This is a genomic window from Exiguobacterium oxidotolerans JCM 12280 (assembly GCF_000702625.1).
GTDB lineage: Bacteria > Bacillota > Bacilli > Exiguobacteriales > Exiguobacteriaceae > Exiguobacterium_A > Exiguobacterium_A oxidotolerans.
The window spans coordinates 1,715,001-1,772,671 of the sequence record NZ_JNIS01000001.1; the positions used below are offsets into that span (position 1 = coordinate 1,715,001).

Genomic DNA, 57,671 nt, shown 5'->3' on the forward strand with positions numbered 1-57,671 from the left:
GGAGAGCATGCTCTCCGGGGTTGTAGGACACTCTATACGGAGTCAAAAAGGAAGACAGTAGGTGAATGACCTGGAAAGGTCGGCCGAAGAAGGTGACAGCCCTGTAGCTGAAACTGTTTTCCCTCCAGAGTGGATCCTGAGTACGGCGGGACACGTGAAACCCCGTCGGAATCCGGGAGGACCATCTCCCAAGGCTAAATACTCCCTAGTGACCGATAGTGAACCAGTACCGTGAGGGAAAGGTGAAAAGCACCCCGGAAGGGGAGTGAAATAGATCCTGAAACCGTATGCCTACAAGTAGTCAGAGCCCGTTAATGGGTGATGGCGTGCCTTTTGTAGAATGAACCGGCGAGTTACGATAGCGCGCGAGGTTAAGCTGATGAGGCGGAGCCGTAGCGAAAGCGAGTCTGAATAGGGCGCCATAGTGCGTTGTCGTAGACCCGAAACCAGGTGATCTACCCATGTCCAGGATGAAGGTCAGGTAACACTGACTGGAGGTCCGAACCCACGCACGTTGAAAAGTGCGGGGATGAGGTGTGGGTAGCGGTGAAATGCCAATCGAACCTGGAGATAGCTGGTTCTCCCCGAAATAGCTTTAGGGCTAGCCTCGAGGTTGAGAGTTCCGGAGGTAGAGCACTGATTGGACTAGGGGCCCCCACAGGGTTACCGAATTCAGTTAAACTCCGAATGCCGGCAACTTATACTCGGGAGTCAGACTGCGAGTGATAAGATCCGTAGTCAAGAGGGAAACAGCCCAGACCGCCAGCTAAGGTCCCAAAGTGTATGTTAAGTGGAAAAGGATGTGGCGCTGCCTAGACAGCTAGGATGTTGGCTTAGAAGCAGCCACCATTCAAAGAGTGCGTAATAGCTCACTAGTCGAGTGGCGCCGCGCCGAAAATGTAACGGGGCTAAACATACCACCGAAGCTGCGGATTCCGTAAGGAATGGTAGGGGAGCGTTCCAAACCGCTGTGAAGCTGTACCGTAAGGAGCAGTGGAGCGTTTGGAAGTGAGAATGCCGGTGTGAGTAGCGAAAAGAGGGGTGAGAATCCCCTCCGTCGAAAGCCCAAGGTTTCCTGAGGAAGGCTCGTCCGCTCAGGGTTAGTCTGGACCTAAGCCGAGGCCGAAAGGCGTAGGCGATGGATAACAGGTTGATATTCCTGTACCACCGATCCACCGTTTGAACAATGGGGGGACGCAGGAGGATAGTGACGCATGCGGATGGAAGTGCATGTGTAAGTTTCGAGATCGTCTGATTGGCAAATCCGTCAGGCACCAAGATCGAGGAACGATGCGGAGTCCCCTAGGGACGAAGGTCACGATTTCACACTGCCAAGAAAAGCCTCTAGTGAGGTGGAAGGTGCCAGTACCGTAAACCGACACAGGTAGGCGGGATGAGAATTCTAAGACGCGCGGGATAACTCTCGTTAAGGAACTCGGCAAAATGGTCCCGTAACTTCGGGAGAAGGGACGCTCTACATGAGTAGAGCCGCAGTGAATAGGCCCAAACGACTGTTTAGCAAAAACACAGGTCTCTGCTAAATCGCAAGATGACGTATAGGGGCTGACGCCTGCCCGGTGCTGGAAGGTTAAGGGGATGGGTTAGCGCAAGCGAAGCTTTGAACCGAAGCCCCAGTAAACGGCGGCCGTAACTATAACGGTCCTAAGGTAGCGAAATTCCTTGTCGGGTAAGTTCCGACCCGCACGAAAGGCGTAACGATTTGGGCACTGTCTCAACGAGAGACCCGGTGAAATCATAGTACCTGTGAAGATGCAGGTTACCCGCGACAGGACGGAAAGACCCCATGGAGCTTTACTACAGCCTGATATTGAGGCTTTGTGCATGATGTACAGGATAGGCGGGAGACGTCGAGACCGGAGCGCCAGCTTCGGAGGAGTCACCCTTGGGATACCGCCCTTCATGCATAGAGTCTCTAACTCGCAGCCGTAATCCGGCTGGAGGACCGTGTCAGGCGGGTAGTTTGACTGGGGCGGTCGCCTCCTAAACAGTAACGGAGGCGCCCAAAGGTTCCCTCAGAATGGTTGGAAATCATTCGTAGAGCGCAAAGGCAGAAGGGAGCTTGACTGCGAGACCTACAAGTCGAGCAGGGACGAAAGTCGGGCTTAGTGATCCGGTGGTTCCGCATGGAAGGGCCATCGCTCAACGGATAAAAGCTACCCTGGGGATAACAGGCTGATCTCCCCCAAGAGTCCACATCGACGGGGAGGTTTGGCACCTCGATGTCGGCTCATCGCATCCTGGGGCTGGAGTAGGTCCCAAGGGTTGGGCTGTTCGCCCATTAAAGCGGTACGCGAGCTGGGTTCAGAACGTCGTGAGACAGTTCGGTCCCTATCCGTCGTGGGCGCAGGAAATTTGAGGAGAGCTGTCCTTAGTACGAGAGGACCGGGATGGACGCACCGCTGGTGTACCAGTTGTTCCGCCAGGAGCATCGCTGGGTAGCTACGTGCGGACGGGATAAATGCTGAAAGCATCTAAGCATGAAGCCCCCTCCAAGATGAGATTTCCCTTTGAGTAATCAAGAAAGACCCCTCAGAGACGATGAGGTAGATAGGTCACGGGTGGAAGCATGGTGACATGCGGAGCTGAGTGATACTAATCGGTCGAGGCCTTGTTCTAGCAGATGATTGTTGATGACTTCAGTTTTGAGGGCGCGAGCCCTGTCGTCTGGTGACGATAGCCAAGTGGTCACACCCGTTCCCATGCCGAACACGGAAGTTAAGCACTTGAACGCCGAAAGTAGTTGGGGGCTTCCCCCTGTGAGGATAGGACGTTGCCAGGCAATTTTATTTTTTATTCCGCAATAGCTCAGTGGTAGAGCAACCGGCTGTTAACCGGTAGGTCGTAGGTTCAAATCCTACTTGCGGAGCCAATGGCCCGTTGGTCAAGCGGTTAAGACACCGCCCTTTCACGGCGGTAACACGGGTTCGATTCCCGTACGGGTCACCATTATATTGTGCCGGTGTAGCTCAGCTGGTAGAGCAACTGACTTGTAATCAGTAGGTCGCGGGTTCGACTCCTGTTGCCGGCACTGTTTTTTTAATTAAATGTTCCTAGACAAACTGGGGGGGTAGCGAAGTGGCTAAACGCGGCGGACTGTAAATCCGCTCCCTCGGGTTCGGCGGTTCGAATCCGCCCCCCCCCACCATGTCGAGCCATTAGCTCAGTTGGTAGAGCATCTGACTTTTAATCAGAGGGTCGCAGGTTCGAATCCTGCATGGCTCATTTCTTGCGGAAGTAGTTCAGTGGTAGAATACGACCTTGCCAAGGTCGGGGTCGCGGGTTCGAATCCCGTCTTCCGCTTTTTATTTATCTTTTTCGGGGCCTTAGCTCAGCTGGGAGAGCGCCTGCCTTGCACGCAGGAGGTCAGCGGTTCGATCCCGCTAGGCTCCACCAAATTTTGCTTAAAGATCTTAAGCGAGTTTCGTTCGTCTTAAGTTTTTTTATACTTGAAATGCCTGTTAACCAGAGTACGTACGCGAAAGCACCGTGATTCCCTTCACGGTGCTTTTTTGTTGTTTCACCTGTCCCCACGATAGCTGTATAATCATGCGTCGGCATGTCGAGTTGAACCAGTCTTGTGTTACCGCTTACAATTAAGGTAACTTAAACAAGCAAAGGGGAATACGGGGATGAACATTGCCTATATCAGCGTGCCATATCGTTACGGTCAAGGAAAGCCAGGAACAGAGCATGGTCCGGCAGCAGTTGAAGAAGCCGGTCTATTTGAGACGTTGGCAACACATGGACAAGAAGCTGTCCGCTACGGGGAAGCGGCCGTCTTACCAGAAGATGCAGTCCGAGAAGAAGATGCCAAGTTAAAACGTCTTGAAGGTGTTGTTCATACGACGAACGACTTACAACTCCTCGTGCGTGACGCACTCTCCGAGAAGCGTTTCCCGTTACTCGTCGGGGGCGACCACAGCATGGCAATCGGAACAATCGCAGGACTTCGTCGATCGATTCCGCGGCTCGGTGCGATTTGGTTCGATGCGCATGGCGATTTAAATACACCGGAAACGTCACCTACAGGTAATATTCACGGAATGCCACTCGCTGTTGCTCTTGGGGAAGGGCATCAGCGCCTAACGGAAATCGGTGGGACAGACGTCAAGTTACAACCGGAGCATCTCGTCTTTATCGGCTTACGTGACGTCGATCCGGGCGAACAGGAATTGATTGATCGGCTTGGGATTCGCGTTTATGACATGGAAGCGATTCGGACACGGGGAATGGAAGCCATCATGAAGGAAGCGATTGCTTACCTGAACGAAACGACGGACGCGTTTTACTTAAGTTTCGACATGGATGGTCTTGACCCGAGTTTAGTCGAAGGGACCGGGACGCGGGTAGCGGACGGTGTCATGTTAGAGGATGCTCAGACCGTCTTGAACTCTTGTGCGGAACAAGAAAACTTTATTGCAGCGGAGTTCGTCGAAGTGAATCCGCTGTTAGAAGAAGGAAACGGGACGGCGATTCTTGCAAATGCCTTGATCGGAAACCTACTTCAAGCGATGAAAAACCAGCATTTAGTAAAATAATGGATAGAACTTGAACTCTTTTCATCGGGGTTCAAGTTTTTTTTGTTACAATTTAAAATGAGATGAAACATTTATCGGTCGACTCCGTATAAGAGATTGACCGCATAGAGCGGGGGGTATTTGAAGTGGAAGAAACAACACTACGCTTAATTGAGCGAGTGAAGCAAGGCGACCGTGATGCATTTGCGGCACTTGTTGATCTATATAAAGAAGGAGCATTTTTAGTTGCCTTCCGTGTATTACGTGATCGGATGGAAGCAGAAGATGCCACGCAAGAAGCCTTTATTCGCGTATTCACAAAGATTGAATCGTATAATGCACAATGGAAGTTCCGTACGTGGCTGTATCGCATCGTCACAAATGTCTCAATTGACCGCTTACGGAAGAAACGTCCAGATTATTCTCTTGATGCCGAGATGTCGGGCACTGAAGGATTGACGCTGTATTCCCAGCTTGAAAGTAAGGAGCAATTGCCAGAAGATCAAGTCGTTGATTCAGAAGAACGAAATGCTGTCGGTGACGCGATTGCCGCTTTACCTGAAAAATATCGTATTCCACTTGTCTTGAAATATATTGAAGATCTTTCATTAAAGGAAATCAGTGAAATGATCGACCTACCTGTCGCCACAGTCAAAACTAGAATTCACCGTGGCCGAGAAGCGCTGAAGAAGCACTTCGGAACGCGGTGAGAAGGAGGATCTCACCATGACACGAGAACACGTAAACGAACGCATCCAAGATTATTTAGATCAAAATCAACCTCCAGAAGACTTTAAGCAACTCGAAGCGGAGTTACGGGAGGCGAATGCGATGGACGACTTCGAAGAGTATCGACTCCTCGATGCACAGTTACGCACGCTTCCGAAGCCGAAGCTATCGGCAGACTTTACATCCCGCGTGCTGGCACAATTGCCTGAACAGGTGGACACGTCGAATGTGACACCGCTTCGTAAGACTTCTCGTTTTGGAGGGAAGATGAAACAGTACCCACTCCTTGCAGCAGCCTCGATTTTCATGTTGCTGTCGGTCGGGAGCCTCGGTGGTTATATGACGCAAGAAGAGAAAGACTTGTCGTATACGAACGTTCCCGGCATCGTCGCTGAAAATGGCGAGGTCGTTGTTCCAAAAGGAGTGACGGTCAACCAAGATTTATACGTCGAAGGCGGAAATGTCCGAATCGAAGGTAAAGTCAACGGAGACGTCATGACCATGGACGGGACGGCTTATACAGCCAGTGCCGGAAACGTGACTGGAGAAATTAAAGAAATCGATCAGTTGTTCGAACGCGTCTGGTATGGAATCAAACGAATCTTTGATTAATTAGTTGGGGCGAGTCTAACTCGCCCCTTTATGCTATAATGAAAGCTGTTTAAATTAGATGAGATAGGGGGCACGGTTGGTGAATTACTTCAACTGGCAACCACTTCAATTTCAAATGTTGAAACTGGGCGAAAACGTACACTGGTACGATTATATTAATGATGTGCTTGATATCGCGGTCGTGACATTCGTCATTTACCGCCTGATGATTATCGTCAAAGGCACAAAAGCGGTTCAATTGATTAAAGGAATTTCTGTCATTTTGATTAGCTGGTTCTTAAGCGGCTTTTTCGGACTGAAAACCTTACAATTTCTATTGAATCAAATCATCACCTATGGATTACTCGGGATTATCATCATCTTCCAGCCAGAGCTCCGTCGAGGACTGGAGCACCTGGGACGAACGAGTAAATTCTTCTCACGGAGTGCGATCAGTGATGAAGATGAACAAACGCGAATCGTCGATGCACTCGTTTCGTCAGCACAATACATGTCGAAACGTCGAATTGGTGCGCTCGTCACGTTTGAACGGGAAACCGGTCTCAGTGAATATGTCGAGACGGGGATTCCGCTCGGTTCTCAAATCACGAGTCAGCTTTTGATCAACCTGTTCATTCCGAACACGCCGTTGCATGATGGTGCCGTCATCGTTCAGCAAGGCAAACTTGCGGCAGCGGCTTGTTATTTACCGCTCTCAGAAAGTGCCCACATCTCTAAAGATCTCGGGACACGTCACCGGGCCGCGATTGGTGTCAGTGAAGTTACGGATAGTGTCACGCTTGTCGTATCGGAAGAGACGGGAGGCGTATCTCTCGCAATCAATGGTCGTCTTTACCGGGAACTCGACGAAGATTCGCTTCGGGCGAAGTTGCTTGAGACGCTCGTCAAAGTCGAGCCGGCGAATACGTCCTTCTTTAACTGGATGGGGGCGAAAAAATAATGTTCGAAAAGTGGTTCAATGAACGATGGTTTTTACGAATCGTTGCGGTACTACTTGCTGTGATGCTCTATTTGATGGTCGCAGGTTCGAGTTCGAGCGGGAAAAGTGACGCGGCGAGTCTATTGCCGATTGCTGGTCAGGGCTCGACGACGTTTGACGTACCGGTCACAGTGAATTATGATGAATCGCAGTGGGTCGCCTATAATATTCCAACTACAATCGAAACGACGGTCAAAGGACCATCGAGTAGTTTGACGATGCTTCGCCTCGTCAAAGACTTTGGTCTATCGTTAGATTTAGAGGGACTCGACCCTGGGTACCACCGTGTTCGTGTGACAGCGAATGGTTTTGGAAAAGATGTTGAAGTGACACCGAAACAGGAGACGGTCGAAGTTTTTCTTGATAAAAAAGTCACGAAACAAGTCCCCGTTCAAGTCGCCTTACTCAACAAAAATAAAATCGCCGAAGGGTATGTCGTCGGTGAAGCACAACCGAGTAAACAAACGGTTGCGGTGACGGGAGGAGCAGAAAAGCTCCAAGCCATCACATCGATTCAAGTCCCGATCGACGTGACGGGTCGCGCGTCGACCTTCATGGAATCGTTTAACGTCAAAGCGACGGATACGAATGGGAACGCAATTAGCGCGACGTACGATCCGGAACAGCTTGAAGTGACAGTTCCTGTCTATAAGGAAAGTAAGACGGTCCCGATCAACGTTAAAACAACAGGTAGTGTCAAAAAAGGCTACAAGGTCGTCAAAATTGTTCCCGTCGTCACGGAAGCACGTCTGTACGGAACGAAGGAAGAGTTGACGCGAATCGGTTCGGTCGATACAAAAGCAATCGCACTAAAAGGATTGACGAAGACGACCGATAAGACGATCGAACTCGTCGAACCGGATAATGTGACGGCAATGGATCCGACTTCGATTACGGTCAGTATCGTCGTCGAGAAGGAAAATGCTAAATCGACGACGGAAACGGTCGAGGAGCGAGCAGAGAAGACGATTACAGGTGTTCCTGTGACGCTTAACGGTTTCGACGAGTCGAAATATACAATTGATTATGCTGAAACGATTGATCTCGTCGTCCGTGGCAGCGAAGCGGACTTAGCTTCGATTGATGCAACCGACATCAAGGCTGTCATCGACGTAACAGGATTAAAAGAAGGCACACACGGCTTACCGATTTCATATCAGACATCTAAAGCATTCGATGTCTTACGACCGGATAACATGGACGTCACGTTAAAGACGATTCCCCGGACATCGGTACAGACGAATTAAAACCAATCAGTGAAATGAGGAAATAGCACATGGGTAAGTATTTTGGAACTGACGGCGTCCGCGGCGTCGCAAACGTAGAATTGACACCGGAACTCGCCTACCGTCTTGGACGGATTGGTGGATACGTGTTGACGAAACACGAGAGCACACGTCCGAAAGTCTTAATCGGACGCGATACACGCGTCTCTGGTCAAATGCTTGAGAACGCGATGATTGCAGGATTGTTATCAATCGGCGCGGAAGTTATGCGTCTCGGTGTCATCTCGACACCAGGGGTCGCGTACTTGACGAAGACGATGGATGCGACAGCAGGCGTCATGATCTCAGCCTCACATAATCCGGTCGAAGACAACGGCATCAAATTCTTCGGAACAGACGGATTTAAGCTCAATGATGCAACAGAACTCGAAATCGAAGCATTGCTCGACGAAACAGAGGACACACTCCCACGACCAGCAGGGAAAGAACTTGGTTTCGTTCACGATTATTATGAAGGCGCGCAAAAATACCTCCATATGCTTCGTCAAACATCGGATGAAGATTTCTCAGGGATTCATGTCGCAATCGATGGCGCGCACGGCGCGACATCAAGCCTTGCACCACGTTTGTTCGGGGACCTCGAAGCAGAAGTCTCAACAATCGGTACAACACCAAACGGCTTGAACATCAATGATGGTGTCGGGTCAACACATCCGGAGCACCTCGCGGCATTCGTCAAAGAGAAAAGTGCCGACGTCGGTCTCTCGTTCGATGGTGACGGCGATCGTTTGATTGCAGTCGATGAGAACGGCGATATCGTCGATGGCGATAAAATTATGTTCATCTGCGGAAAATACTTGAACGAAATCGGTCGTTTGAAAGATAACACGATTGTCGCGACAGTCATGAGTAACCTCGGCTTCCATAAAACGGTCGCAGAACATGGCATGACGGCATTACAAACAGCGGTCGGTGACCGTTACGTCGTCGAAGAGATGCGTAAAAACGACTACACGCTCGGTGGCGAACAGTCAGGTCACATCATCTTCATGGATTACTCGACGACAGGCGACGGCATGTTGTCTGGCGTTCAGTTACTCCAAATCATGAAGGCGACAGGCAAGAAGTTATCGGAACTCGCAGCCGAGATGCCGATCTTCCCGCAACGTCTCGTCAACATTCGGGTGTCGGATAAGAATGGGGCAATGAACGGTCCTGCCGTTCAAGCGATCATTGCGGAAGTCGAAGCGGAAATGGCTGGGAACGGTCGGATTCTCGTTCGTGCATCTGGAACAGAACCACTCGTTCGTGTCATGGCGGAAGCAGAGTCGCAAGAAGCATGTGACATGTACGTCGAACGGATTGCGAACGTCGTTCGTGAGAATTACGCGTTACAAGAAAACTGAGTCAACGAAAAGGAGTAGCTTCGTGCTGCTCCTTTTTTTTGTATACGGGAGGAATGTTAGGGAGGGGAAATAGCACGAACCCGTTGTCCTCTGCCCGCTTTTCTCAGGCGGAACGCAAGCCGCGGCCAGCTTGTTGCTGACCGGGTCTCGCCTGTTCCTGTCGGAAGCGGAGCTTCCTTTTCCTGTAGAAGTCGGACAGGGATGCGGGTTCGTTTCAGGAGTAGCGTGGATATGGAATAGGAATAGTGCTTAGATTCTATTAAATAGAGTGAGAACCCGTTGTCCTCTGCCCGCTTTTCTCATGCGGAACGCAAGCCGCGGCCAGCTTGGGGCTGACCGCGGCTTGCCTGTTCCTGTCGGAAGCAAAGCTTCCTTTTCCTGTAGAAGTCGGACAGGGACGCGGGTTCGTTTCAGGAGTAGCGTGGATATGGAATAGGAATAGTGCTTAGATTCTATTAAATAGAGTGAGAACCCGGTGTCCTCTGCCCGCTTTTCTCAGGCGGAACGCAAGCCGCGACCAGCTTGGGGCTGACCGGGTCTCGCCTGTTCCTGTCGGAAGCGGAGCTTCCTTTTCCTGTAGAAGTCGGACAGGGACGCGGGTTCGTTCGAAGGTGGAGAAGTAATATAAAGATGCATGATTCTTTTTTACAAAATCTAGGTATTAGAGGTATTGTTTAGAAAGATATCGGGAATAGTTACAAATACGTTACCTTCCTTGCTTTTTCCAATTAAAGTTCGTATGATTGTAAAGTCGGACAGAAACGGAGTCGGACAGAAATAGAAGCGCCAGGGCTGACTATGTGATAGGCAGCTGACGAGGTGGAGGTTTATCGAATCATTCGGCGGATGCCTCCCGGTACCTTATCAGTACCGTAAACGTACTTGAAATCGTCTAAGTGATTAGACGGACAAACAAGTACGTGATGATAACTCTCGACAAGAGCCGTTCCTCTTCAGGGAAATACTTGGATATGGGAGAGAATCAATATGTGCGGAATCGTAGGTATGATCGGAGAAGTTAACACGAAAGAAATTTTACTAAAGGGTCTCGAAAAACTCGAGTACCGCGGTTATGACTCGGCAGGTCTTGCGTTCGTCAATGACGGCGTTCAGGTTCATAAAGAAGTCGGTCGCATCGCTGCGCTACGCGAAGTCGTCCCTGCAGATGCAGATGGTACAGTAGGAATCGGTCACACACGTTGGGCAACACACGGCGTACCAAGTGTTCCGAACGCCCACCCACACCAAAGTGCATCATCACGCTTCACACTCGTGCATAACGGTGTCATCGAAAACGATGAGCAGTTAAAAGCAGAACTCACTGTCGATTTACTCAGCGACACGGATACAGAAGTCATCGTTCAGATGATTGAAAAGAACTTTGACGCAACAGGTGATGTCACGGAAGCTTTCCGTCAAACACTTCGTATGCTCCACGGTTCGTATGCGCTCGCATTGATCGATGCAGAAAACCCAGACGTTCTTTATATCGCAAAAAATAAATCACCGCTTCTCGTTGGTCTTGGAGACGGTACGTTCAACGTCGTTGCGTCTGACGCAATGGCCATGCTTCAAGTAACGGATCAGTTCGTTGAGTTACATGACGGCGAAATGATCATCTTGACGCGTGACAGTGTCACAATCCAAGATTTAGACGGAAACGTCCAAGAGCGTGAAGCATATACAGCTGAAATCGATGCATCTGATATCGAAAAAGGCACATACGCGCACTACATGCTCAAAGAAATGGATGAGCAACCAGCCGTCATCCGGAACATCGTTCAGAAATACCAAAACGAAGCTGGCGACATCACACTCGATCAATCGGTTCGTGATTTAGTCCTCGGTCGTGACCGTGTCTATATCATTGGTTGCGGAACAAGCTACCATGCCGGTTTGATTGGGAAACAATTGATTGAACAAATCGCTGGGATTCCGGCAGAGGTTCACATCTCGTCTGAATTCGGCTACAACATGCCACTTTTGACAGAGAAACCACTCTTCCTCTTCCTTTCACAATCAGGTGAAACAGCGGATAGCCGTGCCGTTCTCGTCGAAGCGAAAAAACTCGGTCACCCGGCATTGACGGTCACGAACGTCGCGGGATCAACACTTTCACGTGAAGCAAACGCAACACTCTTGTTGCATGCCGGTCCTGAAATCGCAGTTGCCTCAACAAAAGCATACACAGCGCAAATCGCTGTTCTCGCAGTCCTTGCGTTTGACCTGGCTCAAGCAAAAGGCGTCGATGTTAACTTCGATCTTATGAAAGAACTCGGTAAAATTTCAAGCGCAATGGAATCCGTCATGTCACAAAAAGAACGGTTCCAGGAAATCGCTGCAGAATACTTGTCTGAATCACGCAATGCGTTCTTCATCGGTCGCGGTCAAGATGCGTATGTCGGAATGGAAGGGGCACTCAAGCTCAAAGAAATTTCGTACATCCAAGCAGAAGGTTACGCTGGCGGCGAATTGAAACACGGTCCAATCGCTTTGATTGAAGACAACACACCAGTCATCGCCCTCGTGACACAACCGCACGTTCACCTCAACAACCGAGGCAACGTCAAGGAAGTCGTCGCACGTGGCGCGAACGCATGTGTCATCGCTTCAGAAGGTCTCGAATTGCCGACAGATGCATTCGTCATCCCGTCAGTCGAGCCGCTCTTGTCACCATTACTTTCAGTCTTACCACTTCAGTTGATCTCGTACTACGCGGCACTCGGTCGTGATTGCGACGTCGACAAACCACGTAACTTGGCGAAGTCAGTAACGGTTGAGTAAAACAGTTCATCCGTGTAAAGAAATCAAAATGATTTTTAAAGACCCTTTAGACGAATTTCGTCCAAAGGGTCTTTTTTGGGTATAAAAATAAAATCTATCTAATCACGGGAATAGAACGCCCGTCATCAGATTGGCTTATTTTAATCGATGAATCGCATGAATACCGCCGTTCCCATCAAAATCTACGCTCAAATCCACGGGTTCGGGAATCGAGTTGTAATCCTGTCCTTTCAGTTGATCGATGTGCTCGGTAACAATTAATTTATTAGAACGTATTTTTTCCTGATGATAGGTTAGCTGTTTATCGATATTTTCTTTTTTACTGGTGATTGTTTTATTTCTTCTGAAAGTTGCATCAAGACTGATATGTTTATCACTTAATATTTTTTCAAATTCGTCATGGTACTCGGTAAGTTGCTGGTGATATTTTTCGATATCCGATAACCGCATCGCATTTGTCTGTGAATCCTGATTCCAGTCATTCATGATTTTTAAGCAAATCGACATGACTTCTAAGTTTCCGTATCCAATCAGTATAGTTTGCTCAAATGATGCGGCAAGTTCTTTTATCTCATCAACCGTTTTATCCAATTTGAATGTTGTCTTTTCTTCAATGTCGTTTGCACGTCTGACTAAAAAATCCAACTCGGGTAAAATCGACTCCAGCTCTTGATAAGAGATGACTGCCATGTCTTCTAATTTTACCGAATATCGTTCTTCTTCATCAGGAATACTCGGCAGAATCGAAAGCAGATAGCGAATATGACCTTTGATGATGCCTGCTTTATCATTTTTGGATTGACGAATTAGTGTATCGACCTTTTGATTCAAAGATGTAAGTTGTTGATTAATCCGGTCCAAGTGTTCTTGGGCAGTGACCATAGTTGCGACTCCAAGAGCTAAATTCGCCAGTTGAGCGGGATTGATTTTTTTAATATCTTGAATTTCGAACTTTCCGTGATGTCTGATTCTATGTTGATGATCAACGGCAAGTGCTCTAAATTGATCCACCGATCCCTTTGCCTTCATAATTCGTAATTCACCGGATGTCAGCTTGGCAAGAGCTTCTTCACTGAATTTTATGATGATTCTCTGTTCTTTTTGGATGAGATTTTTAGCGTGTGGCGAAAGTTTAATAATATTACTGACCTGGTCTTTTAGACCTTTTGTTGCGATTATTGGTTCGGAACGATGATACGAGGTCGTATCAGTTAAGGAATACGACTCAATTTCCCAGGGCAGTTCATCGGTATGAAGTTCCTGAACGGTTGTTTGCGAAGTAATGGGTGGAAGCACTGAATCCGTTACAGCTTCATAACGACTGAATTTACGAAAAAGCAAATAACTCAAGAAAAGTAATATGATAATTACAGCTATGATTCCTAAAGCGTTGTCCATGCTAAGCCGCCTTTCATCAATAGTTTGAATGTAACCTGTAAATATATAGTAACTCATTCTGTCATTAAAGTGATAAGTTGATAAAAGACAGAAACGATGTATGGAGGAGGAAACAATACGTGAACAGAAAATGGAACTTGGCAGACGCGTTTCCGCAATCTTGTACGGATGATGTTCGAGTCGTGGCACGCCTTTTACCGCGCCGGCTCTTTGGAACAGTGACCTGGGGAACGATTGATGTCACGTTTTTCGGGGAATCATTGATTCTTCCATCCCGGCTGTACTTAAATGAAGTAAAAGAAGAAAAAATTCAAACCCTGACGGAGCGTCAACGGTGGATACTGTACTGCATGTACACCCGTCATCATGACGGATATATCCGTGAAAAGTATGTTCACCGGCTGGAACAGAAACAGGCAAAAACAGATTGGGTACTGCTGTATTTAATTGAATTGAGCGGGGAATACGTCCGTGAGATTCTCGAACGGATCGAACCGATGTTACAGACCTGGTCCGAAGAACAGCTGAGAACTTTTGCCGCAGCAAATGAGCGTTATCTGCAACGAATTGAACGACGCATCATCAGCTATTGGGATTTGCATCAACGGACCGCTTATCCCGTGTTATGGAATTCCGATTACGTCGGCTTTCGGATTGCGCAGTGTTATCGGTCATCCCGTGCCCATTCTTGAAACAGACGGCCGCGTTACGGTAGGCTGAACACGTAGTTTAAACACGTAGTTTAAATCAGAAGGGGGATAAACAGATGAGAATTTTAGTAGTCGGAGCGAGCGGGACAATCGGACAAGCTGTCATCGCGCAATTAGGGGAGCAGCATGAAATTATCCGGGCCGGACGGACAGGTGTGGACGTTCAAGTCGACATCACGTCGGAAGCCAGTATCCGTTCGATGTACGAAGCGGTTGGTCCGATCGATGCCGTCGTCAGTGCGACCGGCGGGGCACATTTCGGACCATTGACGGATTTGACACCGGCGTTAAACCAAATCGGAATCGATAGTAAGTTGAAGGGGCAGGTCAATCTCGTCCTGCTTGGTTTGGACACGGTTCGGGACGGGGGGAGCTTTACATTGACGACCGGTATCATGATGGACGATCCGATTCGCCAAGGCGCGTCAGCGGCCCTTGCAAACGGTGGTGTCAAAGCGTTTGTCCATGCCGCGGCGATTGAGATGCCGCGTGGTATTCGGATCAACAGTGTCAGTCCAAACGTTTTGATTGAGTCGCTCGACAAGTATGGACCATTTTTCCGTGGATTTGAAGCTGTTCCGGCATCGCGTGTCGCGACAGCATTTGAGAAAAGCGTCGAAGGGGCACAGACCGGACAAAACTACGAAGTCTATTGAATCCAACAAGACCGTTCACTTGTATCAAGTGGACGGTCTATTTGTCAGCTCATCATTGACTGGATGTAGAAGAAGCTTAACAGAACAAGTGAAATCAGCAGTCAGACGAAGAAATTACGGATGAAGATCCGTCGCGTGACACGACGATTCATGATCATCTTATCGAGAAACAGATTAACAGCTAAGACAATTACGAAAATCACGAAAAAGAGTGGCAATAGGTCCATATGTAACATCCTTTCTATCGTTGTATTTAACGCATCGGATTAAAGAAAGTTTCACAAAAGTTGGAAATTCATCAGAAAAACAGGACTTCTTGCGGATAGTATGGAAGAGTGAAGCAAACAAAGGGGGCAGAGGACGATGCGACAAGCGGTACTCGTCATTGATTTTCAGCAAGATCTTGTCGAAGGGACACCCGAAGAATCCGGTGTTTATGCGAAAGATGCCGTCAGTCAGGTCATCAATCAAGTCGTACAAGAAGCCTGCGATCAAAATCATGCCGTCGTCTTCATCCGGGATCTTGATGTCGCGGACGGAAACGGACCGGGGTTTGCGGTGCATCCCTCGATTCATGTTCCGGCTGAAGCAGTCACGTTTGATAAAGCGGCAACCAATTCGTTTCACGGCACGCCATTGCTTGAGTACCTGAAAGAACGACAAATCGAACATGTCGTCATCCTCGGCTGTAAGACGGAACACTGTATCGACACGGCTGTCCGCAGCGCAACCGTCAACGGATTTGATGTGACACTCGTTGCTGACGGACATACGACGAACGGCTCCGATGTCTTATCGGCGGAGTTGATGATTGCCCATCACAACCAAGTCTTGCACGGACATTATAACGTCGAGCACTTTGCAGTTGTCCGTCCTTCGACGGAGAAGTTGTTTGAACCGATCCATGATCAGTACAGAACATAAAGGAGTGAAGGTATGATTGAATTGCGAAAGATAAAGAACACTGCTTATTTAACCTATCAGATTCTTGTCACAGCGACAATTGATGGACTGCTAGTTGAAATATTTGAAAAAAGATTGGGGGATGTATCATGACGAGGGAAGAGTGGATTCGAACGTTTGACCTTGATGTCGCAGAGATTTTTTCCGTCACCGATTCATACAGCTCAGACGTTGACCGACTAGTACTGCGCGACGGACGGACTGTCTTTTTAAAGCGACCGTATACGGCAGACAAATGGTACCGGGAACACGGCTGGTTGACGTATTTAGCCAGTCGTGTCGCTGTACCGAAGATTCTCATGGCGGCGCGACCAACCGAACAGACGACGGGTGCGTTTGTGCTCGAAGCACTTGCAGGTGAAACGATTGAGACGGTCACATCGGCGCTCGCCTCGCAAATCGGACAATTGCATGCAACACTCCATACATGTACCCGTGAGGCGTACGGCGATTTTGCCGAGGACGGCTTTACCGCGTTTACCTCACAGGACTGGCGTGTTTTTCGAAATGCAAAGATGACCTCATTCGAGCCGGCGATTCGTCAGGTTTTGTCACCTGCACTCTATCAAGCCGCCTTTACAGAATTAAAGCGGCGTGAACGTGAGTTACCGGAGCCCTCTCGACCTGTCGCCGTCCATTTGGACTTCCGCCTGGGTAACTTGCTCGCAGACGGGGGGAACCTCACTGGATTGATTGACTTTGAAACCTCACGTTTCGGAGCGACGGAGATTGATTTCACAAAACTTGACCGGGATGTCTTCCAAGGCGGACCAGAGTTATTTGCAGCCTATCAAGACGGATATGGACAAATCCGTAGACCGGAACCGATTGAAGTCTACTTGCCATATTACCGTCTGTTTGAAGCGCTGACGGGAATCGGCTGGTGTGTCCAGCGCGGACTGGACCGTCATCAGCTATTTTTCGATAAAAATCTTGCCCGTGTACTAATCGAGTTGGAACGGACGAGCATATTCGAAGAACGTTAAAAGACGTCGTTTCACGAGCGAACCGCTATACTTGTGGAAATGAAGCAAGTAGAGGGGGATGTATCAGATGGAACAACCGAAACGGATTGGGATTATCGGTGGCGGCCTCGCGGGGACGTTCGCTGCCCGTCAATTACAAGTCGAGGGATACGAGGTCGAGATCATCGAAAAAAGCCAAAGTGTCGGGGGACGCATGGCGACACGACGAATCGATCGGGGAACGGCGGACCACGGAGCTGTCTTTTTTACCGTCCGGACGGATGAACTGGCGCAAGAAGTGGACGAATGGCTCGAACGCGGATTAATCCGGAAATGGTTCGGCGATGATTTTCCACGGTATATCGCAATCAACGGGATGAATCAACTCGTTCAGTCGATTGCACGCGGAATTCCGGTCCACTTGAATGAACAGGTCGGACGGATTGAAGCGGACGCAACCACGCTCCGGACGATTGCAGATAGCCAGACACGAGTCTATGACGCGATGCTCGTGACAGCACCGGTCCCGCAAGCCTATGACTTACTGCAAGCGTCCGGGCTGACGCTGGACGCAACTGATCACGCAGCGTTAGGTCGCGTCACGTTCGAACCGACATTCGTCGGCCTGTTTGAATTGAAAGAACCGCTCGAAATTGGGGAGGTCGGTCTGGCGGACGAAGGGCTTGTTCCCGGGATGTTGAAGCTTGTCAATAATGCAGAAAAAGAGATTTCAGCGACACCATTACTGAGTGTCTACATGACGGGTGAATGGAGTGAATCCTGGTATGAAAAAGGAGAAGCAATGACGCTTGCTGAAATCGAACGGCTGCTGCAAGCGCAACTCGGCCCCATCGAACTCGTTTCCCGTCAGTTGAAACGATGGCGCTACGCCCAGGCACGCGATGTGTTTAACACGCCGTTCCTCAAACTGAATCATCACCCGCTGTGGCTCGCCGGCGATGCCTTCCTTGAAGCGGATGATGCCTCGGGACGGACACGGGTTGAGAGTGCCGTCATATCCGGTCTTCGTGTTGCAGCGACCATCGATGCGCATTTCAAACAGCTGGTTTCAGTCTCGACTCCACCAAAAAAATAAGTAATGGAGTGACTAGTACTGAAAGTTAAGTTCATTTGAACGGGTTTTCCGAAGTCCTTCGCAGGGTATTCTTTTGAGAGTGAGCGAAAGTTAGAGGAGGATTCAAATGGACATCAAAAAATATCAAGTTACTCCGGATGCGAACGTCAGTTTAGCTGATTACCAAACATCTGATCCGGACCGGATTTCTGAAGAACAATTACTCAAGACATATATTCCAGAGAGCGTTGAAGAATTGAAAGAGCTGCACTGGCGGCTTCATGCAGAAGAAAAACACGGTATTCTTGTCGTCCTGCAGGCGATTGATGCCGGTGGGAAAGATGAAGCGATCAGCTATATCTTTTCAAATCTGAATGCTCAGGGCTTGAAGACGATTTCCGTCAAGAAACCGTCAGAAGAAGAACAAAAACACGATTTTCTATGGCGGATTCATGACGGGTTGCCGGCCAAAGGCGAAGTCGGGATTTTAAATCGCTCGTATTATGAAGATGTCATCGCACCGCGTATTCATAACCTGCTTGAGGAGGAAGAGCTACCGGACAATCAAGACGTTTGGCAGATGCGCTACCGGCAAATCAATGACTTCGAGCGGTACCTGGTCGAGAACGGAATCCGTGTCGTCAAATTTCTCTTTAATGTTTCGAAGGACAAACAAAAGGAACGGTTGCTCGAACGGATGAAAGATCCGAAAAAGAACTTCGAGTTTTCGTTCAGTGACGTTGAGGAGCGGGAACATTGGGATGAGTATCAAAACGTATTCGCGGACCTCCTGTCCCATACATCGACGGAATATGCACCGTGGCACATCCTCCCTGCGGACGATGACTGGTTTGCCCGCTACATCGTGACGGAAGTCATGAACGACGTTTTACGCGATATCGATCCGCAGTTTCCTGAAGTGTCGGACGAGGATCAAGAAAAACTAGATGAAGCAATCAAAAAGCTGGAAAATGAATAATCAAAACCGGTCATCGTCAGACGATGACCGGTTTTTTATTTTTGGTAGAGAGTTGTTCGGATTTTCGACGTACATTAGCATCAGACACGTTATACTAAACAGGGAAGAAACAATGAAAGACTTGGAGGAATCACACATGACTGAATATCCAAACTGTCCGAACTGTGGATCGAGCTATACATATGAAGACGGAAATCTGTTCGTCTGCCCGGAATGTGGCCATGAGTGGACGCAGGCTGAAGCGGACGTGACAGAGGAGACATCTGTCATCCGTGACGCGAACGGAAACGAATTGCATGACGGCGACACGATTACGGTCATCAAAGATTTAAAGGTCAAAGGGACATCACTCGTCGTCAAACAAGGAACCCGTGTCAAAGGAATCCGTCTCGTCGAGGGAGATCATGACATCGATTGCAAGATTGATGGCCTGGGCGCAATGAAGCTGAAATCAGAGTTCGTCAAAAAAATCTGACGACAAAACCGCCAGTCAATTCGACTTGGCGTTTTTTTTATTTTCGATGAATGAATTTATGTTCAGGACAGATGTCCTTTATCAATCATCCACCATCGTTTTAGGATAGGATGAGAGAAGACAATGAAAGGAAGGCGATACAGATGCGAGGTATCCTTTTTGCAATCAGCGGCGGTTTTTTCCTGACGCTCCAAAGTGTCGCCAATGCCCGGATCAGTGATGGGATCGGGACCTGGCAGGCAGCGACCGTGACCCAAATGACAGGGTTCATCGTCGCCTTATTGATCACATTCGCTTTACGTGACCGGACCTTCCAAGAGATGCGACACGTCAAGCCGCTTTATCTATCAGGGGGCGCCCTGGCGGCGGCTGTTTTGTTCAGTAACATTACAGCCGTGCATTTGATGGGGGTGACACTGACGATTTCACTCTTTTTGATTGCCCAGCTTGGTCTGGCCCTGTTGATTGATTGGAACGGATGGTTCGGGATGATAAAACGCCGGTTGCAGCTGCCCCAAGTCATCGGAATTTTATTGATGGTCGGCGGTGTCTTGATTTTGAAACTATAAGGAGGGATTTGCGTGGAAGACGAACTTGCCACGTACTTGGAACGTTTTCAATTGACGCATGTCTTTGACGCCCATTTACGCCGTCACCTCGAACGTGTCGAGGTCGAACCGGGTGACTATTTATGTCGGCAGGGCGATGACGCAAAACATTTGTATTTGCTTGTCGAAGGAAAGTTGAAAATTACACATATGTCAGCAGCCGGACGACGACTTGTCCTTTCCTTCAAGCATCCGTTCGATCTGATTGGCGATATCGAATATGTCCGCCGCATCCCCTTGATGAATACAGTCGAGGCCGTGACACCGGTTCAAGTCTTCCGAATTAGTTACGCGGCACTCGAACAGGTCGGAACGGATAATCCGGCATTCTTACGTTTTTTACTCGAGACGATCACGATGAAATTCGAACTGAAATCGCACTCGATGAGTTTTAATCTCTTATATCCGGCCGAAGTCCGGCTCGCGAGTTATCTTTTGTCGATGACACCGGAACAACAAATGTTGCCGGTCACGGATTTAGTCGATGCGGCGGATTTGATCGGAACGAGCTACCGGCATCTGAACCGGGTATTGCTCCAGTTCAGCCGGGAGGGATTGATTGACCGGACGAAACGAGAAATAAAAATTATCGACCGTGCGGGTTTAATGGCACGTGTCGGGGAAAGTATTTATGAATAGGAGGCAAGCACGATGACACTTGGGATTTTACTCGCCTTATTTGGCGGGATGCTCGTCTGTATTCAAAACACCTTTAACGCCAAAGTCAAAGAACGCGTCGGAGCGTGGGCAACGACGACGTTAGTCCTTGGACTTGGTTTCCTGGCCTCGCTGACGATTGGACTGCTCGTTGAAGGAACGGCACTTTTTTCTCTGACCGGTATGCAGCCGTGGTTCTGGTTCAGCGGCATCATCGGCGTCGGTGTCGTTTTGTCTGTGACGCAAGGCGTCCAGCAACTCGGACCGAGCTATGCGATTTCGATCGTCATGGTCTCACAAATCCTCTTTGCGCTGCTCTGGGACACGCTCGGCTGGTTCGGTCTCGAACAGGTCGCATTCACGTGGACGAAAGCAGTCGGTGTTCTCTTGATTGGCGGCGGGGTGCTTCTGTTCCAACTCGGCGGAAAGCTGACAGAAAAACGGATTTTACGAAAAGGAGCATGACGGATGAGCTATACAACATTACTGTTTGATATCGATCATACCTTACTAGATTTTGACGCGACGGAACGCTGGGCGCTGCGAAAATTATTTGCAGATGAACAGCTTGAGTGGACGAAAGAACGTGAAATCCGGTACCGGTCCATTAACAAAGCCTTATGGGCAGCGCTCGAACGGGGAGAAGTGACGCGTGACGCAGTCATCTCAGAACGTTTCGTGACGTTTTTTGCAGGGGAGGGACGAGCGGTCGACGGGAAACAGATGGATGAGCGTTACCGGACGTATCTCGGTCAGGGAACGGATTTGATTGACGGGGCACATGAATTACTCGAACAGTTAAAAGGACACTACCGGCTCTACGTCGTGACGAACGGCGTCTCGCGGACGCAACATGCACGGCTCGCTGGTTCAGGACTGTCGCCATACTTCGACGAGATTTTTGTTTCGGAAGACACGGGTTATCAAAAACCGATGCGTGCTTTCTTTACGTATGTGTTCGACCGGATTCCGGCATTCCGTCCGGAGCAGACACTGCTCATCGGCGACTCCCTGACTGCAGATATTCAAGGCGGCATTTTGGCCGGGATTGACACATGTTGGTTCAATCCAAGTCAGGAAACGGCTCCTGCTGAATTGACGCCGACCTATACCATTGAACGGCTCGAACAGTTACTTGATCTGTTGCGGATGACGGAACGAGTCCTCTAACGAAAATAGGTCAAGATCATGTAAGGAAGAGCTGATAGAAAAAGAGACGTACGAAAGGGGGCGATCATGGTGAACATGACGCAAATGAATCAGGGAATGGGATGGAACTAGTAACCCATTTCAGAGAAACGGGGAATGGACATGGAAGTAAAATTACGGGGTGTTACAAAGGACAACTGGGAAGCGTGTTGTGAACTCGAGTTGACTGCAGCACAACAGGGATTTTTAGAGGGCAACGTCTACTCGGTTGCCCAAGCGAGTTTTGAACCGACGCTCGTCATGCGGGCGATTTACCGGTCAGACAGACTCGTCGGATTTTTGATGTACAATACGGAACGAGAAGAGCTGGATGGTTACTGGATTTACCGGCTGATGGTTGACCGGCGGCATCAAGGGTCAGGGATTGGTCAAGAAGCAATCGGCCTGTTGCTCGAAGAGATGCGACAGCTTCCGGCAGCGACATGCATCGTCGTCGGATATCATCCGGATAATCACGTAGCGCACCATCTGTATGAACGACTCGGATTTATCGATCATGGCGATCGGTTCGGGAAAGAAATGGCAGTCCGTTATACGTTTTGATGGAAGGAAATTTAGCTTGGTTGAGGTCTTGGATTATATACAAACTATTATGAAGCGTGAAAATGCGATATCGAGAAGCAATCCGTTCGCGCTTACCTGTCTCGCCTCGTCTTTAAAGCGGCAATCTTCTGCGCCACTACCAGCAAAGATGCAGGGTCGCGACCGATTGCTTTTCGCGGTTTTAAGAGATTCAAGACGGATTGCGCGCTAAGCTGTCTGCTTGTTTGGATTATCTTCACGGTATTTCCTGAAAAGCTTCACGTTTCGTTGACTCCTACGGAAAGAAGCGCGTGATCTACGCGCCTCACCCGAGGGGAGCGACGAAAAAAATGCTTTTATCTTCCGATATCACGTTGTCTACATGCTGGAATCTTAGCTTAGCTAAGGTCTTTTTTTTATGAAATGGATATTTTTTGAAACCTTTTCAGATAAATATTGCTCTAATGAGTAAAAGGAGGGGAAGAAATGGACTTACGAACGGAGCATACAGAGCTAGTCCGGCGTGCCATCAAGCAAGACGAAGCGGCATTCGAACAACTCATTCTCCTACATAGTGAACAGCTTTACCGGACAGCCTACGTCTATGTCAAAAACGAACAAGATGCGCTAGATGTCGTTCAGGAGACGGTCTATAAAGCATTCATTTCCATTGGACAAGTTAAAGAGCCGAAATACTTCGTGACCTGGCTGACGAAAATCCTGATCCGGAACTGTTACCGTGTTCTGAACCAACAGACAGCGGTAGCAGATTTGATTGAACAGATTCCGGTGAAGGAATCTTCACGGGAAGAACATCTCGACTTGATTGACGCCTTGTCGCACCTGCGAAAAGAATATCGGGATGTTTTGGTACTCTTTTATTTTCATGATGTCCCGATGAAGGAGATTGCCTCTTTTATCGGCATCACCTTGAATACGGTCAAGACATATCTCAAACGGGGCCGGGAAGAATTAAAAAAACAGTTGGGAGGACTTGATTATGTCGAAGCACGATCTTCAAAAGGAGTATGAACAGATTTCAGTACCGCAGGCCGCCTTACAGGAACGGATTCGTCAAGGGATGGAGCAGGGAAAGCGGGAACAACAAATCAAACGACCGAAGCGTCTACGACGTCTGATTGTTTCGACAGGACTTGCCGCATCATTGTTGCTCACATCGACATTCGTCATCCCGTCCTTTGCGACAGCGATGGCAAAAGTACCGTTACTCGGTCAAATGTATCGTCCGTTCCTCGAACAGGAAAACACCGGTACCGCGATCGGTCAAAAACAACTCGCGACCAACATCCGCCAAGTCGCAAGTGATCAGGGAATTGATATCCAAGTCATCGATGCCTATTACGACGGGGCAACGATCGGGATGAACCTGACAGTAACTGGCGTTCCGGATGTGAAGGCGGAAGCACGGTCAGGATTATATGAACTGTTTAAAGGGGATAAACGGTTTGCCGGAACGGAGACGAAAGAAGTGGTTCAGTTCAAGCAGGTCAACGGTGTCTGGCAAGCACGCATTGAATATATGCTCGGTGAAACCAAACTGCAGGATAAAATCCGGATTCCGGTTGTGTTGACGGACGTATTCGGCGTCCATGGAAACTGGACGTTTAATGTTCCGGTCAAGCGGCTTCCTGTCATAGAACAAGTTTACGGGACAACGGTCAAAAATCCGATATACCGAACAGACATCACACTGGATCGGTTGATTCAGGGCAAAGGCAGCACCTCGTTCGACTATACGACTCGCTCGCCGAAAAAAGAACGGGCCCGTGTTGAACTGACGTTGCTTGATCCATCCGGCAAGGAAATCATCCGCAACTGGACAAAGTCGTCCGAATCCGTCAAATGGACGAAAACGGCAACAGGAGCTGTCGAGCAGTCACGGTTAATTCTCGGAAACTATGTCATTCCAAAAGGGAACTATCTGTTGCAACCGTCCCTATCCATCGATATCAACACACAACCGATTCCGTTAACCGAGCCGTTGCCATTCCGCGAGCAGTCGGAAACGCATCCACTCAAGATGGAAATCACATCGATTGAGACAACATCCGAGCAAGTCGTCGTTGAATTTTCAACGAATTCCCGCTCGTCCCAATTTGATACGAAGCTTGATATCCGTAACTTGATGTATTTACTGAAGGGAACAGAACCACCGGACGGTCGGGAAATCAAAGCAAAAGTCACGGTTCTCGATGCGGACAAACAGATGTTCCGGGCGACGTTCCAGTTGCCGGAACCATCTGAACATACGCGGGAAGAATATTATCTCGAAACGGGTTACAGCAATACCCTCGTCAATACACCACTTGAATTACAACCTATTCCGTTTACGGTCGACTAACAGGAAAACCGGACCCGATGTCGAACTCCAAACGAATAGCGATTGAATAAGGAGTGGGAGAGTATGAACGTACGGGCAATGACCGCAACCGATTATCCCGAAGTCGGTCGGATTTACCAACAGGGGATCGAGACGCAGAATGCGACGTTCCGAACGAAAGTACCGCCGTTTGACTACTGGGATACCCATCATCACGTACACAGCCGGATCGTTGCGGAGGAGGCGGGACGGCTACTCGGTTGGGTCGCCATCAGTCCGTTTTCATCGATTCCGGCCTATGCCGGTGTTGCCGAAGTCAGTTTATATATTGATGAAGACGCACGGGGAAAAGGAGTCGGGACGGTATTGATGCAGGCCGTCATTACGTCGAGTGAAGCAGCGGGTATCTGGACGTTGCACGCACAAATCTTTCCGGAGAATACTGCCAGTCTCAAACTCCACAAGCGATTCGGTTTCCGGGAAGTCGGTCGTCGGGAACGGATTGGACAGTTGGCTGGTGTCTGGCGGGATACCGTGTTACTCGAGCGGAGAAGTGAAATTTAAAAAAATGGGGCTGACGCAAAAGTCGATTTCTACACAACTAAGGGTGGCAGATATTAAGTCTGCTACCCTTAGTCTCGTTCAAATGAAGTCACTTATGATTCAAGTGGAGATAACACGAGTGCAAAAACCCGCTCGTCTTTCTTTACATCGATGTCCTGAGGACCGTGAATATCAATGGACGAACTCGTCTTGATTTCACTGTCAATGTTCGTGGACAAGCGACGAAGCGTCAACACATCGTAATCGCTGATGGTGAATGTGTCTCCTTGAGCCTGCATGCTAAGGGCAACCGGTTTTTGTTTTAATGCTTTGCTGGCACGCATGATTCCACCTTCAAAGCTTGCCCCAAAACGAATGTATTTTGCGGTGGAAGACTGCATAATACGGAGCGTTGTATCATAGTCATCCGGAGAGATTTCCATTGAAAAAAGTGTCCGCTCCTTGTGATTCGGTAAAAATTCAACCCATCTTAGAAAATAGGCCTTACTCAATTTACCTTCCAAATGAAAAGCGGCGATGTCTTGATCATTGATTTCTGCAAAGGCTTCTTCACCGGCTTTTATTCCAAGCGGCGTCACAGTCAGGCGATCGTTTTCAGGTGAGAGACAGCCACTCAGTAATAGAGTGGCGAATAAGCAAGCAATGCCAAATTTTTTCATGCAGTAACACATCATTTCTTAAGAAGATTGTAGGAACGTCAGATTTTACTTTTGATTGGATAATACGATTCCGAAAATCCGCTCTCCTTTTTTGAGGGGCACGTCAGCGGGACGCGTGACCTCGTTTAAATTAAATCCACGCATTTCCTCATTTTTCGACAGGTGGTAGACCATCAAAAGATTATAAGGGTTCGCCGTAGCCGTTTTTGAGCGGAAGTCGGCACCACGGACGATGTAATCGTCGAGATGCGTAAACGTATCGTCACCGAAAAGTACCGTATCACCGACGTCAATTCCAAATTTAATCAGATTGTCCGAGAAAGACTGGGAAAACCGGATTGCGGTATCGTACTTTTTCGGTTCAAGTTCCATCGAGAAGAGGACATGTTCTTGTTTGTTCGGGAGGTATTCGACACCTTTTAGCCAATGGGTCGTCGTTAATGTTCCTTTTAACTGAACGGCGCCAATCTGTTGGTTGGCAAGTGCGGCAAATTTTTCTTCCCCTTCTGTAACGGGTAGGGGGGAGATTGTGAAGGTAGAAGCAGCCTGGGTGACAGGTGCTTTTTTCGTGGCCGATTCGATTTGATCGTGGTTTTGGCTACACCCCGTCAAGATAAGAGCGGCAAGTGGTATGTACATCCATTTTTTCATAGAAGGAGCCTCTTTCCTTTGCGTGTTGGAAACATTATCCATCATTAAGCTTATCGTTTTTCTTGGATGATTTCAATCAAGAACGGGAAAAGACTGACAGTACGTATTTTCAGGAGGGGTAACGATGGACGATTTTTTCGGTGAGGGACTTGAGACGAATGAACAGAAACGGAAGTCAAAGCTTGAGGAAGTATTTGACCAATCGTTTGAAGCAGAACGGCGCGACTTTAACCAGTCGCTTAATCAAGAAGTGACCGTCGCCCTGATTGGCGACGTCAATGCCGGTAAATCGTCGACACTAAACGCGATTCTCGGGCGTGACGTCGCGACGGTCGGAGCACAACCGGGAGAGACGACACGCATCGATCAAATCCGGCAGCACCCGGAAGATAAAGTCATCTTCGTCGATACGCCGGGACTCAATGATGCGAACAGCTTAAATTCGGATACGACATGGCAATTTTATGAGAGTGCTGACGTCATTTTGTATTTCTTGAATGCGGCGGGGACCGTCTTATCGGAGACGGAAACAAAAAACTTTAATAAGATTTATGCTCATAACAAAAACATCCTCATTGTCGTGACAAAAATTGACGCGACAAATGACTTAGAGACCGTCACCCGGCACATCGAATCGAAGTTACCGGGACCGACCCTTGTCCCTGTATCAGCGAAGGACGGAACAAATATCGACCGGCTGCGGCGTGAGGTGCTCGACATCTTAAAAAAGTTCGATAAGGATAATCTGTTTGTCCGCGAAATCGATCCTTCATTACGAGGGAAAATCGCCAACAACTGGATTGTCGGCGCCGGGACAGCAGCGGGAGCGATTGGTGCGGTCCCGTTCCCGGGCGCGGACATCATCCCTTTGACGTCGATTCAAATCGGCTTGATGCTGAAGCTGTCGAACTTATACGAACGCAATTTATCGAAAGAGAGTGCAAAAGAATTGCTTGTCGTGACGATCGTCGGTAATTCAGGAAAAACGGCGTTTCGTCAACTGGCAAAGATGGTACCAGGATACGGGGCTGTCTTTGGAGCAGGTATCGCCTCGACGGCGACGCTCGCACTTGGTTACGGAACGAAATATGCCTATGAAAACAAAATTGAACTGACACCGGAAAGTTTGATGGGATTCGTCAAGCGCTTCCGAAAGAAGTCGGAGTGAGCAAAATCTCAGTCATTTGTCAGACACCCTGTTATGCTAGGAAACACAACAGGGAGGGATTGTCATGTCTACATTATTAGAAGAGATTCAAGCCTATCAGGAACAGTTCCGTCAGAAAGCGCCGGCTGAAAAGCAGCGGCTGATGACGCAGGCAACAGAAGAACTCGCAGCATCGAACGGAGCAAAAGGATTATCTGTCGGAGATGAGGCACCTCGCTTTACGCTACCGAACGCGGCAGGGACATCCGTCGCTTTAGCAGATTTACTTACACAAGGTCCTGTCATCGTCACGTTCTATCGTGGCGGCTGGTGCCCTTACTGTAACTTAGAGCTCCGTGCGTACCAACGTGAACTGGCGAAGATTCAGGAAAAAGGAGCGACACTCGTCGCGATCAGTCCTGAGACACCGGATCATTCACTCTCGACACAAGAAAAAAATGACTTAGAGTTCGCTGTCCTCAGTGACGTCGATAATGTCGTCGCGGGTCAATTTGATCTTGTCTTCGAGATGCCGGACTATTTAGTTGAAGTGTACAAAGAATCAGGGCTGGACGTCGCCGGACATAATGGGAATGAAGACTGGCAGCTACCGAAACCAGCAACGTTCATCATTCAGCCGTCAGGTGAAATTTCGTTTGCTGACGTTCCGTCTGACTACACGCAACGTGTTGATCCGTTAACGATCATCTCAAAACTGTAAATCGCTTAGGAGAAAGCGTCACGCTATCTCTTTTATGATCGAGCTCCGTCCTCACCCCTGTGGTGAGGGCGTTTTTGTATTTCCTGTCAAAATAACGAGTAGTATCATAAGGTGCTGTTTTGTTGTAAATTGTATATAAATGGGTATAGAAAGGTAACGAATTGAAGAAATGGAGGTGCGGCGTCTCTCCTTTCCTTATAGAAGAGTTCGCTACTAGGATGTATAAATTAGAACCGGTATTCAAAGAACGGATTTGGGGTGGTCGTCGTCTCGAGGAGTTGTTTCAATACGATTTACCAGTCGGTAAAATCGGAGAATGCTGGGCTGTTTCCGCACATCCTAGTGGTTTAACACGTCTGATCGAAGGACCGAATCGTGGACAGACGCTTGATGTGTTATGGGCATCACAACGGCTTGAATTATTTGGCTCCTATGCACTCGATTCGTTTCCTTTACATGTGAAGTTGCTGGACTCTTCCTCTTACTTATCGATTCAAGTTCATCCGAATGATGAAGAGGCAAGACGTCTTGAAAATGAACCGTATGGAAAAAGTGAATGCTGGTACGTCCTTGAAGCGGATGAAGGGGCGGAAGTCATTGTCGGGCACACGTTGACGTGTCCGGAAGAACTGAAACAGTGTGCACAAACGAAAGACTGGGACAACTGTTTACGTCACATTCCCGTTAAACGAGGTGACTTTCTTTATATCCCGAGCGGAACGATTCATGCGCTCGGACCGGGCATCGTCTTACTCGAAATTCAACAGATGAGTGACCGGACGTATCGCTTATACGATTACGATCGGTTGGACGAGCAGGGGAACCCACGAGAATTACATCTCGAAAAAGCGATTGCTGTCACGACGATACCGGATGAACCGGTCGTTTTTGAGCCGGTGGAAGAAGTCTTGCCTTCCGGAATCAAGACGACACTGCTTGAAGCTTTACCTTTTACCGTTGTTCGCCATGAAGTGACGGGACCAGGCTATCTGCTTGAAAATCATGACGTGTTTCGTCTTCTTTCAGTTGTCGCGGGAGAAGCGGTCGTCCGTCAGCATGAGATGAGTCGGACAATCAAAAAAGGCGAACATTTTTTCATTCCGCGGGCGAGCGGAGACTACTCGGTCACGGGAGAGGTCGAATTCGTGACGAGCGAAGTGTTTCCCCGTTAGGACAGACAAAAGCGTGTAGACATCTCAAGGAAAGATGTCTACACGTAATAGAAGTAAAAAAGAGGTTATCCTTTCGAGCGTAACGAAATCGGAAGGGGATAGTTATCTTCTTCCGTCCAATCGACAGAGTATTTCACTTCAATCATGATTAAATCATCAATCGTCTTTAACGTGTGGGGAACACCTTGCGGAATGTGGACGACAGCTGGTGCCTCAAGGAGTTGGCGTTCACCATCGATAATGGCTTCTGCTTTTCCTTTAAGGATGCTCCAAGTCGAATCCGTGTGCTCATGATAATGGTGGCTAATCTTTTGATCTGCTTTAATGTGCAAACGGCGTGTGACGGCATAACGTCCGTCATCAAGTAGTTGTTGATGCAAAATTGTCGCATATCCCCAGCGTTTCCATTCGAATTGAGGTGGCAAGTCTTGATCGACGAGATATTCCTTGAGATGGGGAGTCTCTTCTTTAGAAGAAACGAGCACACCATCCGGACTGACGGATACGACGAGATCTTCTAAGCCGATTCCGAGTACAGGGACTTGCAGTTCATTGACGATATGCGTATTCGTCGACTTCAAAAGCCGTGCATTCCCGTGAAGGACGCTTGGCATTTCTTCCGTTAATGTATTCCATGTTCCGAGGTCCTTCCAGTAGCCTTCGTAGCGATGGACATAAATTGATTCCGTTTTTTCGACGATTGCATAGTCAAATGAGGTTTTTTCCAAAGCGTTGTAGGAGGCAAGCAGGTCACGGTATGCGGTCGGGACATCTTGCGCAGTCAATTGCTTCATCAGGAAACTGAGTTGGCAGGCGAAAACACCGCAGTTCCAAAGGGCACCTTCTTGAATCAACTGTTCCGCAACAGCCGTCGTCGGTTTTTCTTGGAACTTTTTGACGCGTGCCATCTTGTCTCCCGTCTCCGGTATGATGTAGCCATATTTCGGCGTCGGGTGCAGCGGTTCAACGCCCATCAAATGGAGTGCCTCCGGATGGGAATGGGCGGCTTCGTCGAGTGCTGTGAACGTTTCGAAGAATGAGGTATCGACATACGGGTCGACGGGCATGATGACGATTGTTTCCGTCGGATCGACGATTTCCGCCAAGTAGCTGGTCGCGAGCATGATGGCGGGAAACGTATCGCGGCGCGAAGGCTCACAGATGACAGCGACATCCTGACCAAGTTGATGCTCGATCGCATCAAGTTGCGCTTCCGTCGTCGTGATGACAGTCCGTTCGGATAAGCCGACCTCCTGGAGCTGGAGGAAAACACGCTCCATCATCGATTGTTTTTGTCCTTGGTTATCTTCTAAGATTCGTAAAAACTGTTTCGAGCTTAAGTCATTTGAGAGCGGCCAAAGCCGTTTTCCTGAACCACCAGATAATAAGAGAATATACATTGTCATCCATCCTTTCGATAAAAAAATGGGGGTAGTTATACATGGCACTTTACTTATTGGTAGATCCACATGAGCCGACTCGGAAAATTTTACAAAGGAAGTTAGTAGAAAATCAGCAACGTGTAATCGAGGCTGTATCAGCAGAACAAGCACTTGAATTAATGGAACGTCACGATATCGATGTCATCATCACAGAACTGCGATTACCAGAAATGGACGGGGTCGAACTCTTGAAGGAGGTAACGAAACAGCATCCACTCATTCGACAAGTCGTCTTAACCGATTATGTCCAAATCCATACCTTACTCGCGGCCGTTAACTCTGGGAACATTAGTCGGTTGATGACAAAACCATTAAAGGTCGATGCGACGATTTTACGAATTCTTGAAAAGATTGGTGAAGAAGTCGTCGAATTGAAATCTCGTAAAATGATCATCTCGAGAGCCTTTAATGAAGTATTATTGAATTCCAATCGTCCCTATTGCCTATTCTTTGAAGATGGGACGATTATCGGTCAGCGTGAGCTAACTCCGGAAGATAAAAATGCACCGATTGACGAAAAAAATGGTGTCCGTCGCCTAGAGTTCCCGACCCAGTTCGGAACGTTCATCCTTTATCAATCGACTGCATCGACGCTCACGAAACCCGTTTGAAAAGAAGCGAACTGACACCAATCAAGCTGAGACGAAGATACATGTAGATGACACCGGCCGTCAACTTAGGATGACTAGCGTACTTCCTGATGTTTGCCGGATGGTAAAGGACCGGACGGAAGAAGTACCACCGTTGAAGTGCTTTCAGGAAACCGCCTTCTTCACTTGCCAGCGTCGTCGGCATGACGTCAAAATAATAGCGTTTTTTCTTCAACAGGTCGGCGAGCTCGACCTGTTTTTCATTGTGGCGGACGAACGTAAACGTGGCGCGTCGAATTTCACCGCCTTGTTCGAGGTAGCGAATCGTCGGTTGTGTTTCTTCGAAGCTGATTTGACCCGGGTCGATTTCACCCGACTTTACATACGCGTCGAGTCGCCAAAACCGAGCGGCTTCAATCGAATTCGAATCCAGTCGGTCGTTCGGTACGTTAAAGAGGTTACGTTCGAAGACTTTGACTTGACTGAAGTAATTGGAATACTCGCTATAGGCCTGTTCCGGAATGACGAGGGCACCGATGGAAGGATGCGCCTCAAGGTAGAGCAGACAACTTTTTAACAAATCATCAGCCAACACCATATCGGAGTCGATGACGTAGAGATAAGCGACACCGAGTTCTTTTAATCGATCAATCGCCGTCTTGCGGGCAATTCCGCGCTCACCGTGGGGCAGTGCAATGACTTCGAACCGTTCATCGCCGGCAGTCATCTGGCGCATCAAAGCGACGGTGCCGTCAGTCGAACCATCGTCAGCGATGACACACCGGAATGGTGTCTGTTGCAGTTTGAGAGAAGTGATTGTTTCATGGATGATGGCTTCATTTTCATACGTCGACATGGCAATTCCAATCATTCATATCCCTCCTTGAATTGTGATGGGACGAGTACGGCTTCGAGCCATTCCCGAAAATGCTGTCCCGTATTATCCCAGTGGAGCGTCTTCGCGAAACGATGGGCGGCGTAACGAATCGTGTCGTATTGTTCGCGATCCTTTATGCATGAGCGCATTTCGACGGCTAAAGCACCTGGTGTCTGGGACGTTGCCATATATCCTGCTAACCCATATTGGACGGCGTCCCGTAAACCAGGGGCGTCATAGACGATTGTCGGTGTCCCGACTGCTGCCGCCTCACTGACGGTCAATCCCCAGCCTTCGCGTTTCGATGGGAACAGTAAAGCAGTCGCGCGACTCATCCGTTCAAGTTTTTCTTCCGCACTGACAAAACCGAAGTAGGTGATGTCTTGGCGCATCTCTTCTGGGACGAGAGGATTCAGTTCGCTTTCAATATAGCCCTCATCCTTTTTACCAATCACCCAAAAGCGTGCTTCGGGAAACTCTTGTTTGAGCGTCACGAATGCTTTAATCGCATCGTTGATTCCTTTATAGGCGGACATCCGTCCGACATAGAGGAACGTCGGCTGTGCTTCTTTGGCTTGCCATTGTTCTTCCGGCCAAGGGATGAAATCGAGACCTTCCGGTAAAATCGTGACACGTTCTGTTACGAATCCGATATCGATTAAATCGTCAGCGGTCGACTTACTGACAGTCAACGCCAAATCGTTCCGGTAGAGACGGAGGCGGGGCGTCTCCGTCTGTTCTCCTAACCAGGCGTACGGTTGTTTGACGTTGATCTTCCAAATTTCACGTGTCAGTTGATGAATGAAGAGGACACGTTTTGTTCGTGGTACATAAAGTGGAGTGAAAAATTGATGGGTATTGACTTGATCGACGACAAGGTCAATCGTCGCGGCATGCGTCTGGTAATAGCTACAGGCGTAAGGGATGACGGTCGCGAGTGTCCCGCGCCGGATGTATGTGATACCGTCGAGAAATTCGACGTCATGTCCACCTTCGAAGCGAGGGGAAATATGAGTGATGCGGTAATCTTCAGCGACACGTTTTAACATTTCATGAGTGAACACTTCGGCACCACCTGCTTTTGGATGCTTGATGTCACGCCAAGATAAAAATAAGAGATGTGGTTTCATGCGTCATGTCCTCCTGGGGTCGTAGTAGGTACGCGATATCTTCTGAGGATGAAGCGTAAGAAGATGGCACTTGCGAGAAAAACGACGACTTGAGCCGTCAACCAAATTTCAATCGTTTGTCGAAAGAGTAGAAGCGCGAGAATGAGTAATACTAACGTTCCCCAGTACCATTTCAAGTAACTCGTTCGGTGTAAGGAAAACTGTACGAGTGCTTCATACTGGATTAGGGTGATACCGCTGTAGATGAGTGCCATGTATTTTACATACTGACCGGCTTGTTCGTATCCCTCTCCGAATAAAATGGGGATGATGTACGGGATGGCAGTGAAATAGAATAAAACAGAACAACTGAGTCCGATCAGGATTCCGATGTAAAGTTTACGCTCCCAAGCGACGAACGATTTGGACTGATTCAAACTACTGAGACGTGGTAAAAGTAACTGAGAAAGTGAAAGGGCGACGAATAACAGCAATTGACCGAAGCGAAGCGCGACGGAATAATCTCCTGCGAGTGTCGGGAAAAAACGAGTGACGAGCAAACTGTCGAGTGTGAAGAATAATGTCATGACGACTTGTGTATGAATCATATGAGTCAGACCATGCCAGCGCATCGTACCGGCGCTTTTAGGAAACGGAACTTGAACTAAACTAATCAAGTAGGCCATCAGCATGCCGATCAAGATAAAAACGAGTGCGAGTGTAACATCTGTATAACGAAGGAATAGCCAAGTGGCAGCTACTTTGACGACTGACTCGACGTAATAGGAAAGGTTCAACGCATAAAAGCGTTCTTCTGCTTGAAGAATCCCTCGTCGGAACGAGAGTAAGATATGGATTAAGATTGTAAATGCGATTAGAAGAAGGTTTATTTTGGTAAAAGGTAGAATGAATGGTAATACGTACATTAAGATAAGTAAAATGAATCCCGTGTAAAGCAGTAGCCGAAAACGTAAGTGACGGTACTGATTATCAAGGCGCTGACTCAAATCCCGTGTGACCGTCCACTGCAAAGCGCTACCGATGATCAGCAACAGCCCAAGTAAGGCAAGGTAGGCATTCAGTAGTCCATAATCGACGCTCGATAATTCACGAGCAAGTAATAAGTGGTAGGCGTAGTTGACGACATTCAGCAATACGTCAAGAAATGGAAAAATGAAAATGATCGCATGTCGATTCAAAAAGCTTGTCAAAGTATAATCCCTCCAATCCATCGATTTGAGTGAAACGGAAAGGATGAAAACGCATGAGTCAAGGGCATATCGTAGTCTTTACTGACCAAGAACGACACATTCCTTACGAAGCATTAATCTCCTACTATCCTGTACTACTTTACACACAGCCCGTTAATAGTCCTGCTTCATTTGAGCAAATCGCATTAACGGAAGTCGACACGGCGGAAGCGGAACATGATGTTAAATTGTATATCGTCGACTACGTCGCTCAACCTGACCAAATTAGAATCGTCAATTTGATCCGTCAACGGCGCCCCCGCGCGAAGGTATTATTGATTGAAGAAGTCGTCCGCGCAAAAGGTGATTTTCCATTCCAGGACATCCATGGGGACGGTGTGTTTCGTATCTTTTCCTACCGACCCTCGTATCCAAATGAGCTATTTGCAGAAGTACAACACTTGATTCATCCGGAATATCCCATTTTGAAAGACACTATAGCCTTTATATTACCAATATTTAACGAAGAGAAACGTTTTGGGCACGTCAAACAATTTTTGGAGAACCTGGCAGAACTCGTCAGTGAAGATTACATCCATGCCTCCATCAACTTTTTTGACGATGCCTCGTCTGACGGCTCACAAGATTTATTGCATGATTACCGGGCGATCGTCATGGATGCGACGGATACATTGTTCACCGTCGGCTATCTCGAAGTCCATCAAGTGGAACATAATACGCGTAAGGCAGGTTTGTTCATCGAAGGGATGCGAAATATCTCGAGCGACTATTATGTGTTCGTCGATGCCGATAATTCGTTTCAGACGGAGGACATCGCGCGATTGCTGACGGTCGCTCAGGAAGATTATTATGATATCGTCATCGGGACGAAGGATTTAACGATTGAAGACCGGGGAATGGTCCGCAGGGTGATGAGTTTTGCCAAACGAAATTTGACGCGTTCATTTTTACCAAAAGGTGTGACGGATTCGCAGACGGGTCTCAAAATCATTAACCGCCGCATCATTCATCGGATCTTACCGTACCTGCACGTCGAGAGTGGTCTAGCGATTGATCTCGAGCTGATGTATGCGGCGAAAAAAGAGAACCTACGCGTCTTTCAACAACCCGTGACGTGTATCGAACGGGAAGGGTCTCATGTCAATATCGTGAAAGATTCAGTCGCCTTTTTAAAGACGATGGCCCAACTTTATAAACGCCACCGTTAACAAATACCCGCTTGGACTCTAATCACTGTGAGTCCGAGCGGGTATTTGCGTATAGGCTATTTTTTTCTGAAGCGTCGTCTAGCTGCGAAGCGTTCACGAAGTCGCGTCCGGAACGGCTCGAACCGTTGTCCGGTCATCAATCCAATCAGTAATAGACTGAGCGGGAAGGCTAGAGCGAGTAATCCGAGTCCGGCATAATAGATTGGGCGTAGGACGACGGTGACGGCAGCCTGTTGTTGCGTCGAACGATAGAGTTGGGTGACACCGTTCAGGGCGATGTTTCCTCGCATCGGAGTGTCGCCATCTTGTAGTTCAAAGAGTGGAGTCGGCGAGTCGTTGACAGTAAAGCGACCGAGCGTCTGCTGACTCGTAATTTGTCGACGCATCAACGACTTGACGACGTCAAGCGTCTCCGGAGTTGCTGTTGCGAACAACGGTGTACCTGTCTGTTCAGCAAGCATGAATTGATCGACGAGAATCAATTTTTCATACGGCAAAAATTCAAGGTTTTTAAGCTTCAGTTTTCCGGCCGTCTTTTCATTTCCACGTGTCCAAATGTGCAGTTGCATCCGGACAGCCTCTTTGGGTGGGATGAGAATTTGTTCATAGTGATTCCAGCGACTTTTCTTGTCTTCTTCGACCTCATTGATGAAATCAGTCCCGATGACACGATCGTCTTCATCGAGGTAATAGACTTTCAGGTGACGCTGGCGGACATTTTGACTGACGGCATCAAACTGCAACAAGTACTCATGGTTCGGTTTCGCTTCGACCTTTTGTGATGCATAGATGTACCAGTCACAGGAACAGGTCGGGTCGTAGTCAATCGTATAGACTTCGTCCTGTTCACTGTCGCGGAACATGTCCTCAGTGATCGAGACACACGTCGCGCAGTTGGCGGCAGCTTCCGGTTCAGCGAGTGGTTTATCCGTGACGATTTCATTCGGGTCGAACTTATGCAGGTCGTCCATCGTGACGAGAGAAGGGACGGCACTTTCGTAATCGAGTTCTATCTCGTAGCGCCCGCTTGCAAGTGGGATGTCCGAAAGCGTAATTTGATGAAGTGTTTGATAAACGTCAGATAACGCTTCGAGTTGGTACGGGAAATCACGATAAAGCGGATCGAATGTCACCGTATGTTGACCAATCTTCTCTTTTCGAATGTCTGTCTTCTTGAAGTCTTTCGCACTCAGGGTTTGGCGATACACTTCATCGGTACCGTCACGAATCAAGACCGTCAGGCGTCCTTTCGTGTTCGTCGGTCGCGTCGCCTTTAGTTTGATGTCGTACGTGCCGTCTTCTCGAATATCAATCATACGTTTCAATGTGCCGCGTTGAGCAGCGACGCCTTTCCCGAAACTGAGGGCTGGATAGTTTCGCTCAGATTGTAAGTGACCCGTGTAATCAAACGATGTTTCGGCTTCAAGGACCATCATTGTTTTCGTAATGGCGAGCTTTTCTTCGAGTTGATCTTTTAAGTCAGTTAGTTCTGGTTTTGGAATCAAGACGATATTTTGGATGGCATTGAATCCGACTGTATTCGTGACGCGTAACGTCGAACTGGTACTATCTGCGACAAGGTTTCCGAGCGGGACCCAAACGAGCTTGGCACCTGCCGTCTGCTTTGTATTGATTGGAATGTTTTGCCCGTTGAACTCAAAATCGAGCTGTCCGCCATTTTGATTCAGGAGGACGCGCGCATAGCCTGCGTAGCGCCCGCGGACCGTCTCTTTTGTCATCTCAATCGTGTTCGGGACCATATAATCTTCGAAACTGAAAATCTTGATGTCGTGAATCCACCAATATGTTTTACGTTCCGGACGCTGGAAACTCAGCAAATCGATCCGCATCGTCGTCGCATCTTTCGGAGTGACGAACTCCCCTTGCAAGTGAATCGCATCGACGTCACCCGAGTCACGTGGGGCGACGACATAGGTTTGATTCAACTCACGATCCTTCGCGTCATAGAAGCGGACCTTGACGTGCAGGCGATCGACCCCGCGACCGGAAGCCGTGATATCGAACCGGTAGGCATTGTTCGGTAACGCTTGTAACTTACCGGACTTCGCGACCTGCCAAATGTATTTCGGGTCACCTTCAGCGACCTCTGCTCGTAAGACAGGTAAGTTATTTTCTTTTGAAATCGGGTTTGGTGATAAGTCGACGATGTCAGGATTATCGGCTTTAAAAAACGTTTCGTCTTCGAGCATCGAATTGAACGAGGCGACTTGCTTCGTCTTTAGTTGATCAAGTTTATAGACAGGTGCGTCAATCTTAGCTGAGGCGAACGATAAACCGATTCCGTCACCAAAGTCGAGGTCAAACGCTGGGTTCGTAATACCTTGCGTGCGCAAGTACCAGCGCCAATCACTGTTCGCTAAAAATGTTTTCCCCCAGTTCAAAAACGAATTGGCCGAGTCGATTGCGTCGAACGGTTTCCAAAAATACGCATCCGGGACTTGGCTTAGCAAAAGATCGTTTTCTTCTGCCATCTCGATGATGTCATCTTGTTTCAGCCACGATAGTCCGTCTTGATGGGCTTGTGTCGCAAATAAAATCGACTGTGCGCCAAGCGAGTAGTCATCGAGTGTCGAGTAGGTGACGGACCGTTCGAGTCCGTACGGTGTCAAAATCAACTGTGGGACGGTTCGTGTCCCGAGTGGTTCGATTAAATCGAATAAAGTAAACAACCCGACTTGTTTCGTCGCTAAAAGATCGTGTTGTGTTGCCAAGATTTCTTTGTTGAAGGCTTGGCGTTCTGCCATCCCGGAGTATTCCGTCCGATAAGCGAACTGATTCAGCCCAAAGGCCTTAGCGATTTGTCCTGCCTGGTCGGATCGCCCCGTGTCGAGTAAATATTGCATGAACGTCATCATATAGCCGACGGTCGGGGAGGCACCTTCGTGATGGAAGACGGTATCGGTCTGCGAACCATACACTTGAACGTCGCCTGTCGCCTTGACCTCTCCGTCAGGATTCGGATTTTTGTTCCACGTTGGCGTCGCGACACCTGTGCCCGGTTGTGTCATTTCGTCAGCAATCGGAAACTGGAGCCACTTTCCGTCAATCAATTCTTGAACAGCAGAATATTCTTGTGGCATCTTCACAGGATGATAAAAGCCTTCCATGTAGACCGCGCGATACGGGAGAAAGAATAGACTGAGCGCAATGACAGTAATGCCGATTGCGAACGTCCGGTAAAGCGCAAGTGGCAAGGTTTTTGATGGACGATTGAAAAGCGTTGCGAGACTAGAGGCGAGCAAAAGGCTATAGCTGACCATCAGCAACCCGACGAGCTTGTTCGGATCACGGAACATTGCACCGATGAGTGGCGTCTTCGTGACGAATAAAACAAAAAAGTCTGCGACCTGCTCATGCGTCCCGGTCGCAAAGACGATTAACGGAATGCTAAGTCCAGTGAAGAACAGTAAGATTGGTTGCCGATAGGAGACGAGTGCCCCGAGCAGAACGAGCAATAAAATAATACCGCCGCCAAGCCAAAAGCTGATCGGTAACGTCGTTAAGTCGAACATCGGCCACCAATAGCTCGTCAAATAAAGGACGTTTGACCAGGAGGAGTGGCGACTGAACAACATCAAGGTATCGGATACGTTGATATTGTGTTGCGATGCTTGTGAACCTGTCAAAATTGAGCCGACATACATTAAGAACCAATAGGAATTAAACAACAGGAAAATCATCGAAAAGGCGAGTGTGGATCGGACATAGAAACCGATTAACGGTTTGAGAATGCCTTCTCTTCGATGCGTCCAATACGTCTTTAAAAAAATCAATCCGACCATGATGCCCATGTAAATCAATGAAAAGAAGAAATAATGAATGCCAGCCGCCATAAAAGCGAACACGACGGCTAGTCCGACGATGTCAATCCAGGTCCGTCGCGACAGACGATCTGACAAACTGAACTTCGGATTCAATTGTTCACGGAACTTTGGATCGAAAATGTTGAAGAATAACAGTAAGGCGAGTGGGAAAACCGAATAGCCACATAATAGGTAGATGTGTTGAATTCGGGTGATGACCCAAGGGTTCAAGGCGTAAAAGAGTGCGGCGATGCCGAATGCGACGAGCGATAAAAAAGAAAAATGAGGTGAGACGTAAACGGAATGCAGTCGTTTCGTGAAAGCGAACATCGATACAGCGGAAACGATTAAGAGTCCAAAAATGAATGATTTAATCAAAATCGGTCCCGAAGCACCGAACAGTAAACTTAACAGGTAAAACGGAAAAATATAGATGAGACGAGCGACGTTCAGCAACGTCGTCGTACTCCAGCGATTGTTCCAGGCACCGAAGATTTCCTCTAAATAACGATTGGAGGATAAACCAAACGACAAATCACTAAAGACGACCATCCCTGGTTGGAAGAGGGCAGCGCCATATAAGAAGATAACAAGTAGAACACTTGATAAGACGATCGCATCTTTCCAGTACGTCCGTCCGAATCGCTTCAAGGAATCCATCAGCTGTTTTCGTGAAGTCTGCATTCAAGAACTCCTCTCTTTAAAAAGGTCAGTCTTCATTAGTTATTCGGGGTCCAGACAGGAGAATCCTAGAGTTTGTTCATTTAATTTTAATAAAAAAGCACATCAGGTTCCTCCGCCTATGGGAGGAACCTGATTGTTAGGATTCGACGTGGTTCGTCAGTTCATCAACGAGTTGTTCGAGCGAATCGGTCATTTGATTGAGTGAGTCGGTCATCGTTTCAAATTCGTGTTGGACGCCAGCCTGTTCTTCGAGTCCTGCAGCTGTCGATTCGATTCCACGACGCACTTCAAGTGAAGCGACACGTGTCGTATCCATGCGTTCACCGATTTCAAGCATTTGCGTACCGACACCTTGGCGTGCTGTTTGAATCGAGCGAATATGCTGTTCGACATCTTGAATCATTCCTGTAATATCAGCGAAGGTCTGACCGACGCGTTTCGTCATCTGACGGTTTTCCGTCAACGTCTCGGCATACGCTCGGGCCGTTGCCTTGATTTGGTTTGTGTCTTCGACAAGAGCCTCTAACACTTCCGTCACTTCATTGGCATAGCTTCGTGACTGGACGGCGAGATGCCCGACTTCGGTCACAACGACGGCGAAGCCGCGTCCCGCTTCACCGGCACGTGCAGCTTCAATCGCTGCATTGAGTGCAAGTAAGTTCGTTTGCCCGGCAATTGCTTCAAGACTCGCGAGAATCGTCTGGATTTGATCGGAGCGTCCTGTCATCGTCTCGACGGAATCGTTTAAACGGTTCGTCGCTTCGACCATTGCTTCGACCCGGCGTTCCATCGACTGCATCTCTTCATTTCCTTCACGTGCGGTGGCTGTCATATGGACGGCTGTCTCTGCCGTCGTCGCCATCTGTGTTTGAATCGTCGCAATCGCTTGATTGACTTGCTGTAACTGATTCGTTCCATGTTGCATCGATTGATATTGACCGTCGGCAGAGTCGACGATCGGTTCGATGGCAGCAGCAATCTGATCTGTGACAATAACCGAGTTTGCAGCAGCTTGCTTCAAATGTGTCGTGTTCGTTTTTAAATGACCGACCAGTGCTTCGATTTGTTGACTGACGTTCGTGATTAACGTGTTTGCTTCCGTTTCCCGTGCGTGCGCCGCGTGACGTTCACGATTTTGAACGAATACTTGAATGATCAGGGCACTGCTCGTTAAAACTAAGAACACAGCATGAATCATCAATAGACTAAACGGATACTCGGTCGTTCCGCACAGTAGCGTCGGTGCAAAAAAGAACCCGGCAAAGTGCTGAATCGCAAATAATACCGTGCTGATTAAAATCAAGTCGATTCGCCGGAAGTAGGCAATCAATGCCAGGACCATGAAAATCGAGAAGTGATATTCGACGAGTCCTTCTCCGCCGGCGATGATTGACATGCTTGCGAATGTCAGCGTCAGTGTCAAGAGAATGGCAACCTGTTTACTCTGCGGATTAAGCCGGTAGCGGATAACAGCTGCGAAGAGAAAAAAGATAGGAATCAGTGCGACGACCGTTAACGTAGCGAGCGACGCGGATGGTCCTTTTCCCTGTAAAAGGGAGTAGCCTTCTCCAAATGTTGTGAAGCGGTGGAGTCCATGGAAAATCAAAGATAAAACGACGATAAGAGACGTGATGCCAAGCATGAGTTGATGACGACGTTTCATAAAATAAAATTCCTCCGATTTCTAGTTGAAACTAAAACAAAGACGAAGTCCTGTTTTTGTAGGGGTATCAAGACTATCGGTTACACGCATGTGTTTGTTGACTGGAAAAAAAGTTAGCTGCACATCCATTATTTTTCTAAAAGAACGTAGCATGAATAAATGCCGGAACGGGTATATAAAAAACATCGAAATTAGTAGGAGGAAGACGCATGAAGTGGAAGGGAAGAGAACGAAGCTCAAACGTAGAAGACCGCCGGGGGATGAGCGGGAAAGGAGTCGCCGGAATCGGCGGTGGACTTGGGATCATCATCTTGATCGTCGTGACGTTGATGGGTGGGAATCCGGCTGATTTGCTTGGTGACTTATCCGGATCAGAGAGCGGGACGAACTCAAGTTATCAAGAAACGGCGAAAGAAAAAGAAGCCGCCGATTTTGTCTCGGTCGTGCTCGCCGATACGGAACGGGTCTGGACGAAGGAGTTCAAACAAGACGGGATGACGTACAAAGAACCGACACTCGTCCTCTATACCGATCAAGTCAGTTCCGCGTGTGGTCAAGCCGGAAAATCAGTTGGTCCTTTTTATTGTCCAGGCGATCAGAAATTATATATTGATTTAAGTTTTTATGATGAATTACAAACTAAGTACGGGGCGCCTGGCGACTTTGCGATGGCTTACGTCATTGCCCACGAAGTCGGACACCACGTCCAGACCTTACTCGGGACATCAGACGAAATCATGCCGCTTCGCCAAAAGATGAGCGAAGAGAAATTCAATAAATACCTCGTCCGGTTCGAACTACAGGCGGATTATTATGCCGGCGTGTGGGCGCATCACGCCCAAGGCGAAAACTTGTTAGAAGAAGGCGACCTTGAAGAAGCACTGGGTGCTGCAAATGCTGTCGGAGACGATACGCTTCAGAAGAAAGGGCAAGGATACGTCGTGCCGGAAAGCTTTACGCACGGGACATCGAAACAACGGAAAAGTTGGTTCCAAAAAGGTTTTGACAACGGAACGATTGAAGGTGGCGACACGTTCAAAGCAGCAAACTTATAAACGGATGACTTCAAAAAGAGACCGTTCCGAGTGGGGAACGGTCTTTTCAGTTTGTTGTATGTCTTGACACTAAATGTTAAGGAATCCAAAAACCAATTCGTGATTTTTTTGAGGTTCAAGGCAATCGTAAGCATCGCTTGAAGCGTCATTTCGTTCAGTCCCCGGTAGCGAGTCCAACGCATGCCATACTTTTCTTTCGCATCGGCGACGACAGAGAAGGGGGTGTTCCAATGAGGTGGTGATTTCTCTTACATATCAATAAGTAGTCTTCCTTTTTCAGGTTCTACTTTTTATACACGGAAGAAAAGAGGAGACAAGCGTTTTGTTCACTCGAAATCGCTTCCTAGGGAAAAACAAGCAGGAGCGACCCTGCAACGAAGTGAAGCGGCGCGATGCTTGTCCCAGGAAAACGATTCGAGGTGAACAAAAAAAGCGCAATCCTTCTCGTTAGAAAAAATTGCACTTTGTCTTCAGTCTGAAGAGACCGTTCCGAGTGGAGAACGGTCTCTTTTGGTTAGTTGTTGTAATTGTTGAACATCTTCGCATCATCCGGCACATTCGCAAGATAGACGATTTTTCCGTCCGCATCAAGGCGGGCGATATCCGTCCCGTCCTGCGTGAAGACCGTTCCGTCAGCCCGCTTGCCGCAGACGGCCCAGCGTGTCTCGAATGTATCGCCATCTGCTGACGGCAGCCAGGCTTCATACATGTGTTTGATGTCCTGGTTGGCAGTGAAGACCATCCGGACGAAGTTTTTCCAAGCGTCGATGCCGTGTTGTTCCTGTCCGTTCAGCACGAACGTGATGTCGTCCGAAAAGAGGGAAACGAGGTCACTAAAAGCCTGTTCGTCGGTCCGGGAAGCGTCAAATAAGTCAAAGTAGCGGTCCAGTGTAGTCATGAGTAAGTCTCCTTTAGTTGCGAATCATTTGTTGTTCAATCAAGGTTTTTAATGTCGTTAAGTGGTCAGGGGGGCAGTTCCGGTCGATTTCCTGTCGGAGCGACCCGATCGTTTCACGTTTTAAGGTCGATTGCCAAGCGTCTTCCGCTTCCGTCATCAAGTCCGATAAGAGGCGGACGTTCTGTTCTTTGATGCCCATCAAGTCCTCAAAGACACCACTTGAAGCATAAAGAGATTGTTTTCCTTCGATGGCTTCGTAGACGTCAAAAATGCGAATCTGGTCGGAAGGTTGATTCAAACGGAAACCGCCTTTGACCCCCGGGACAGATAGGAGAAGGTCGGCACTGACGAGTTTACGTAATAGTTTTTGAAAGTACGTCGGTGAAGCACCGAGCTGCTGACTGATGAACTCACCGGGTAAAAGTCCTTTTTCCGGCAAAAAGGTCAGTAACAGCATCGCGTAGACGGATTGTTCGACTCCGGTTTTCATTTGCATGGTAATTCGTCCTTTCTGTATAACGCGGATAACTATTGTCTATAATAATGGGTGTTAACAGTTTTGTCGAGTAAAACGCTTCTCACAAAACCGTCACACCTTTGGAGCGGCATTCTCATGGCAACTACACGATGGATTCGGTATACTGAATGTACGATATGTGAAAATATTCACTAAAAGTCGTTCACAATTTGTGAAAGGGCGTTTTTATATGAATCCACTTAAAGGAATCATCTCGATTCCACGTACGATCATGCTGCAATTGGTACTGGCGGCTGTCCTGATGGGGATTGCGGTCATCGGTCAATCGTACTTGATCGTCATCATCGTCGACCGCATTTTTCTCCAAGGGGACGCCTTTGCGGCCATCGTTCCGCTACTTGGTGTCTTACTGCTCATGCTGATGTTGCGGGTCGCTGTCACCTACTGGAACGGGCGGCTCGGGACGGTTCTCGCGGCGCGTGTCAAACAAGACATTCGCCAGGCGCTCGTCGCGAAGTATACGACGAGTTCCGTCGAAGTGATGTCGCAAGGACAGTCGGGACAAAAGGTCAGTGTGTTGCTTGACGCGGTCGATGAGATGGACAGCTATTACAGCCAATACTTGCCGAAAGTCATCCAGACATCGATCGTTCCCTTGATGGTGCTGATCGCAGCATTCAGTTATGACTGGATTACGGGTCTCGTCATGATGATCACGGCACCGTTCATTCCCTTGTTCTACATCGTCATCGGGATTATGACGCAAAAACGTGCCGATACACAGCTCGAGAAGATGACGGCGTTCTCGGGGACCTTTCTCGATACGCTGCAAGGCATCACGACGTTGAAGTTGTTTGGTCGCGCGAAAGCACAGCAGGACGTCATCGAACGGAGCAGTCTCGACTTCCGCGATGCGACCTTGACCGTGCTGAAGCTCGCCTTCTTGTCGTCGTTGATGCTTGAGTTCATCTCGATGCTCAGCATGGGGATGATTGCGCTTGAAGTCAGCTTGCGGTTGATTCTCTTCCAAAGCATCACCTTTGTTCCGGCCTTCTTGATGCTCGTGCTTGCACCGGAGTATTATTTGGCGCTAAAAGAGATGGGGGCAGCATTCCATACCGGACGGGGAAGTGTTGCGGCGGCGAAACAGATTGCGTCTGAACTGACACAAGATGACCGGGGTGTAACGTTCGGGTCGGTTGATTTACCGACCGCGACCCCACCGCGGATTGAATTCAAAGACGTGGACTTTACGTATCAGGATGAGCGGTTTGCACTGACCGACGTCACGCTCCGGATTGAACCGTATCAAAAGATCGCCTTGATTGGACGAAGTGGTGCCGGGAAATCGACCGTCCTGCAGTTACTCGCGGGACTGGCGGATCCAAAAAACGGCGAAGTGCTCCTGAATGGTCAGCCACGCGCACAAATCACGGAAACGAGCTGGTTCGGACAGCTCAGTTATATCTCGCAGCATCCTTACCTGTATGCGGGGACACTCGCCGACAACATCGCCATCGGTGAATTACGGGAGGCGACGCGGACAGACATCGAACGTGCCGCAGCTGCCGCAGGACTCAAAGAACTGATTGCGAGTTTACCGGACGGGCTCGACACGGGAATCGGTGAAGGAGGGCGCGGTTTATCAGGTGGCGAAAAACAACGGGTCGCACTCGCCCGTGCCTTCTTAAAACGACCGAACGTCATCTTGTTCGACGAACCGACGACGGGACTCGACGTCAAGACGGAACACCTGTTACAGCAGGCAATCGGAGAACTCGGACGGACGGCGACCGTCATCACGGTCGCACATCGTCTGCATACGATTGAACAGTCAGACAACATCGTCATTTTAGAGGCCGGCCGGATTGTCGACCAAGGCACACATGAGGCGCTACTCGCGCGGGATTCAGAGTATGCACGGATGCGTGCCGTCCAACGAGGGGAGGAAACACGATGAAGGAATTGATGGGTATTTTTCGATTGATGCTGCACCAGAAACGGGATATCGTCCTCTCAATCGTTTTTGGTGTTCTTGCCGGAGTCACGGCGGTGGGGCTGTTTGCGGCAAGCGGCTTCCTGATTTCGAAGGCGGCACTGTTGCCACCGATTCAAACACTCGCTGTACTGATTGCCTTACAAAAGATATCAAGCCTGACGCGTGCCGTCAGTCGTTATGCGGAGCGTTATTATTCGCACCGGGCGACATTTACGATTTTGAGTGATTTACGGACGACGTTCTACAAACGACTTGAACCGCTTGCGCCAGGTATCTTCGCGAAGTATCGGAGCGGGGATTTACTCGCGCGAATCGTCGGCGATGTCGAGAGTCTGCAAAACACGTTTTTACGTGTCGTCTATCCGCCGATCATTCTCGTCCTCGTCTTTCTCTGTACGATCTTCTTTGTCAGCTTCTTTTCACTCAGCGTCGCGCTCGTCCTTGTGTTCGGACTGCTCTTGACGGGATTCATCATCCCGGGCTGGTTCGCTTACCGCGAACAACGTTTCGCACGGACTGTCCGCGCACGGCGTGGGGAACTCTCGACGGAAGTGACAGAGTTGTTCCAAGGCTACCGCGACTTAAAAATCTATCAGCAACTCGGAAACAAAGAAACGGAACTGAACGAAGTCGCAGCCCGCTATGTCGCAGAAGAACGGCGCAACGGACTACATGCCGTCTCGAACCTTGCGCTCAATACACTGGCGACGTTAGTCATCTCGTGGCTCGTTCTCGGACTTGGTGCCTACCTCGTCGCGGACGGTCAACTCGATGGTGTGTTCCTTGCATTGCTCGTCATGACCTCGTTGACGGTGTTCGAAAATGCGGCACCGATGGCGATTTTACCCGGCTTCTTCGAAGATAGCCGCCATGCTGCACGGCGGCTCGATGATGTCGTGACGGACGAAGTCATTCCGACATATCCTTCATTTCAACTGGATGCTGCCCCGACGCTTACGGCGACGGATGTCACATTTGCGTTTCCGGGTGAAGTCCGGCCCGTCCTCCGTAACGTCAGCGTGACGTTTCCCCGTGGCTCGAAGACGGCGATCGTCGGCGCGAGCGGATCCGGTAAATCGACCTTGCTCCAACTGTTGCTCCGAATGTATCCAGTGGACGGAATCATGATTGATGGTGTCCGCGGAGCGGAAATCGATCCGGAAGCCTTGTGGCGACAAACGAATGTCGTCCTGCAACAGAATCATTTCTTTTACGGAACGATTCGTGAAAACTTGCAGCTCGCACATGAGGAAGCGACGGATGAAACGATGGAATTGGCATTGCGGCAGGTTGATTTGACGTTTCGCCTGGAGGACAAAGTGCTCGAGAAAGGGGAAAATCTATCGGGGGGCGAAAAACAACGCCTCGCGCTTGCCCGGATTTTCTTACGCGAAGCACCGCTGTACTTGCTGGATGAACCGACGTCATCCGTCGATGCCTTGACGGAACAGATGATTTTACGTCAACTGTTCGCACGTGCGACAGACGCAACTGTGTTACTCGTCAGCCATCGTCTCGCAGGCCTTGAACAGATGGATCAGATTGTCGTCATGGAACAGGGACAAGTCATCGAAGTCGGGACGTATGATGAGTTGATGAACCGACAAGGTGCCTTCTATGCATTAAAACAAGTCGAACAATCCGTCTTTACACCGGATCAACTCGCTCGTTAAACAAATAGGATCCGCTTGTGCCACGAACGGCGCCAGCGGATCCTATTTTTCGTCTAGTTTACCGAGGTACGTTGAGCCACCAGTGATGGAGGAGCAGGAACGAGCTACTGACGAGGAGGGTGGCACAAGTGAAGATGAAAAACGTCATACTGTTAAAAGTCTGATCATTCATATGGATATCGAAGGCGGATGTGATCGAACGAATGTATTCTAAATCACGTGTCATTCCTTCGCGATGCATCAAATAATCAATCAAGTCAGCCCGGTACGTTCGGTAGTGATGGATTTGATAAATTGAAGCGAACAGCACCGAACTTCCGCTAAGCAGCAGTAAAATCGCTAGTCCGAATGGTCGGACTTGAAGACGGTGCAGGAAACGGATGACGGCACGGACATGGATGACAAACAAAGGGATTAAGACGAAGATTAATAAAATAGCCGGATTGCCGTTACCGGAACTGACTTCAGGTGAGACGGACATCCCATGACCGAAACCAAACAGACCGGCTTCGGCGAGCAGGAGACCGACAGCGATCAATCCATCATTTCGTTTTGAATCCATTTTGCACCTCCGGAGAATATGTAATGGATTCAGTGTACAAAACAATCGCCGGCGCCAGGTGACCGTTTTCCTACAGAATGGAAATGGAATTTTAATGGACCTTATGATGTATCGATGGTAAAGTAAGGAAAATTAAAAAGGGGGAGTTCAATGGATATCCGTCACGAAACAATCGCAGTCGGGGAGCAGCTGGTTTCATATACGCATTATTATTCCGAGTCATCACAGGTCTGTTTTTTGTTGTCAGGCGCAAGTTATGTCTACAACCATCCATACTTTTACTACAGTCGTATGATGTTGCTGAATCATGATGTCAATATCATTGAGATTCACTATATGTCGGACGACATCTATGTGTTGCCGGACGAGGAAGCGGACGACGAAATCCTTCGCCGGATCGATGCCGTCATCGCGAAAGTCTTACAAGAAAAAACCTATCTGACGCACCAGTTCATCGCGAAATCCCTTGGAACGGGTCCGCTCGTTAAGTTGATGCAACGACCGGTTTTTTCGGAAGCGACGGTCATCTTGTTGACGCCGCTTTTGACCGTACCCTTCATCGCGGAAGGAATTGCGGCAAGCCGGCAACGGGGATTACTCGTCATCGGCGATACGGACCGTTTTCATGAAACGTCGGCACTCGAGCGGTGCCGGACAAGTAACTTAACGGTTGAGCTGATTCCTGGAGCGAATCATTCGTTAGATATCGGTTTTCAAGTCGATCAGTCGCTTGCGACGGTTGCGCATGTGACGAAACGAATTGAAGAAACACTCTTTCCCGTGACGGTAATTCGTTGAACGGTGTTGTCTATCGTTTCTAGGCGAAGTGAGTGACTGACAAACGCGTCTTCCTTCTCGTGCTTTCCTCGGGCGAGGCGCAAGCCGTTGCTACTTGATTCTAACGAACCAATTAGCAGGGTCTTGCCTGCCTCTGACAGCGCAAAAATCGTGCGCTTTTCCCCGTAGGAGTCACGAAAAGTGAAACGTTTGTCTGAAGGTTACTTCACTACAGTCAAAAAAGAACGTCCTCGAAAAACGAGAACGTTCTTTTTTTGTTCAATATGGACGTAATAACGCACGGACCGGGCTGCCGTCACCATCGACGAGCGGGAGCGGGACGGCGTTCAGGTGATAGTCCCCAGGTGCGATTTTATCGAGGACAAGTCCTTCTAAAATATGCACACCATGGGTAGCAAGTGCGTGATGAGCAGCCATCTCCTTACTATCGATCGCATCGACGGACGGAAGATCGAGACCAATCAGTTCGATGCCGAGAGTACCGAGTCGCTCCGCGAGACTAGGTGTCAAAACGGGAATCGACTCAGGGAAAACTGATTTATCGACCCAGCCGTCCGTCTTGATGATGAGGCGGCGGACATCGGTCAAATCGAATCCGTCGAGGTCACTTGCGACGAGTTCCGTCCGACCGGGTAAGTAGATGACCCGTGCATGACCAATATATAGATCGGGGTCGAGCTCGATGACTTTCTTGCCGGCATCGTCAAAGTGGAACGGCGCATCGATATGTGTACCAGTGTGTAAACTCATCGTGACTTTACCGACGTTGACGGACCCTGTGTCGGCTTTACTCCAACTGATCGTATAGTCGAACTTCGTATCTCCCGGCCATGTCGTCACGGACGAGGACAGTGGTTGTGAAACATCAATCCAGCGGTTCATCAGGAATTCCCCCTCATAATTTTGTGCGGACGGACCAGAGTTCCGGGAAGAAGCGGTGGTCAAGGACACGACGTAGGTAACTGACGCCGGACGAGCCGCCCGTACCCGGTTTTTGTCCGATGATCCGTTCGACCGTACTCATGTGATTGAAACGCCACATTTGTTGTTGGCTGCCGATATCGAGTAACTTCTCACCGAGTTCGTACAGGTCCCAGTATTGTTCGACATCACGGTAAACTTCACCCCAGGCGGCTTCGACACTGGCGTCAGCTTCCCAGTCTTGTGTGACATCGCGCTCAAGGATGGCGGAATCAATCGCGAGACCGCGTCGTGCCATCGCACGGACGGTCTCATCGTAGATGCTGGGTGTTTTTAAATCAGTGTTCAGCTGGGCGAATAATTCTGTTTCATGTTCATAAACACGCAGCATTTGCGCGTTTTTAAAACCGAGTGCAAATTCAATTTGCCGGTTTTGATAGGACTGGAAACCGGACGAGTGCCCGAGGGAGTCCCGGAATTCGAGGTACTCTGCCGGTGTCAACGTCGAGAGGACGGACCAGGACTGAATCAATTGTTGCTGAATCTTTGAGACACGGGCGAGCATCTTGAATGAACGTTCAAGCTGATCGTCCGCAATCGCCTTCGTCGCAGCCGTCATCTCATGCAAAATCAACTTCATCCAAAGCTCACTTGTCTGGTGGATGATGATGAACAGCATTTCATCATGATGATCCGATAAGCGGTGTTGGCTGCTGAGTAGTGGATCAAGCTGTAAATAATCCCCGTATGACATGTCTTTCTTGAAATCCGTTTGAATCGTCGACTCGATTCCGTTTTGACCGGTCTGTTCCATTCCAATCGATCCCCTTTACGTTAAAGTGATTGTGAACGTTTCTGTTGATCTGCTTGCGGTGGATGATTTCGTTTCCAAAACGCGTAGGCAATCGTCAGGAAAATCAACCATGGGATTCCGAACTTCAAGACAATCTGGAAGTCCGTGAACCATGTCGTGATGACGAGCGCGACTAACAAGATCGCTCCTAGCGCCGTCAAATACGGATACCCCATCATCCGGACAGGTAGTTTTCGCCCACCGTCCCGTTCCCAGGCTTTGCGGAAGTAGAGATGGGAAATGAAGATCATGAACCATGTGAAAATCGCACCGAACATCGAAATCCCCATCATGAACGGGTACGAGACGCTCGACTGACTGCTGATGACGGCAGCAAGGAAGATGCCGAGTGTTGAGACACCGAGTGCGAACAAGGGAACACCTTTTGCGTTCAGACGACTAAAGATTCTCGGTGCATAGGTTGCTTTTGAGAGTGAGTACATCATCCGCGTCGAAGCGTACAGTTGACTGTTCATCGCTGACAAGGCTGCTGTCAGGATGATGAAGTTCATGATGCCGCCTGCATAGGGAATCGACAGGAGCTGCATCACTTTGACGAACGGACTTTGATCAATCCCACCGGCCTGTTGCCACGGGACGATCATCAACATGACGGCAATGGTCAGGACATAAAACGTCGACAGGCGGAAAACCGTCGCTTTTAATGCTTTCGGCACGGCAACGTCAGGGTCCTTTGCTTCACCCGCTGTGACCGCAATTAATTCTGTCCCGATAAAACTAAAGAGCGAGATGAAGACGGCGACCCACAGACCGGAAATTCCGAACGGCAGGAAGCCGCCCGCATTCGTGAAGTTTTGCGGACCGATTTCTGGTGACGGACTACCGAAAATCAAGTACGCACCAAGGACGATGAACATGAGAATGGCACTGATCTTGATGACGGAGAACCAGTATTCAAACGTTGCAAACGTGTGGACCGTCGTAGCATTGATATAAATGAGTGCCGCGGCAAACAACAAAATCCAGAGGTAACCGGGAACATCCGGGAACCAGTACTTCATATAAATCGCAATCGCACTGACCTCGACCCCGATGGCAAGAACGTTCGCGACCCAGTACGAGTAGCGGACGAGGAAGCCGGCATAGGGACTGATATAGCGTTCGGCAATCGTTCCGAACGCACCGGAAGTCGGGTGGGCGACCGTCATTTCGGCGAGGCAGCCCATCAGTAATAAGACGATGAAGGCGCCGATCGCATAACTGATCAGCACGCTTGGTCCGGCGAGACTGATTGCGAGACCACTGCCGAGAAATAGTCCCGTCCCGATGGCAGATCCCATCGCAATCATCGTCAGTTGACGCGTTTTTAAGTCACGTCGTAGTTCAGTAGGGTGTTCTTTCATGATGACCTCCTTACGCGACGACTTCGCGTTCATTTGCGAATTGCGCGTATTCCTTCTCTTCCATAATGGTCTTCAGCGTCGCAACGACGTCGTAGACATCGCTAAACGTATTGTACAATGCGACCGGTGCGAGGCGAACGATGTTCGGTGCACGGAAGTCCGGAATGATGTGATGGGCTTTTAACGCTTTACAGATTCGCGCCGCTTCCGGATGTTCGAGGCTCAAGTGGGCACCACGTTGCTTGTGATCGCGAGGACTTCCGATGAAGAAGCCGTACGGTGCAAGTTCTTCATCGACAAGACGCATCATATAGTCCGTCAAGGCGAGCGATTTTTCCCGGACGGCGTCGATTCCGACTTCTGCGAACAGTTCGAGGGCACCGATTTGCGGTGCGAGACTCAAGACATGTGGTGTTCCGATTTGGAAGGCACCCGCATCTTCTGCCGGCGTCAACGTATGGTCCATGTCGAATTGTTTGTCTTTGCGTGAACCGAACCAGCCGGTTAAACCGGGGAGTGTCCCGAAGTGCCGCTCATGGACGAACAAACCACCGACGGTTCCCGGTCCACCATTTAAATGTTTATAGTTGCACCAGTAGGCAAAATCGACGCCCCAGTCGTGAAACGCATGGGGGACGGCGCCGACCGAGTGACAGCCATCAAAGCCGATCAGGATGCCCCGGTCATGGGCGGCTTTTGTCAAACGTTCCATGTCGAGGACTTGTCCGCTCCGGTATAAAACGGTCGGAAGGACGATCAAGGCGATGTCATCCGTCATTGCGGCAATCAAATCCTCTTCGTCAAGGAAACGTCCGTCGCGACTCTCGACTTGAACAAGGTGCTCAGCTGGGTCGAGTCCACGTAAACGAAGTTGGCTTTGCAGGGCATAAATGTCTGATGGGAACGTCAGACTGTCGGCTAAAATTTTCGTCCGCTGTCCGCTCGGCGCAAAGAACGTCGAGACGAGTTGATGCAGGTTGACGGTCGTCGACCCTGTCACCATAACTTCGTTTGCGCGCCCGCCGACAAGGGGGGCGTTTAAGGCCGCGAGTTTTTCCGACAATTCGAACCACGGATGACGCCCCTGCATCCAACCGTCAATCCCGAGTTCGCGCCAATCAGCAAGCGACTCCAGTAATGTCTGTTCGGCACGTTTGGATAAGAGACCAAGCGAGTTGCCATCCATATAAATCGATCCTTCACGGAGATAAAATTCATTGCGGTATGGTGCAAGTTGGTCTTGCTGATCCATGCGGACTGCCTCATCACGGTTTGCTGTAAGTGTCATCTCGGTTCCTCCTCAGACTGAATCCTTAATCAATTTTGACAAAAGCGTAGCAAACAAATTGACACTGTGTCAATATTATCGAATAACGAATCAAAAGGAGTGGTGTGAGGATGAAGGAACCAGGACAGGCGAAAGTCGACAAACGTCATCTACGGACGGTGCGCACACGTGAAAAGCTGCTCGTTGCAGCACGTGACGTCTTTTTATCGCAAGACTTTCAAACGGCAACCATCTCACAAATCATCAAACAAGCGGGTGTCGGTTACGGAACGGCATACGTTCATTTTGAAGGGAAGGATGAATTGTTGATCGTCTTGATGGAAGACGTCATGGACCGGTTTTACCAAATTGCCGAGCAAGTGTTTGAGCCGCGTTCGCGTGCGGACGCAAAACAGCAGATTTTGGAACAGGCGACGGCCTTTCTGCGGTTAGCGGACGAGGAGCGGGCGATGCTTCGGATCGTCGAGCAAGCGATTGGCGTATCGTACGTCGTCCGGACGAAGTGGAAACAAATTCGGGAACGGTTCATCGAACAAATCAGCCAAGACATTTTATATGCCCAACAGCAAGGGCTGGCCCGGATGGATCTTGAACCGAAACTCGTCGCCCGCGGGTGGTTTTTCGCAAATGAAATGTATTTGTTTGAAGTCGTCCGGGGAGAGACGACGGCAACGATTGATGAGATTGCACGGACGCTGACGGAAGTGTATGCCCATGGATTGTATCGAGAAGATTAAGCAAAGGCATGGCGGGGAATTGTCCTGTAATTAACTAAAGGGATGTGGGAACCGTGGCATTTGATTATGAGATCGATTTCAAGACGACGGACTTTCGGAAAGAACCGGAAAAATACCGCGTCGGACGGGGGGAGCAAGGTGTTCTACTTGTCGAACCGTACAAAGGTGAAATCCTGCCGCATTGGCGGTTCAAGACACCGGAGATTGCGAAGGAGTCCTCTGAAAAAATCTATGCGATGTACTTAGCCTATAAAGAAGCAGGCGATTTTGTCGGGATGGATATGGCGCGGAAGTTCATTCAGATGGGACACACGCGTGCCCGCCGTTATGCGAATTATCCGGGAGGACGGAAATATAAGGATAAAGAAAAAGGTGAGTTGAACGAACGGGACATCGACCCGGAAAAAGCAAAATCCGCTGAAATCTTTCAAGAGAAGTGGGACTTGATCCGGGCCGATGAAGACTACCTGAAGTTAAAAAAAGCCCATCAAAAAGCATATGGTTAAAATGAAGCGAAGATGATCCAATACGGTCAATAAACCTGCAGCGAGGCACGTATCTTTGACGACGCTTCCACCTGTTTTTTTAAAAATCAGTTTCCATCTTGCACTAAAAAAGACGAATTTGAATGGGAACGATTTGTTATTATGAAACAAATCGATCGTGGAGTGTGAAAGGATGAAAAAGCTGAAGCAAGTCGTGTTAATCCTGTTCGGATTGAGTATGTACGCAGTGACGGATTATTTCATCGAGACCGTTGCCTACTCTGTTTTGCTCGTGTTATTCGTAAGCAGTGTGGGGCTTAGTTTCGTAGGCGAAATAGAAGAGTCGCGTTTTTTTACGACGCGTCGCGTTTTTCTGACGACACTGCTCTGCGGACTGCTCTTCAATCATGTTCTTTGGTTAGAATGGACGGCTTTCTTGTTTGTCTTGCTGGCGGTAGAAGTCAGTGTGAAAGGACTTCGATTAATTGCGACCGAATTCCGTCTTCGAAAAGAACTGCAGTGTTAAGAAAAGACCGATTCATTTAGATGTCGTACGGTAAAGAAAGAGTAGGACGGTCTCCGCTATACATCCGGAGACCATCCTACTCTTTTTGGTGAATTTAACTTAAGAAGTGCGTTCGATTTTTTCGATCAATCGGGACTGACGGCGTTGCCATACGACAGAGCCGACTAACGTCACGGCGAGGAAGACAAGTCCAAGCATGAACGGATATAAGATATTGACGTCATACAGCAGACCGGCAAGTGTCGGTCCGAGGACGTTTCCGATGCTCATGTAGGCATTGTTCATCCCCATCGCGAATCCTTGCTCGTTCCCGGCGAGTTTTGAGATCATCGTGTTCAAGACGGGCCGTAAAATCGACGTCGCGAGGAAGATGACCAGTGTGACGGCGAAGAACCCGCCGTAACTCGAGGCGAAGAGTGAGACGAGGAACCCAAGTGTCGCAATCAATAAAAAGATATTCAATACTTTGCCTTCACCCAGACTCCGGGTGATTTTGTCGACGATAAAGATTTGAGCAATAACGCTGATGATACCAGTCGATGTCACCATGACGGCGATGTCTTTCGGTGAAGCGCCGAATTGGTTATCGATGAAGAGACCGAGGACGGATTCGTACGCCATCAGACCAAAACTCATGACGAGTGTAATGACGAGCGGGACGAAGTATGGTTTTTGGAACGACGCACCGATTTTACTGAGCATCGATCCTTCGTCCGGTGCCATCGCTGTTGCATCATGGACATCACTCTCTTTGAGCAACAAGATGCTGAACAAGACGGCGAGTCCCGAGACGAGAGCTGAGACGAGTAGTGGTAATTTCAAGTCATACTCGGCGAGGAATCCGCCGATTCCCGGTCCGATAACGATTCCAAGCGACATCGCGGCCGAGACATAACTGTTTCCTTTCGCCCGTTGATCCATCGTCGTGATATCGGCGACGTAAGCAAAGATTGCCGGAATCAGCAAGGCAGCACCGATACCGCCGATTGCACGGGACAGATAAAGAATCGCGACCGAGTTCGAGAAGTAAAAGACGAACATCGACAGTGTCAGACCAATCAGTCCATAGATGATCATCTTGCGACGGCCGTATTGATCGGCCCATTTTCCGGCGACGGGAGACATGACGAGCTGGGCGCCGGCAAAGATGGCGATCATCAGCCCGGCAGCCGTTCCACCTTGTCCGATGGAGGCGAGATAAGCAGGCAGAATCGGAATGATGATCCCGAAGCTCCCGACGGCGATGAACATGTTGATCATCAAGACCGTTAATTTTTTACGTTGATCCGCTTGCAAGGGGACCCCTTCTTTCTGCGCGCTTATGTAAGCGATTATTGTGTCATCCTTATCATCTTAGTTTCAAGAGAAAGACTGTGTCAATTTAGAGTGCTGAAAAAGCCAGACGGATTTTGAAATGGATACGAAAAAAGGGACTGCCATCTAAAAATCGATGGACAATCCCTTTTTGGATGTTTTAGATGAAGTCATCTGCTCCTACACGTATCAGGTAAAGCATCAACTCGTTTTCTTGAATAACCAATTGACGTTTGGCGATAACAACGGTCGCAAAATCCGTACGACGGGGCGACTCGACAGGACAAAGACAAGTACTGTCGCGAGCAAGAGCCCTAAGCCAATCAACAGGAACGGTGATTCTGCGATGGCCGGTGGTAAGGAATC

The 57,671-nt window shown here is 48.9% G+C and carries 53 protein-coding genes, 7 tRNA genes, 2 rRNA genes and 1 pseudogene (2 of these 63 cut by a window edge); 43 read left to right on the forward strand and 20 right to left on the reverse strand.

The genetic code is table 11. The features are described from left to right. The 16 genes from P403_RS0108805 to glmS form a co-directional block, all read left to right on the forward strand. A 23S ribosomal RNA gene (locus P403_RS0108805) occupies positions 1–2,637 on the forward strand (it extends 278 nt beyond the left edge of the window). A 47-nt stretch (positions 2,638–2,684) separates the two neighbouring features. After that, positions 2,685–2,800 (forward strand): 5S ribosomal RNA (rrf, locus tag P403_RS0108810). Positions 2,801–2,815: 15 nt separating this feature from the next. After that, positions 2,816–2,890: transfer RNA gene (locus tag P403_RS0108815), tRNA-Asn, on the forward strand. Between the two features lie 2 nt (positions 2,891–2,892). After that, positions 2,893–2,967, forward strand: a tRNA-Glu gene (locus tag P403_RS0108820). Positions 2,968–2,976: 9 nt separating this feature from the next. Further along, positions 2,977–3,049 (forward strand) — tRNA-Thr (locus tag P403_RS0108825). Positions 3,050–3,082: 33 nt separating this feature from the next. Continuing rightward, positions 3,083–3,166 (forward strand) — tRNA-Tyr (locus P403_RS0108830). 4 nt (positions 3,167–3,170) lie between these two features. Continuing rightward, positions 3,171–3,243: transfer RNA gene (locus P403_RS0108835), tRNA-Lys, on the forward strand. Positions 3,244–3,249: 6 nt separating this feature from the next. After that, positions 3,250–3,321 (forward strand) — tRNA-Gly (locus P403_RS0108840). A 17-nt stretch (positions 3,322–3,338) separates the two neighbouring features. Beyond that, positions 3,339–3,414: transfer RNA gene (locus P403_RS0108845), tRNA-Ala, on the forward strand. Positions 3,415–3,650: 236 nt separating this feature from the next. Next, complete coding sequence (gene rocF, locus P403_RS0108850) at positions 3,651–4,559, forward strand: arginase (protein WP_029332283.1); 909 nt, start codon at positions 3,651–3,653, stop codon at positions 4,557–4,559. 125 nt (positions 4,560–4,684) lie between these two features. Continuing rightward, entirely contained in the window at positions 4,685–5,248 is a 564-nt protein-coding gene (gene sigW / locus P403_RS0108855; RefSeq protein ID WP_029332284.1) for an RNA polymerase sigma factor SigW, read from the forward strand. Positions 5,249–5,264: 16 nt separating this feature from the next. Continuing rightward, complete coding sequence (locus P403_RS0108860; RefSeq protein WP_029332285.1) at positions 5,265–5,879, forward strand: polymer-forming cytoskeletal protein; 615 nt, start codon at positions 5,265–5,267, stop codon at positions 5,877–5,879. Positions 5,880–5,994: 115 nt separating this feature from the next. After that, the gene (gene cdaA, locus P403_RS0108865; RefSeq protein ID WP_029332286.1) at positions 5,995–6,819 is read left to right on the forward strand and encodes a diadenylate cyclase CdaA; all 825 of its coding nucleotides are present in this window, start codon (positions 5,995–5,997) and stop codon (positions 6,817–6,819) included. Continuing rightward, positions 6,819–8,105, forward strand: coding sequence for a CdaR family protein (locus P403_RS0108870; RefSeq protein ID WP_029332287.1), 1,287 nt, complete (start codon positions 6,819–6,821; stop codon positions 8,103–8,105). The genes cdaA and P403_RS0108870 overlap by 1 nt, the downstream gene beginning before the upstream one ends. A 29-nt stretch (positions 8,106–8,134) precedes the next feature. After that, positions 8,135–9,490 carry a phosphoglucosamine mutase gene (glmM, locus tag P403_RS0108875; protein ID WP_029332288.1) on the forward strand — a complete coding sequence of 452 codons (1,356 nt, stop codon included), beginning with the start codon at positions 8,135–8,137 and terminating at the stop codon, positions 9,488–9,490. 987 nt (positions 9,491–10,477) lie between these two features. Next, positions 10,478–12,274, forward strand: coding sequence for a glutamine--fructose-6-phosphate transaminase (isomerizing) (gene glmS / locus P403_RS0108880; protein WP_029332289.1), 1,797 nt, complete (start codon positions 10,478–10,480; stop codon positions 12,272–12,274). 135 nt (positions 12,275–12,409) lie between these two features. On the opposite strand, the gene P403_RS0108885 is transcribed toward glmS, so the two are convergent. Then, on the reverse strand, positions 12,410–13,672 hold the full coding sequence (locus tag P403_RS0108885) for a hypothetical protein (protein WP_029332290.1): 1,263 nt from the start codon (positions 13,670–13,672) through the stop codon (positions 12,410–12,412). Between the two features lie 119 nt (positions 13,673–13,791). Between P403_RS0108885 and P403_RS0108890 the strand changes: the two genes are divergently transcribed. Then, on the forward strand, positions 13,792–14,364 hold the full coding sequence (locus tag P403_RS0108890; RefSeq protein WP_029332291.1) for a hypothetical protein: 573 nt from the start codon (positions 13,792–13,794) through the stop codon (positions 14,362–14,364). Positions 14,365–14,438: 74 nt separating this feature from the next. Continuing rightward, entirely contained in the window at positions 14,439–15,038 is a 600-nt protein-coding gene (locus P403_RS0108895) for a short chain dehydrogenase (RefSeq protein WP_029332292.1), read from the forward strand. A gap of 101 nt (positions 15,039–15,139) precedes the next feature. Here P403_RS0108895 and P403_RS16925 read toward each other — a convergent pair whose 3' ends face one another. Continuing rightward, positions 15,140–15,265, reverse strand: a complete 126-nt coding sequence (locus tag P403_RS16925; RefSeq protein WP_268748760.1) for a hypothetical protein — start codon at positions 15,263–15,265, stop codon at positions 15,140–15,142. A gap of 136 nt (positions 15,266–15,401) precedes the next feature. Between P403_RS16925 and P403_RS0108905 the strand changes: the two genes are divergently transcribed. The 13 genes from P403_RS0108905 to P403_RS0108970 all read left to right on the forward strand — a co-directional run bounded on the left by P403_RS0108905 (position 15,402) and on the right by P403_RS0108970 (position 25,396). Further along, positions 15,402–15,962, forward strand: coding sequence for an isochorismatase family protein (locus P403_RS0108905; RefSeq protein WP_029332293.1), 561 nt, complete (start codon positions 15,402–15,404; stop codon positions 15,960–15,962). Positions 15,963–16,090: 128 nt separating this feature from the next. Further along, a complete protein-coding gene (locus P403_RS0108915) occupies positions 16,091–16,987 on the forward strand; it encodes a phosphotransferase enzyme family protein (protein ID WP_029332294.1) in 897 nt (298 codons plus the stop codon). A gap of 67 nt (positions 16,988–17,054) precedes the next feature. Then, positions 17,055–18,062 (forward strand): NAD(P)/FAD-dependent oxidoreductase, encoded by a 1,008-nt coding sequence (locus P403_RS0108920; RefSeq protein WP_034801083.1) that lies wholly within the window; start codon positions 17,055–17,057, stop codon positions 18,060–18,062. 106 nt (positions 18,063–18,168) lie between these two features. Beyond that, the gene (locus P403_RS0108925) at positions 18,169–19,020 is read left to right on the forward strand and encodes a PPK2 family polyphosphate kinase (RefSeq protein WP_029332296.1); all 852 of its coding nucleotides are present in this window, start codon (positions 18,169–18,171) and stop codon (positions 19,018–19,020) included. Positions 19,021–19,156: 136 nt separating this feature from the next. Next, positions 19,157–19,495 carry a zinc ribbon domain-containing protein YjdM gene (locus P403_RS0108930; RefSeq protein ID WP_029332297.1) on the forward strand — a complete coding sequence of 113 codons (339 nt, stop codon included), beginning with the start codon at positions 19,157–19,159 and terminating at the stop codon, positions 19,493–19,495. 143 nt (positions 19,496–19,638) lie between these two features. After that, entirely contained in the window at positions 19,639–20,064 is a 426-nt protein-coding gene (locus tag P403_RS0108935) for a DMT family transporter (RefSeq protein ID WP_029332298.1), read from the forward strand. Between the two features lie 12 nt (positions 20,065–20,076). Next, on the forward strand, positions 20,077–20,742 hold the full coding sequence (locus tag P403_RS0108940; protein WP_029332299.1) for a Crp/Fnr family transcriptional regulator: 666 nt from the start codon (positions 20,077–20,079) through the stop codon (positions 20,740–20,742). 12 nt (positions 20,743–20,754) lie between these two features. Next, entirely contained in the window at positions 20,755–21,225 is a 471-nt protein-coding gene (locus P403_RS0108945) for a DMT family transporter (RefSeq protein ID WP_029332300.1), read from the forward strand. Positions 21,226–21,228: 3 nt separating this feature from the next. Beyond that, the gene (locus P403_RS0108950; protein WP_029332301.1) at positions 21,229–21,930 is read left to right on the forward strand and encodes a YjjG family noncanonical pyrimidine nucleotidase; all 702 of its coding nucleotides are present in this window, start codon (positions 21,229–21,231) and stop codon (positions 21,928–21,930) included. Positions 21,931–22,071: 141 nt separating this feature from the next. Continuing rightward, the gene (locus tag P403_RS0108955; protein ID WP_034801086.1) at positions 22,072–22,512 is read left to right on the forward strand and encodes a GNAT family N-acetyltransferase; all 441 of its coding nucleotides are present in this window, start codon (positions 22,072–22,074) and stop codon (positions 22,510–22,512) included. Between the two features lie 465 nt (positions 22,513–22,977). Beyond that, positions 22,978–23,523, forward strand: coding sequence for a sigma-70 family RNA polymerase sigma factor (locus P403_RS0108960; protein WP_029332303.1), 546 nt, complete (start codon positions 22,978–22,980; stop codon positions 23,521–23,523). Next, positions 23,492–24,853 carry a DUF4179 domain-containing protein gene (locus tag P403_RS0108965; protein WP_029332304.1) on the forward strand — a complete coding sequence of 454 codons (1,362 nt, stop codon included), beginning with the start codon at positions 23,492–23,494 and terminating at the stop codon, positions 24,851–24,853. Before P403_RS0108960 ends, P403_RS0108965 begins: the two co-directional genes overlap by 32 nt. A gap of 63 nt (positions 24,854–24,916) precedes the next feature. Continuing rightward, positions 24,917–25,396 carry a GNAT family N-acetyltransferase gene (locus tag P403_RS0108970; protein WP_029332305.1) on the forward strand — a complete coding sequence of 160 codons (480 nt, stop codon included), beginning with the start codon at positions 24,917–24,919 and terminating at the stop codon, positions 25,394–25,396. Positions 25,397–25,488: 92 nt separating this feature from the next. Here the strand turns inward: P403_RS0108970 and P403_RS0108975 are convergent, their stop codons facing one another. Together P403_RS0108975 and P403_RS0108980 are read right to left on the reverse strand one after the other, a co-directional pair. Beyond that, positions 25,489–26,055 carry a hypothetical protein gene (locus P403_RS0108975; protein WP_029332306.1) on the reverse strand — a complete coding sequence of 189 codons (567 nt, stop codon included), beginning with the start codon at positions 26,053–26,055 and terminating at the stop codon, positions 25,489–25,491. A gap of 45 nt (positions 26,056–26,100) precedes the next feature. Beyond that, a complete protein-coding gene (locus P403_RS0108980) occupies positions 26,101–26,706 on the reverse strand; it encodes a hypothetical protein (protein WP_029332307.1) in 606 nt (201 codons plus the stop codon). Between the two features lie 124 nt (positions 26,707–26,830). On the opposite strand from P403_RS0108980, the gene P403_RS0108985 reads away from it, so the two are divergent. The 3 genes from P403_RS0108985 (at position 26,831) to P403_RS0108995 (ending at position 29,746) form a co-directional block, all read left to right on the forward strand. Continuing rightward, the gene (locus P403_RS0108985) at positions 26,831–27,874 is read left to right on the forward strand and encodes a YcjF family protein (RefSeq protein ID WP_029332308.1); all 1,044 of its coding nucleotides are present in this window, start codon (positions 26,831–26,833) and stop codon (positions 27,872–27,874) included. 64 nt (positions 27,875–27,938) lie between these two features. Next, on the forward strand, positions 27,939–28,574 hold the full coding sequence (locus P403_RS0108990) for a peroxiredoxin-like family protein (protein WP_029332309.1): 636 nt from the start codon (positions 27,939–27,941) through the stop codon (positions 28,572–28,574). Positions 28,575–28,792: 218 nt separating this feature from the next. Next, entirely contained in the window at positions 28,793–29,746 is a 954-nt protein-coding gene (locus P403_RS0108995; protein ID WP_029332310.1) for a type I phosphomannose isomerase catalytic subunit, read from the forward strand. A 65-nt stretch (positions 29,747–29,811) separates the two neighbouring features. Here P403_RS0108995 and P403_RS0109000 read toward each other — a convergent pair whose 3' ends face one another. After that, complete coding sequence (locus P403_RS0109000) at positions 29,812–31,146, reverse strand: sugar phosphate nucleotidyltransferase (RefSeq protein WP_051667335.1); 1,335 nt, start codon at positions 31,144–31,146, stop codon at positions 29,812–29,814. 41 nt (positions 31,147–31,187) lie between these two features. Between P403_RS0109000 and P403_RS0109005 the strand changes: the two genes are divergently transcribed. Continuing rightward, complete coding sequence (locus tag P403_RS0109005) at positions 31,188–31,799, forward strand: response regulator (protein ID WP_029332312.1); 612 nt, start codon at positions 31,188–31,190, stop codon at positions 31,797–31,799. On the opposite strand, the gene P403_RS0109010 is transcribed toward P403_RS0109005, so the two are convergent. From P403_RS0109010 to P403_RS0109020, 3 genes are read right to left on the reverse strand one after another with little or no spacing between them, the layout of a single operon-like run. Then, positions 31,783–32,649, reverse strand: coding sequence for a glycosyltransferase family 2 protein (locus P403_RS0109010; protein ID WP_034801089.1), 867 nt, complete (start codon positions 32,647–32,649; stop codon positions 31,783–31,785). The genes P403_RS0109005 and P403_RS0109010 overlap by 17 nt on opposite strands. Next, positions 32,646–33,785 carry a glycosyltransferase family 4 protein gene (locus P403_RS0109015; RefSeq protein WP_029332314.1) on the reverse strand — a complete coding sequence of 380 codons (1,140 nt, stop codon included), beginning with the start codon at positions 33,783–33,785 and terminating at the stop codon, positions 32,646–32,648. The genes P403_RS0109010 and P403_RS0109015 overlap by 4 nt, the downstream gene beginning before the upstream one ends. Further along, positions 33,782–34,975: an oligosaccharide flippase family protein gene (locus P403_RS0109020; RefSeq protein WP_029332315.1), complete on the reverse strand. Its 1,194-nt coding sequence runs from the start codon at positions 34,973–34,975 to the stop codon at positions 33,782–33,784. Before P403_RS0109020 ends, P403_RS0109015 begins: the two co-directional genes overlap by 4 nt. A 53-nt stretch (positions 34,976–35,028) precedes the next feature. On the opposite strand from P403_RS0109020, the gene P403_RS0109025 reads away from it, so the two are divergent. Further along, positions 35,029–36,183 (forward strand): glycosyltransferase, encoded by a 1,155-nt coding sequence (locus P403_RS0109025; RefSeq protein ID WP_029332316.1) that lies wholly within the window; start codon positions 35,029–35,031, stop codon positions 36,181–36,183. 56 nt (positions 36,184–36,239) lie between these two features. On the opposite strand, the gene P403_RS0109030 is transcribed toward P403_RS0109025, so the two are convergent. Beyond that, positions 36,240–40,691 carry an MFS transporter gene (locus P403_RS0109030; protein WP_051667336.1) on the reverse strand — a complete coding sequence of 1,484 codons (4,452 nt, stop codon included), beginning with the start codon at positions 40,689–40,691 and terminating at the stop codon, positions 36,240–36,242. A 136-nt stretch (positions 40,692–40,827) separates the two neighbouring features. Beyond that, positions 40,828–42,354, reverse strand: a complete 1,527-nt coding sequence (locus P403_RS0109035) for a methyl-accepting chemotaxis protein (protein WP_029332318.1) — start codon at positions 42,352–42,354, stop codon at positions 40,828–40,830. A gap of 209 nt (positions 42,355–42,563) precedes the next feature. Between P403_RS0109035 and ypfJ the strand changes: the two genes are divergently transcribed. Then, a complete protein-coding gene (gene ypfJ, locus P403_RS0109040; protein ID WP_029332319.1) occupies positions 42,564–43,409 on the forward strand; it encodes a KPN_02809 family neutral zinc metallopeptidase in 846 nt (281 codons plus the stop codon). 92 nt (positions 43,410–43,501) lie between these two features. Here the strand turns inward: ypfJ and P403_RS16930 are convergent. The 3 genes and pseudogenes from P403_RS16930 to P403_RS0109050 form a co-directional block, all read right to left on the reverse strand. Next, positions 43,502–43,621: pseudogene (locus tag P403_RS16930) on the reverse strand (transposase); the annotation flags it as partial. 302 nt (positions 43,622–43,923) lie between these two features. After that, a complete protein-coding gene (locus P403_RS0109045; RefSeq protein ID WP_029332320.1) occupies positions 43,924–44,307 on the reverse strand; it encodes a nuclear transport factor 2 family protein in 384 nt (127 codons plus the stop codon). Positions 44,308–44,320: 13 nt separating this feature from the next. Continuing rightward, a complete protein-coding gene (locus P403_RS0109050; RefSeq protein WP_029332321.1) occupies positions 44,321–44,803 on the reverse strand; it encodes an Rrf2 family transcriptional regulator in 483 nt (160 codons plus the stop codon). A gap of 211 nt (positions 44,804–45,014) precedes the next feature. Between P403_RS0109050 and cydD the strand changes: the two genes are divergently transcribed. After that, positions 45,015–46,745 (forward strand): thiol reductant ABC exporter subunit CydD, encoded by a 1,731-nt coding sequence (gene cydD, locus P403_RS0109055; protein ID WP_029332322.1) that lies wholly within the window; start codon positions 45,015–45,017, stop codon positions 46,743–46,745. Beyond that, positions 46,742–48,457, forward strand: coding sequence for a thiol reductant ABC exporter subunit CydC (gene cydC / locus P403_RS0109060; RefSeq protein WP_029332323.1), 1,716 nt, complete (start codon positions 46,742–46,744; stop codon positions 48,455–48,457). The genes cydD and cydC overlap by 4 nt, the downstream gene beginning before the upstream one ends. 58 nt (positions 48,458–48,515) lie before the next feature. Here cydC and P403_RS0109065 read toward each other — a convergent pair whose 3' ends face one another. Further along, entirely contained in the window at positions 48,516–49,019 is a 504-nt protein-coding gene (locus tag P403_RS0109065) for a hypothetical protein (RefSeq protein WP_029332324.1), read from the reverse strand. 150 nt (positions 49,020–49,169) lie between these two features. Between P403_RS0109065 and P403_RS0109070 the strand changes: the two genes are divergently transcribed. Continuing rightward, complete coding sequence (locus tag P403_RS0109070) at positions 49,170–49,817, forward strand: hypothetical protein (protein ID WP_029332325.1); 648 nt, start codon at positions 49,170–49,172, stop codon at positions 49,815–49,817. A 258-nt stretch (positions 49,818–50,075) separates the two neighbouring features. Here P403_RS0109070 and kynB read toward each other — a convergent pair whose 3' ends face one another. Genes kynB through kynU form a run of 4 tightly spaced genes read right to left on the reverse strand, consistent with a single transcriptional unit; the run spans position 50,076 to position 54,243 of the window. Then, on the reverse strand, positions 50,076–50,699 hold the full coding sequence (gene kynB / locus P403_RS0109075) for an arylformamidase (protein WP_029332326.1): 624 nt from the start codon (positions 50,697–50,699) through the stop codon (positions 50,076–50,078). 13 nt (positions 50,700–50,712) lie between these two features. After that, the gene (kynA, locus tag P403_RS0109080) at positions 50,713–51,552 is read right to left on the reverse strand and encodes a tryptophan 2,3-dioxygenase (RefSeq protein WP_029332327.1); all 840 of its coding nucleotides are present in this window, start codon (positions 51,550–51,552) and stop codon (positions 50,713–50,715) included. A 20-nt stretch (positions 51,553–51,572) separates the two neighbouring features. Next, positions 51,573–52,955, reverse strand: a complete 1,383-nt coding sequence (locus tag P403_RS0109085; RefSeq protein WP_029332328.1) for an amino acid permease — start codon at positions 52,953–52,955, stop codon at positions 51,573–51,575. Positions 52,956–52,965: 10 nt separating this feature from the next. Next, a complete protein-coding gene (kynU, locus tag P403_RS0109090) occupies positions 52,966–54,243 on the reverse strand; it encodes a kynureninase (RefSeq protein ID WP_029332329.1) in 1,278 nt (425 codons plus the stop codon). Between the two features lie 110 nt (positions 54,244–54,353). Here kynU and P403_RS0109095 point away from each other — a divergent pair, with 110 nt between their 5' ends. The 3 genes from P403_RS0109095 to P403_RS0109105 all read left to right on the forward strand — a co-directional run bounded on the left by P403_RS0109095 (position 54,354) and on the right by P403_RS0109105 (position 55,991). After that, on the forward strand, positions 54,354–54,980 hold the full coding sequence (locus P403_RS0109095) for a TetR/AcrR family transcriptional regulator (RefSeq protein WP_029332330.1): 627 nt from the start codon (positions 54,354–54,356) through the stop codon (positions 54,978–54,980). A gap of 53 nt (positions 54,981–55,033) precedes the next feature. After that, positions 55,034–55,486, forward strand: a complete 453-nt coding sequence (locus tag P403_RS0109100) for a DUF4385 domain-containing protein (protein WP_029332331.1) — start codon at positions 55,034–55,036, stop codon at positions 55,484–55,486. 172 nt (positions 55,487–55,658) lie between these two features. Beyond that, a complete protein-coding gene (locus tag P403_RS0109105; RefSeq protein WP_029332332.1) occupies positions 55,659–55,991 on the forward strand; it encodes a hypothetical protein in 333 nt (110 codons plus the stop codon). Positions 55,992–56,090: 99 nt separating this feature from the next. Here P403_RS0109105 and P403_RS0109110 read toward each other — a convergent pair whose 3' ends face one another. Continuing rightward, on the reverse strand, positions 56,091–57,287 hold the full coding sequence (locus tag P403_RS0109110; RefSeq protein ID WP_029332333.1) for an MFS transporter: 1,197 nt from the start codon (positions 57,285–57,287) through the stop codon (positions 56,091–56,093). A gap of 219 nt (positions 57,288–57,506) precedes the next feature. Next, on the reverse strand, positions 57,507–57,671 hold the 3' end of the coding sequence (locus P403_RS0109115; protein WP_029332334.1) for an acyltransferase family protein. The gene runs 897 nt beyond the window's last position; the window shows 165 of its 1,062 coding nt (coding positions 898–1,062); its start codon lies off the right edge, out of view — the gene reads right to left on this strand; it ends in the stop codon at positions 57,507–57,509.

Excerpts from the sequence above, each read along its gene's own strand:
- P403_RS0108985 (WP_029332308.1), top strand. The coding sequence starts at position 26,831 with ATGGACGATTTTTTCGGTGAGGGACTTGAGACGAATGAACAGAAACGG.
- P403_RS0108860 (WP_029332285.1), top strand. The coding sequence starts at position 5,265 with ATGACACGAGAACACGTAAACGAACGCATCCAAGATTATTTAGATCAA.
- cydD (WP_029332322.1), top strand. The coding sequence starts at position 45,015 with ATGAATCCACTTAAAGGAATCATCTCGATTCCACGTACGATCATGCTG.
- P403_RS0108945 (WP_029332300.1), top strand. The coding sequence starts at position 20,755 with ATGACACTTGGGATTTTACTCGCCTTATTTGGCGGGATGCTCGTCTGT.
- P403_RS0108990 (WP_029332309.1), top strand. The coding sequence starts at position 27,939 with ATGTCTACATTATTAGAAGAGATTCAAGCCTATCAGGAACAGTTCCGT.
- ypfJ (WP_029332319.1), top strand. The coding sequence starts at position 42,564 with ATGAAGTGGAAGGGAAGAGAACGAAGCTCAAACGTAGAAGACCGCCGG.
- P403_RS0108920 (WP_034801083.1), top strand. The coding sequence starts at position 17,055 with ATGGAACAACCGAAACGGATTGGGATTATCGGTGGCGGCCTCGCGGGG.
- kynU (WP_029332329.1), bottom strand. The coding sequence starts at position 54,243 with ATGACACTTACAGCAAACCGTGATGAGGCAGTCCGCATGGATCAGCAA.
- P403_RS0109070 (WP_029332325.1), top strand. The coding sequence starts at position 49,170 with ATGGATATCCGTCACGAAACAATCGCAGTCGGGGAGCAGCTGGTTTCA.
- P403_RS0108905 (WP_029332293.1), top strand. The coding sequence starts at position 15,402 with ATGCGACAAGCGGTACTCGTCATTGATTTTCAGCAAGATCTTGTCGAA.
- P403_RS0109035 (WP_029332318.1), bottom strand. The coding sequence starts at position 42,354 with ATGAAACGTCGTCATCAACTCATGCTTGGCATCACGTCTCTTATCGTC.
- P403_RS0109030 (WP_051667336.1), bottom strand. The coding sequence starts at position 40,691 with ATGCAGACTTCACGAAAACAGCTGATGGATTCCTTGAAGCGATTCGGA.
- glmM (WP_029332288.1), top strand. The coding sequence starts at position 8,135 with ATGGGTAAGTATTTTGGAACTGACGGCGTCCGCGGCGTCGCAAACGTA.
- P403_RS0108955 (WP_034801086.1), top strand. The coding sequence starts at position 22,072 with ATGGAAGTAAAATTACGGGGTGTTACAAAGGACAACTGGGAAGCGTGT.
- P403_RS0109025 (WP_029332316.1), top strand. The coding sequence starts at position 35,029 with ATGAGTCAAGGGCATATCGTAGTCTTTACTGACCAAGAACGACACATT.
- P403_RS0108950 (WP_029332301.1), top strand. The coding sequence starts at position 21,229 with ATGAGCTATACAACATTACTGTTTGATATCGATCATACCTTACTAGAT.
- rocF (WP_029332283.1), top strand. The coding sequence starts at position 3,651 with ATGAACATTGCCTATATCAGCGTGCCATATCGTTACGGTCAAGGAAAG.
- P403_RS0108965 (WP_029332304.1), top strand. The coding sequence starts at position 23,492 with ATGTCGAAGCACGATCTTCAAAAGGAGTATGAACAGATTTCAGTACCG.
- P403_RS0108975 (WP_029332306.1), bottom strand. The coding sequence starts at position 26,055 with ATGAAAAAATTTGGCATTGCTTGCTTATTCGCCACTCTATTACTGAGT.
- P403_RS0109095 (WP_029332330.1), top strand. The coding sequence starts at position 54,354 with ATGAAGGAACCAGGACAGGCGAAAGTCGACAAACGTCATCTACGGACG.
- P403_RS0109005 (WP_029332312.1), top strand. The coding sequence starts at position 31,188 with ATGGCACTTTACTTATTGGTAGATCCACATGAGCCGACTCGGAAAATT.
- P403_RS0108915 (WP_029332294.1), top strand. The coding sequence starts at position 16,091 with ATGACGAGGGAAGAGTGGATTCGAACGTTTGACCTTGATGTCGCAGAG.
- P403_RS0109000 (WP_051667335.1), bottom strand. The coding sequence starts at position 31,146 with ATGTATATTCTCTTATTATCTGGTGGTTCAGGAAAACGGCTTTGGCCG.
- P403_RS16925 (WP_268748760.1), bottom strand. The coding sequence starts at position 15,265 with ATGGACCTATTGCCACTCTTTTTCGTGATTTTCGTAATTGTCTTAGCT.
- P403_RS0108995 (WP_029332310.1), top strand. The coding sequence starts at position 28,793 with ATGTATAAATTAGAACCGGTATTCAAAGAACGGATTTGGGGTGGTCGT.
- P403_RS0109045 (WP_029332320.1), bottom strand. The coding sequence starts at position 44,307 with ATGACTACACTGGACCGCTACTTTGACTTATTTGACGCTTCCCGGACC.
- glmS (WP_029332289.1), top strand. The coding sequence starts at position 10,478 with ATGTGCGGAATCGTAGGTATGATCGGAGAAGTTAACACGAAAGAAATT.
- cydC (WP_029332323.1), top strand. The coding sequence starts at position 46,742 with ATGAAGGAATTGATGGGTATTTTTCGATTGATGCTGCACCAGAAACGG.
- kynA (WP_029332327.1), bottom strand. The coding sequence starts at position 51,552 with ATGGAACAGACCGGTCAAAACGGAATCGAGTCGACGATTCAAACGGAT.
- P403_RS0108935 (WP_029332298.1), top strand. The coding sequence starts at position 19,639 with ATGCGAGGTATCCTTTTTGCAATCAGCGGCGGTTTTTTCCTGACGCTC.
- P403_RS0108980 (WP_029332307.1), bottom strand. The coding sequence starts at position 26,706 with ATGAAAAAATGGATGTACATACCACTTGCCGCTCTTATCTTGACGGGG.
- P403_RS0109050 (WP_029332321.1), bottom strand. The coding sequence starts at position 44,803 with ATGCAAATGAAAACCGGAGTCGAACAATCCGTCTACGCGATGCTGTTA.
- P403_RS0109010 (WP_034801089.1), bottom strand. The coding sequence starts at position 32,649 with ATGATTGGAATTGCCATGTCGACGTATGAAAATGAAGCCATCATCCAT.
- P403_RS0108930 (WP_029332297.1), top strand. The coding sequence starts at position 19,157 with ATGACTGAATATCCAAACTGTCCGAACTGTGGATCGAGCTATACATAT.
- cdaA (WP_029332286.1), top strand. The coding sequence starts at position 5,995 with ATGTTGAAACTGGGCGAAAACGTACACTGGTACGATTATATTAATGAT.
- P403_RS0108885 (WP_029332290.1), bottom strand. The coding sequence starts at position 13,672 with ATGGACAACGCTTTAGGAATCATAGCTGTAATTATCATATTACTTTTC.
- P403_RS0108895 (WP_029332292.1), top strand. The coding sequence starts at position 14,439 with ATGAGAATTTTAGTAGTCGGAGCGAGCGGGACAATCGGACAAGCTGTC.
- P403_RS0109065 (WP_029332324.1), bottom strand. The coding sequence starts at position 49,019 with ATGGATTCAAAACGAAATGATGGATTGATCGCTGTCGGTCTCCTGCTC.
- P403_RS0108970 (WP_029332305.1), top strand. The coding sequence starts at position 24,917 with ATGAACGTACGGGCAATGACCGCAACCGATTATCCCGAAGTCGGTCGG.
- P403_RS0109085 (WP_029332328.1), bottom strand. The coding sequence starts at position 52,955 with ATGAAAGAACACCCTACTGAACTACGACGTGACTTAAAAACGCGTCAA.
- P403_RS0108870 (WP_029332287.1), top strand. The coding sequence starts at position 6,819 with ATGTTCGAAAAGTGGTTCAATGAACGATGGTTTTTACGAATCGTTGCG.
- kynB (WP_029332326.1), bottom strand. The coding sequence starts at position 50,699 with ATGAACCGCTGGATTGATGTTTCACAACCACTGTCCTCGTCCGTGACG.
- P403_RS0108960 (WP_029332303.1), top strand. The coding sequence starts at position 22,978 with ATGGACTTACGAACGGAGCATACAGAGCTAGTCCGGCGTGCCATCAAG.
- P403_RS0108925 (WP_029332296.1), top strand. The coding sequence starts at position 18,169 with ATGGACATCAAAAAATATCAAGTTACTCCGGATGCGAACGTCAGTTTA.
- P403_RS0109015 (WP_029332314.1), bottom strand. The coding sequence starts at position 33,785 with ATGAAACCACATCTCTTATTTTTATCTTGGCGTGACATCAAGCATCCA.
- P403_RS0109105 (WP_029332332.1), top strand. The coding sequence starts at position 55,659 with ATGAAAAAGCTGAAGCAAGTCGTGTTAATCCTGTTCGGATTGAGTATG.